Raw genomic sequence first — 55,370 nt, forward strand, 5'->3', positions numbered from 1 at the left:
CCATGTCCTGCGGCCTCGCCCTGAACCCGCTCGGACCCATGTCCTGCGGCCTCGCCCTGAACCCGCTCGGACCCATGTCCTGCGGCCTCGCCCTGAACCCGCTCGGACCCATGTCCTGCGGCCTCGCCCTGAGCCCACGCCGACCGCCATCTGGGAGACTGATTGCCTGTGACACTCTCCGACCTGGCCTGCCGGATCCATTCCACGGCTCACCTCACCGGCCACTTCGTGCTCCGCTCGGGCCGTACCGCCACCGAATACTTCGACAAGTACCGGTTCGAGAGCGATCCCGTCCTGCTCGACGACATCGCGCGGGCGATGGTTGCCCTGGTCCCGGCGGACGTCGAGGTGCTCGCCGGGCTGGAGATGGGCGGGATCCCGGTGGTCACCGCCCTCGGCAGGCACACCGGCCTGCCATGCGCGTTCGTCCGCAAGGAGGCCAAGACGTACGGAACCGGCCGGCTGGCCGAAGGCGCCGAGGTGGCGGGACGGCGGGTGCTGGTGGTCGAGGACGTCGTCACCAGCGGCGGCCAGATCGTCCTGTCCACCGCCGACCTGCGCGGCCTGGGGGCGTGGATCAGCCAGGCGGTGTGCGTCATCGACCGCGAACAGGGAGGCCCGGCGGCCCTGGCAGCCGAAGGCATCGCCCTTTCGCCGCTGCTGACCGCCACCGATCTGCGCACGGCCGTCAAGCAATGATGACCCCCTCCGCGTGGTCCACGACGACTTGTACTTGGCTCACTCCCGTTCGCAAGCGCCGCCTTTAGCCAAGCATCCGGCGGTATACGGCCGGAATATGCGGATCTGTATCAGAAATGTGCCGCCATTATCCCGGCCATCTCCATAATCAGGGCGTGACAGAGCTCATTTCGACTCCCCGCTTTGAGAGGAACTGATGAGACTCAGATCCGGTCTCATGGTGATTGTGGCCGCCGGCGCGGCGATAATCGTGGCTCCCGGTGCGGCGTACGCCGATCACTACACGACATACAAGAACAGTACGGCCAGGGCGGGCACCCTCTACCTCCACGCGGCGATGGGCCCCAGAAAGGGCGCCAGGACCAGCACCACCGGCAGCGTCTTCCGCCTCTACGCGAACACCTACAACGGTGCGGACGGCGGCCTGCACGCCACCTCCAACAGCGTGAGCGGAACCGTCGTTCTGAGTCACCCGCGCTACGCCTATGGACGCAGCGGCTGCAAATGGGTTCTCGCGGGATCGACCGGCAGCAAAACCCTGAAATGCGAATCACGCATTGCTTCCTAGTCGCGACGGCAGACGGAGTGAGGAATTCATCATGAGAAAACCGTTGATCCTGGCGGCTGTCGCCACCGTGATCGGCCTTTCCCTCGCCGCCACGGCGCAGGCCGACACCGCGACCCCGGAGAGCGCGACCGAGCACCTGTCGCTGATGTCCCAGAGCCAGACTCCGGTGGATCGCCTGCCCGAGTTCATCTCCGCCGGCACCGAGGTCGGTGAACTGGTCGCCGCGGCGACGACCCGGCGGCTCGGTTCCGCCGGCACCGCCACGTACTGGTCCGGGATCGATGCCAACGGCGAGCTCTGCCTGATCACGGTCGTCGGCGACACGGCGGCCGATTTCGTCGCCGGCGCTTCGTGCGCGCCGCCGTCCGACTTCACCACGAAGGGCGTGGGTCTGCAGGTGGCCGGCCCGCCCGGCGCGAGCGAGGCCTACCTCCTGCCGGACGGCGTGCCCGCCGCCCAACTCGGCGACGCGTACACCGTGGTCTCACCCAACCTGGTCCTCGCCGATCCCGCCGCCGAGCCGGACGGACCTCGGAGCGTCACCGGCACGAACGGGACCTTTGCGCTCTCCGACCTGGCTCCCACCCAGGTGCGATGAAGATGCCCAACCTCAAGAGGCCCCTGTACCTCGTTCTGGCCTTCCTCGTATCGCTTCCCGTCTTCGCCGCCACGACCGGAACCGCGCACGCCGCCCTCATCACGTACTGCAACCGGGAGATCGCCCAGAACAGGCAGTGTGGCAGCGCTTCCCACCTGTCGATCACGGGAGGCACTGTCGAGTCCGGCACGTGGACCAATGTCTACATATATTCCGACTCGAACCTCACGAACACGTCATACCGTTCGAGCGGCACCGCCGGGCACACCACAATGACGCATCCACGACTCAGCCCGGCGTACAGCACCTGCAAGTGGACCGGCATCCGCGGAACCGCGCACATCAAGTGCAGGTACCGCAACTAAGCTCGGGGATCGAAGAAGGGGCACCAGAGATCCTCTGGTGCCCCTTCTGACCTGTCGGGACGACAGGATTTGAACCTGCGACCCCTTGACCCCCAGGCACATCACGAGGGGGTGGGATCAGCACTGATGCCCACCCCTACCTGGGATTATGGTCCTGTGCAGGCCCCTGATGTCCAGGGGTGTCCGGGCTGATCGTCACCCAGTTAGTCACTCGAAATCGGGCCTGTGGACTGGGGTTGCTGCCACACATCACGGCCGTTACTCCACAGCTCAGAGGCGTGATAGGCGAACCGGTCGAACAGCCCGTCCTCCTGACAACGCCGTAGATGGAGCATCGGCGAGTCGTGCCCGACGAGCTTGGCCAGGTGGGGCGTGACGAGCATCTCCGCGTCGAACCGGAACACGCTCATGGCGATGTGCTCGTCACCGAACCGGGCCTCGACGCCGGGCACGTCGCGTAGCTGTTCGATCTCCGACAGCGTGATCCGGATGCGGGTGGAGACGGTCAGCGGGACGTTCTCCACCTCCTCGCGACGGCGGGTGACGTCGCTGTCCGGGTCGCCGACGAGGAACCGGATCTTGCAGCCCTGCTGCACTTTCCGCTTGAGGACCTTGGCCAGGTTCGGGTGTTCCAGCCATAGGAAGTAGTTCGTGTAACCGGCGAACACGATCTCATTGCGTGCCGAGTTGATGAGATTGCGCCAGATTGATTTCGGACATGCGGAGCGATACGGATAAACGGTCAAGACTTCTTTGTCGGGTCCCGTTTTCACCGTATTGCGGATTGCGTCTGGCCATAGCACTGCTGTCTCAGCTCCTAGTGCCTCTGCGGCGGCCCATTGGTGTCGCATGTGCGGAATACGCGCTTCGTCCTGCAACCAGCGTTCCACCGTCTTGACGTCCACGCCACATCGGTCGGCCAACGTCTGGTTCGTGACCTGGGCGGTCAGCATCGCGCTGCGTAGGGGGACGTTGGCCACGGTACACCTCGAAGCGGAGGACGTCAGGGACGTTTTGAGCGTAACTCCGTAACGTCCTGGACGTCTTGATAACGCGGTGGGTTCGTATCGCCTGGGTAAGCACGCTGTTTCCATGTCCACACCGGTAATTCTCGAAGACCTCCAGGAGGCTTTTCCTGGTTGGTGCATTTGGCGTAGTTCTGCGGGGCGTCTCTGGGCAACGCGAAACGGCCGACACCTATCCCGGCAAGAGGTGGATCATGGCCTCTGCCAGACGATCGATGCGGATGACGTCGCGCGGCTCGCCGAGCAGTTGAAGGAGCAGGACGCAGCGGAGCAGGCGCTGTGAGCCCGTCTTCGCCCCGGCCGGAGACACACGCCGCCGCAGCCCTGGCCGATGCTCTCGCCGTTCAGGGCGTCTCCGCAGAGGTGCACGACGGCTACGGCGTGGCCCTGGTGTCCGTCTGGGCCGGGTTGGTCGTCTGGTGCCACGGCGGGCGGTACTGGTGGCGATCGGCGTGGGACGCAAGGCGGCAGCGGGTCATCTACGCCTGGCACTCCTCCACCGAACCGGCTCGGGCCGCCCACCGCATCGCTCTCCGCTACGCCCAACTGCGAGAGGCTCACACGCCCTCGGCACCGACCGCTGGAGGGCAGCCGTGTCCGTGACCTTGGAGCAGTTGATCAGGGAGTATCCGGCGTGGCAGGTTCAGGACATGGCCGGGGGCTGGGTGGCCATGCGCCGGGACCTGGTTCCGCAAACGAGCGGGCTGTCCAACGTCCGCTGCGGGAAGACGCTGACCGAATTGGCCGCGAATCTGCGGGCGGAGGCCCGGCTGAAATGACCCGGCACCACACCGGGGAACCACCACAGACAGCAGCTCAGGTGAATCGATGGCAACCCGACCCGGAGCGCAGGGCCTCCAGGCCCGAGCACCGGAAGCGGGGCGCCAGACTCTTGAATGCTCACCGTCATCCATGCTCATCGTCGGGGCCGGCGGCCCGCGTGCGGTGGCGGGCGCGAACGGCCCCCAGGCCGCACGCGCAAGCCCGCCAGACCGCTAAGCGGGCGGGCGGCCCCGTGGCGAGCGCAGCGAGCCCTTGATAGTCACCCAGTTAGTCACTCACCAACGCGAAAGGGTGCCACCCTCACGGATGACACCCTCATCGACCAGCAAGCATCTGGTCGGGACGACAGGATTTGAACCTGCGACCCCTTGACCCCCAGTCAAGTGCGCTACCAAGCTGCGCTACGTCCCGGTCGTGCTGTGTCGGCCGCCCCCTGCGGGGCGGGACGTCATAACCTTAGCGCACAACGGGGGTAGGCGCGTACACGGCGAACGGGAGCGGAGGGCCGCAGGTGGGGCGTAAGGCGACCATTGATCGCAGAGAGCTGGCCAGGCTCGTCGGCGAGGGGATGAGCGTGCAGGAGCTGGCCGCTCACTTCGGGGTCAGCGAGTCGGGGGTGCTGCAGGCCAAGCGGGCCGCCGGGCTGGCCAAGCCGATGCTCGACCACGGCGCCGCCCTGCCATGGAAGCTGGCCCGCGCGCACTCCCAGTCCGGGCCCGCGACGAACCTGCGGAACCTGTCGGCGGCGGCCCAGGGCAAGCCGCCGGCGGCCGAGCGGTTGAACACCGCGCTGCGGTGGGCTCAGCGGCTCGTCGATTCCGGGCTCGACGTGCGGTACGACGCCGCGGAGGGGTTCAGCGAGATCCCGGCGGGGCCCGGCGGCTCGCACGTCGCCTCTGTGCTCGCGGCGGCGAGAAAGAGCCTCGAAGCCCACTGAGTACGGCGTTTCGACCTGCCGTTCGAGGGCAGTCGCTGGTCTTGACACAGACCGGAGGCGAACATCATGTCCACCTTTGCATGGGTGGCCGTCGTCGTGGTCGCGGTGGTGGCGCTCGCCGCAGTGGGTTACTTCATGCTGCAGCAGCAGAAGCGCCGCACTCATCTCCGCGAACGCTTCGGCCCCGAATACGAACGCATAGTCGCCGAGCACGACAACAACCGCAAGGAGGCCGAGCAGGAGCTGCGCAGCCGTGAGCAGCGCCACTCCGAGCTCGACATCCGGCCCCTGACGCAGGAGTCCCGCGACGCGTACGCGACCCGCTGGATCGAGGTGCAGGAACGCTTCGTGGACGCGCCCGGATTCGCGGTGACCGAGGCCGACCAGCTGGTCACGGCGGTCATGGCGGAGCGGGGCTACCCGACGGAGAACTTCGAGCAGCGTCTGTCCGACCTGTCGGTGGGACACGCCTCGACGCTCGACCACTACAGGACCGCGCACGAGATCAGCGGGCGTGCGGCCAGGAAGGAGGCCTCCACCGAGGACCTCCGGCAGGCCATGGTGCACTACCGCGCGCTGTTCGAAGAACTGCTCCAGAACACCACACAGGGACGGTGAACGATATGAGCAGCGACGAGCTGAAGGTGCCGTCGCAACGTAACGATGTCAGGAAGGACGACGAGGTCGCTCCCGGTAGCGATCCCGACACGTTCCGGGGCAGCGAGGAGCGGGAGCGCGTCCGTGCGGAGGAGGCCCGGCGCGACGGACTCACCGACGACGAGGAACTCGTCCGCGGTGAGGCCGGGACCGAGCGGCTTCCCCGGGTGGATGACGAGCAGGCGGGTCCCGGGCCGGTGACCGGCAGCCGTGACCCGCACGTCGGCAATGACGAGAACGCCGACAACATCGACGGCGTCGACGACATCGACGACAGGCGTCGTGGGCCGCGTGCCGATGACGAGCACGCTGCCGCCGCCCCCGCCGGCGCCGTCCCCGGTGCCGCCCCCGTAGGTGCGGTTCCCGGCGCCGCCGATCCGGCTGGCGCCGGCGTCTACGACGACGCCGCCGGTCACCGGGACCCGTACGCCAGGACCGACGGCGACATGCTGGCCGCCGACCCCAAGGAGGCGGGCCAGGTCCCGGCCGCCGACACGCCGGCGCATGCCGCCCCCGACGACATCGTCCTGTTCGACCAGGACCCCGGCCAGGTGCAGGCCCGCTGGCGCGACCTGCAGGCCGCCTTCGTGGACGACCCCGGTCAGGCCGTACAGCGTGCCGACGGGCTGGTCGGTGAGGTGGTGGAGTCTCTCACGAGCACTCTGACGACCCGTACGAACTCACTGCGGGACCGCTGGAAGGACACCGGGAACTCCGACACCGAGCAACTGCGCCTGGCGCTGCGCGAGTACAGGAGCGTGCTGGAGCGGCTGCTCGCCCTGTCCAGCAAGTCCCCCACTCAGCCTGCTCAATATCAGAGTCAGGAAATGAGGTGACATGACATGCTCGCAGTCATCGCAGCGATCATCTTCGGGCTGGGCTTCCTGCTCGACCTGGTAGGCGCGACGATTCCCGGCGGGTTCTCCGGCATGACGTTCGTCCTGCTGGGGCTGACCCTGCTGGCCCTGCACCAGGCAGGTGTCGGCACGGCCTCGATCCGTACCGGATACAGCAACTGGCGCGGCGGCAGAGCCCGCCGCTAGACAAATTAACTGCGAGGGCCCTTTGAGGGGGTCCTCGCAGTTCTGTGAAGCAGCTAGTTCTGTAAAGCAAAGCAGCTAGTTCTGTGAATCAGCCTTTGCCGGGGAAGCGCATGATCACCGTGCTGCCGCCGCTGCCGACGCGCAGCGTCAGGTCGGAGGAGAGCAGGCGGGCCACCCACAGCCCCATGCCGCCCACGGCGCCCGGCAGCGGGCCGGGCTTCCACGCGCCCTCGTCGTGCACCTCCACGACCAGGTCGCCGGCGATCACCCAGGTACGCAGCGCGGCGACCTCGGCCCCGTGCGTGACGGCGTTGGTCGCCACCTCGTTGACCGCGATGACGAAGTCGCCGATGGCCTCTTCCGGCATGCCGACGGCACGGGCCTCGTCCTCGGCGAACTGCCGGACCTGCGGCAGGTCCGGCAGGCGGAAGCGGTACCTCTTCACGGGCGCGCCGGGTGGCGGGCTCGTGTAGCCCGACTGAGGCTCGACGTCCTCGTTCACCCGGCGACCGCCTTCGTCAGCCGACCAGCTCAGTGCGGAGCTGATCGAGAACCTTGCGGAGAATACGCGAAACATGCATCTGTGAGATTCCGAACTCGGCCGCGATCTCGGCCTGGGTCATGTTGCCGAAGAAGCGAAGCAGCAGAATGTGCTTCTCGCGGGAGGGGAGCGCGTCGATGAGCGGTTTGACGGCTTCCCTGTCGACCATGTTGCTCAGCGTGTCGTCGTCCTCGGGGATGACGTCGCCGAGCGAGGCGGCGTCGTCGTCGGTGCCGAGGGGCGCGTCGAGCGACAGGGTGCTGTACGCGGCGGAGGCGTCGAGCGTGAGCAGGACGTCCTCCTCACTGATGTTCATCTTGGCGGCCAGTTCGGCCACGGTCGGCGACCTGCCGAGGTCCTGGCTGAGGTCGGCCACGAGCCGGTTGAGCTCGGAGCGGCGTTCCTGGTAGAGCCGGGGCACCCGGATGGCCCAGGTGCGGTCGCGGAAGTGGCGCTTGACCTCGCCGGTCATCGTCACCACCGCATAGCCCCTGAACGCGTGCCCGAGACTGGCGTCGAAGCCGTTGACGGCTTTCATCAGGCCAACATACGCGGCCTGGAGGAGGTCCTCCAAAGGTTCGCCGCGGTAACGGTAGCGCCTGGCGATCTCCATGGCGAGCGGCCTGTGCATCTCGACGATGCGTTCACGCAGGCGCTCCCGGTGGGAGTCGGGCGTCTCTTCCCTGGCCATCTCGGCCAGTAGTTCTTCCGCGGTCATCTCCTCGAGGATGTATTCCTGCACAGCCATCGCTGCTCCTCATATGGATCGCAGGCGGCCTGCTGGACAAGCAAAAAAAGCCCATGCAGAGGCACGCCTCGCTCTACTCTCGAGACCGAAGCCCTCTGCTGGACTTCGGATCCAGTCTCCCCCATCCCGCGGGAAGTATTCCTCAATCCCGTGGTGACAGTAGGGTTGCTCCGTGACAATGCCGGAGAACGGCGAGGACCCCATGACGGCCCTCAGCCTGACGTCGACGACCGTGGACGAGATCACCGTGGTCAGGGTCGATGGCGTGCTCGACGCCACGACGCGCGCCCAGTTCGCCGACTACCTGTCGATGGCGGGGGCGAATTTGATCCTGGACCTGGCCGGGGTGACGTTCATGGATTCGCGCGCGCTCGGGCTGATCGTCCACCACTGGCAGACGAGCCTCGCCGCGGGCGCCAAGTTCGCCCTGATCGGAGTCGAGTACTCCAAGTCCAAGGTGATGTGGATCACAGGGCTCGCCCAGCGGTTGCCGCTGTACGACACGCTGGACGACGCCCTGGCCGCCATCGCGTGAACCTCAGCGGGTGGAGGACTTGCGCTGGTGCTCCTCGACCAGCAGCCTGGCCAGGTCGGCGACCTTGACCTGGTGATGCTGGGAGATCCTGCGCAACTCCTCGAAGGCGGCCTCCGCGGTGCATCCGCTGGTCTGCATGATGATGCCCTTGGCCTGGTCGATCACCGACCGGCCGGCCAGGGCCTCCTGCAGCTGGGCGGCGTCGGTGCGTACCTCCTCGAACTCCCACATGTTCGCCATGGCCACCCCGACCTGCTCGGTCAGCATGTCGGCCAGCGAACTCGCGCCCTGCGGGGAGAACGCCCCCGGGCGTACGGAGTAGAGCCCGACGACCAGCAGGGCCGGCGGCACCTCGATGGGCACGACGAGCGCGGAGCGCACGCCCCAGCGGGTGGCCAGCGCGTCGTAGCGGGGCCAGCGGGTCTCCTTGAGCACGTCGGTCACGGTGGCGCGGCCGCCGCTCTGCCTGGCCTCGATGGACGGGCCCTCGCCCAGCTCGCGTTCGCCCTCGACGAGCATGATGAGCTCGCTGTGCGAGCCGGAGACCAGGACGCGGTGGTCACGCCAGTGCTCCGCGGAGGCTCCCGAGCAGTTCGGCACGCCCGCGGCCAGCGCCGTGGTCAGGCCGCGCAGCACGCTTTCTGTGGAGTTGTCCTCACCCAGCCGGCCCAGTGCGGCCAGGTCACGGGCCAGTCCGGGGGTGATCATCGCGGTTGATTCCATAGCAACAAGCCTCTACCCCTTATGGCTAGCATTATCCCGAGTGGCGTAGCGTCAGACCATGACCATGCCGGACCTCGAACACGCGCTAGACGCGCTGGCCGGGCGCGTCTCCTCGTTGCGTGAGGCGAGGGCCGCCTACCCCGCCGACCTGGCCACCACGCTCGACGCGGCGCTGGCCGAGCTCGACACCGCCGCCGAACTGCTGGCCGAGGCCCGGGTGGAGCTGCGCAAGACCCCCAAGCGGGCCAAGAAGGACGGCGCGCAGCGCGAGCTGAAGCTGTTGCGCCAGGTTTTCCGGGCCTTTCCCGTGCCCGTCATCGTGCTCGACGGCGGCGGCGTGGTCCGGCGCATCAACCCCGAGACCTCCCGGGTGCTCGACAGCCCCGACGGCTACCTGGTCGGCCGCTCGTTCCCGCTGCTGGTGGACGTGTCGCGGCGGGCGGCGTTCCGTTCGCACCTGACGTCGGTGTTGCAGACCGGGCAGCCGGCGGCGTTCGAGACGCGGCTGGCGCACCAGGGCCGCACGCACACCGTGCAGCTCGCGCTGACCAGGCTGACGATGCCGGGTGAGCCGCAGCAGATGGTGGCGGCGGTCGCGCTGCCGACCTCGGTGCAGCTGCCCGAGCCCGGCGTGCGCCGGGCCGAGCTGACCGACGGGGCGCTGCTGCTGGCCTCGTCCAAGCGGCAGGACCTGCTGGTACGGATCGCCCGGCTGCTGCTGGACGAGGAGGCCCTGGTACGCCCCGTCGCGCTGCAACGGGCCACCCGGCTGCTGGCGGCGGAGTGGGCGGACTGGGTGATCGCCGACATGGTGCGCGACGGCGCGCCGCGCCGCTCGGTCGTCATGGCGCCCAAGAACCATCCGCTGGGCGAGCTCGTACGCCAGGTGGAGGGGGCCGATCCGGCGGGCAGCCAGCTCGTGCTGCAGGTGCTGGAGCGCGGCTCGGGCGTGGTGCTGGAGATGGTGGACGACGAGACGCTGCTCGGCTTCGGCGGCGAGGGGCCGCTGCTGACCACGATGGGCGCGGGCTCGGTGTTGTGCGTGCCGATCGGCCGGTCCGACGGTGCGCTGACGCTGGTGCGCTCGCACGACAGGCCCCCGTTCGCGCTGGCCGACCTGGCCGTCATGCAGGAGGTCGGGATGCAGCTCGGGCTGGCCGTACGCGCCCAGAGCAGCTTCCAGAGCCGCTCGCGGGCCGCGGACGCGCTGTCGGCCAGCGTCGCCCCGCGCAACCTGCCCGACATCCCCGGCTACGAGGCGTCGGCCGTCTACCATCCGGGCTCGTCGGTGGGCGCGGAGTTCTACGACATCTTCCCCGTCTCCGGCGGGTGGGGGTTCGCTCTGGGCGGGGCCGCGGGCAAGGGCGAGGAGGCGGCCTCGGTCAGCGCCATGGTGCGCGGCGGGCTGCGCGTGCTCAGCACCTGGGATTCCAATCCCGACCTGGTGATGCGCAAGGTCAACGAGGCCCTGGTGGACCAGGGCAGCGGCATGTTCGTGATGGCCGTGGCGGGGTTCGTGAAGGGGCGCGAGATCCGGATGTCCTCGGCCGGTCACCATCCGGCCGCGATCCTGCAGCCCGACGGCGGCGTGCGCTTCGCCGCGGGCGGCGGCGTGCCGCTGGGCATCGCGCGGGAGGCGGAGACCGGGACGGAGACGCTGAAGGTCGTCCAGGGCGAGACGCTGGTGCTCTACTCGGAGGGGCTGATCTCCTCCAGGAACGAGCGCGGCGAGCCGTACGGCGAGGAGCGGCTGGCCGACGTGCTCAGCCGGTGCGCGGGCCAGGCGCCATCGACCGTGGTCAAAGCGGTGGAGGCGGACCGGCACGCGTTCTCCGGCGGCCAGGTCTGGGACGAGATCGTGGTGTTCGCACTCCGGGCCGTTTGATCGGCGGGGTTTGCGATCGGCGGAAATCTGGGTATGGTCGAAGTCGTAGAACGACGTGCCTAGGACGCAGGCACACCTTTAACGCTTTCCACGCTTGAGGTGTGCCATGAATATCGCCATCGTCGCTTCCGCCAACGGAAACCAGCGCCACCGCATCATGTCGGTCGCCCGTGAGCTGGGCCGTGAGCACCACGTCACCATCTACTCCCGCCGTGACGACGCCGAGGGCAAGCCCAAGACGCGGGTGGCCCCGGGTGTCACGCTGGAGCAGATCGACGTGGGCCCGGCCAAGCCGCTCACCGTCGATGACGTGGTGCCCTACCTCAACGAGGTCGGCACCCAGTTGATGCAGCGCTGGAGCAGCGAGCGGCCGGACGTGATCCACGCCCACTCGTGGACCGGCGGCCTCGTCGCCGTGGCGGGGGCCAAGGGTCTGGGCGTCCCGGTGACGCAGACCTTCCACACCGTAGACAGCACGCGCCTGGACCTGGAGCGGGCGCTCGGCCGCCGGGCCAACGCCGTCATCGCCGGCTCGGGCGATGAGGAGTCGGCGCTGATCAGGCTCGGGGTGCCGCGCGGGAACATCGCGGTGGTGCCGTACGGCGTGGACACCGAGCGCTTCCAGCGCCGGGGCGCGATCGCCACGCGCGGCACCGGCAAGCGGCTGCTGCACGTGGGGCCGCTGACCATCGACCGTGGCGCGCACACCATCGTGCGGGCCCTGCAGGGCCTGGGCGACGTCGAACTCGTCATCGCCGGCGGGCCCGAGCCCGAGGACCTCGACCAGGACAGGGACGCGCGCCGGCTGCGCGCGCTGGCCGAGCAGCTCGGCGTGGCCGACCGGGTGACGCTGCTCGGGCAGGTCAAGCGGGCCTCGGTGCCCAAGCTGATGCGCAGCGCGGACGCCGTGGTGTCGGTGCCGCGCGAGGCCGTGACGGGCATCGTCGCGCTGGAGGCCATGGCCTGCGGCGTACCGGTGATCGCCTCGGCCGTGGGCGCGCACCTGGACTCCGTCATCGACGGCGTCACCGGCCTGCTGGTGCCGCCGGACCGGCCGGCCCGCACCGCGCGGCTGGCCCGCGAGATCCTTTTCGACCCCACCCTGCGCACCGCGCTGGGTTACGCGGGCGCCGACCGGGCGCGCTCGCGCTACTCCTGGGAGCGGGTGAGCCAGGAGCTCGTACGGGTCTACGAGGCGGCATGCGCCTGACCCCGTAGCGCTCGTACGCCGATCACCGGCAGGTGGCTGTGGCCACCTGCCGGCGCCATTTCCGTATCCGGCCGGATGTGCGAGTGTGGCGCTCATGGATCTCGAAGAGGCGGGATCGCTGGCCCGCTCGTTGCAGCAGCTCTTCCAGGACGCCCACACCGTGATCGACGAGTCCCGGCCGACGCCCGAGCTGGTGGCCAGGGTGACGGGACATCTGTCGTGCGCGCTGAAGGACCTGGTGTGCGTGACGCAGACGTTCCAGAACTGGGAGCACGCCAGCCTGCAGCGCGGCGTGGACGCGTACCTGGCGGAGCGGGGCGGGCCCGCCTGGTACGGCGTGTCGGGGCAGGGCCGCGAGCACAACGACACGATAGACATCCTGACCGCGGCCAACCGGGGCTTCGAGCGTTTCGAGCCCGGCGCGGTCGACTACGCCACCACGGCCGTCGGCCCGGAGGAGACCGTCGAAGTGGTCACGTTCGGCCTGGTGGAGACGGTCGCACCGGACGGCTCCCCGATCGTGGTGGCGCTGCGCGGGCCCGCCGAGACGTTCGGCAGGGAGGGCTGCAGGGTCGAGGTGATCGCGGCGGCGAGGCCGGCGGCCACCCGGGCCCGCGAGGAGATCGAGCGGCTGATGCGCCGGCACGACGTGATGCGCGGCCAGATCCTCACGTTCGGCGTCTCGGAGCACCGGGGCAACAGCCTGGTGACGTTCCTGCCGCGCCCGGCGCTCGGGCCCGATGAGGTGATCCTGACCGAGGGCGTGCTGGAGACGATCGAGCGGCACGTGGCGGGCATCGGCAGGCACGCCGAGGCGCTGCTGGCCCGCGGCCAGCACCTCAAGCGGGGCCTGCTGCTGCACGGCCCGCCCGGGACGGGCAAGACCCACACGGTGCGTTACCTGATGGGCCGCATGCCCGGCGTGACGGTGGTGGTCATGGCCGGTACGGCGCTGCGGTTCATCGCCGAGGCGGCGGCCCTGGCCAGGCGGCTGCAGCCGGCCATCGTGGTGGTGGAGGACGTGGACCTCGTCGCGCACGAGCGCCGCTACTCCGAGGAGGGCAGCCCGCTGCTGTTCACCCTGTTCGACGCGATGGACGGGATCGGCGCCGACGCCGACGTCACGTTCGTGCTCACCACGAACCGGGCCGACCTGCTGGAGGACGCCCTGGCCAACCGCCCCGGCCGGGTGGACCTGGCCGTGGAGGTGCCCAGGCCGGACGCGGTCTGCCGGGCCGCCCTGCTGCGCCTGTACGGGGCCCGCGAGGTGCCGGAGGAGGACCTGGCGCGGCTGGTGACCAGGACGGACGGCATGACGGCCTCGTTCTTCAAGGAGTTGTTGCGGCGGGCGGTGCTGGAGTCGCTGCGCGAGGATCCTGCCCCGGACATGCCGTCGGAGGCGCACCTGACGGCCGCTCTGGAGGAGATGTTGCGTGCTCGCGAGGCCCTGACCCGATCGTTGCTCGGCGCGCCGGGAAATGTGACCAGAATGACTAATGGGACAGATGGGCTGTTATCTGAGTGAAATCTTTGCTTCGATGGTCCGCATGTCCAAACGCAGTTCGATCTTGGCGGCGGCGGTGCTCGCGGGCGTCGCCGTCCTCCCCCAGACCGCACACGCGCAGGCCGCACCGACTTGGGGCAAGCCCGTCCTCGTGGAGAACTTCGACGGCTCCTCGATCAACACCAAGAAATGGATGATCTACCACTCACCCCAGGCCGAACACAACCCCCGTACCGGCAAGGCGGCCACCGTCTCCGACGGTGTGCTGCGACTCAAGGGCGGCATGTACGGCGGCAAGGACCTGTCCGGCGGCGTGGCCACCAGGCTCGCCCAGGAGTACGGGCGCTGGGAGGTCAGGTTCAAGGCGGAGGCCGGGGCCGGGTACACGCCGGTCGCGCTGCTGTGGCCGCAGGAGCAGGGAGAGGGCGCGGACTACGCCGAGGTCGACTTCGCCGAGATCGTGGACCCCAAGCGGCGGGGCGGCGGCATCTTCGTCCACGACGGCCGCGACCGGGCCCGGCGGCAACTACAGGCCGACTTCAGGCAGTGGCACACGGTGGCGGTGGACTGGCTGCCGGGGCGGCTGACGTTCTGGCTGGACGGGAAGAAGGTCTGGGACTATCGCGGCGAGCACGTGCCGCAGGGGCGGCGGATGGGGCTGGCGCTGCAGAACGACGTGGTGTGCGAGCCGCGCTGCCGCGACTCCGCCACTCCCGATACCGTCTCGATGTACGTGGACTGGGTGAAGGTCTACAAGGCCACGTAGCGCCCTGGTAACGGATGGCGGCTGTGCGATCGGGCGCGGCAGAAAGGACGGTTGACCCGCGCATGCGAATCCCGGAGCCGGATCCCGCCCTGCTGAGCCGGCTGCTGCCGGGCGACGCGCCGGAGGATCTCACCGTCCGGCAAGGGCAGTTCCACCAGGTGGTGATCGGCTCGGAGCGCGTGGTGTGCCTGGCGCGCACCGAAGCGGCTGCCGAAAGGTTGCCGCATCGGGCTGCCGGGCTGCGCCTGCTGGACGGTTTCGGTCTGAGCTTCCGCACGCCCCGGCCGCTGCTGGCGTCTCATGACCCGCCGTTCCTGGTGCTCAGCCGGGTTCCCGGCGCTCCGCTGGAGGCCCGTGCGCTCGAAGATCCTCAGGTGGCCGGGGCCGCGGCGGCGCAGCACGTCGCGCTGCTCCGCGAACTGGCCAGGGCCTCGGAGAAGGCACGATCGGCCCTGCCCGCGCCGTGGGATCGGTGGCGGCGGTTCGCGGCGGGCGTCCGTACGGAGCTGTTCGGGCTCATGTCGGACGACGGGCGCCGGCGGGCCGAGCGGGAACTCGCGGCGCTCGACGGCCTCCCGCACGTCACCGACGCGGTGGTGCACGGTGATCTCGGTGCGGAGAACGTCCTGTGGGAGTGGGCGGACGGGCTGCCGGTGCTCGGCGGGGTGATCGACTGGGACGAGGTCACGATCGGTGATCCCGCCGAGGACCTGGCGGCCATCGGGGCGAGCTTCGGTACGCCTTTCCTTGATCGCGTGCTGACGCTGGGTGGCTGGGACCGTACGATGGCCGCCCGCATCGCCGTCATTCGCTCGACCTTCGCCCTGCAGCAGGCCCTGTCCGCGCACCGGGACGGCGACGAGGAACAACTGGCGGACGGTCTGACCGGTTACCGCTGACCGCGATGCCGCCTCCGGTGAGCAGAGATGCGAATGGCCCCCGGGCTCCCGTTATCGGGCGCGCCCCTCAAACAGATCGTTCCAGAGCTCGCCCGCCGCATGCGGACGCAGCCAATCGCTCTCGCTGACCATGCTCTCCCGGCCCACCTGCTCAATGCGCCGGACATAGGCCTTGCCGCCCGCCGCACACAACTACGCGAGCTCGGCTGGGTCTACACCGTCCCGCAGCGCGGCACGTACGTGAAGCAGCGCGAACAGTGGCCCGAAGGCTGAAGGCGCGCCGCGACACCCTTGAGTAGAGGGCTCAGCCAGACTGGCCGCGTCCCGAGTCGGGCCGATCGGTTTTTGTCGGTGCAGGGGTCTACTTTGGCGATCGAGAAGGAGCAGACCCATGCCTTCAGGAGGCCTGATGAACGATCCCAAGACCCACACGCTCGAGGTGCCCGGCGCCACCCTCGCCTACGACGTGCGGGAGGCCCCGGGCAGCGGTGAGCCGATCCTGATGATGATCGGGTCGCCGATGGACGCCACCGGCTTCGGTACCCTGGCCGGTCACTTCCAGGACCGCACCGTGGTGACCTACGACCCGCGCGGCGCGGGCCGCAGCAAGCGGGCGGAAGGCGCCGGTGAGTCGACGCCCGAGTTGCACGCCGACGACCTGCACCGGCTGATCGACGCGATCGGCGGCGGGCCGGTCGACATCTTCGCCAGCAGCGGGGGCGCGGTCAACGCGCTGGTGTTAGTGGCGCGGCATCCCGAGCAGGTCCGTACGCTCGTGGCGCACGAGCCGCCGGCCGGGCAGGAGTTGCCCGACCGGGAGCTGGCCCTCGGGGCGGTGATGGAGATCCGGCGGACCTACGACCGTGCGGGCTTCGGGGCCGCGATGGCCCTGTTCATGGCGGTCAGCGGCCGGCGGGGGCCGGTCCCCGCGGATCTGAGCGAGCTGCCCGTGCAGGATCCGGCCGCGATGGGGATGCCGGCCGACGACGGGTCCCGTGACGACGTGATGTTCGCGCAGAACCTTGTCACCTGTACGCACCACAAGCACGACTTCGAGGCGCTGGGGGCGGCGTCCACACGCATCGTGATCGGGATCGGGACCGAGTCGGAGGGTGAGATGGCCTGCCGTTCGGCCCAGGCGGTCGCCGAACGGCTCGGCACCAAGCCCGTGACCTTTCCCAGTCATCACGGCGGCTTCATGGGCAACGAGTACGGCATGCCCGGCGATCCCGACGGGTTCGCCGTGACGCTGCGTGAGGTCCTGGCGGGGTAACGCCTCCTCAGGGAGGGACGATCGGGCCGGCGCTGCCTCAGGAGAGGCGATCGGGCCAGTGCCGCCTTTGGAGGGACGATCGGGCCGGCGCCAGCGCTGGCCTCGCGCCTCCGGTGGCGCCCGCATGACGCAAGGGCCGCGCTGTCGGTGCTCGTCTGCTTGGTGGCGCGGCCGGGATGAGGGGTGCCTCTGGGATCAGCGGGTTTTTTGGGATCGAGGGTTCCCTGGGAGACACCGCAGGACTCGGATGGTGCCGCTAGGGTCACCGCAGGGCTCGGGGGCGCCCTGCGGAAGACCGGCGTGCGAGGCACATGGTTGCCGTCGTTTCTCCCTGGGAGGCGCAGCAAGGGCCGCGGATTCCGGCGGCACGGAACACCAAAGGCGCGGTGGTATCCCCGGTGGGAGGGGCAGCGGGGGCGTCGGGGGCGGAGGCCGGCGGCACGGAAACCCATCGGCGCGGGGGCGCAGTGGAGATCACGGGGTCTCGGAGGCTCGGAGTCTGGCGGCTTTGAGTCCCAGGTGCACGGTCAGGCGGTCGTCTCCGTCTGACAGGTTGCGGTGGGTGAGGCGTTCGGCCTTGCCCAGGCGGTAGTAGAGGGTCTGGCGGTGGATGCCGAGTTCGGCCGCCGTCTTCTGGACGTGGCCGCCGCGGTCCAGGTAGACCTCGACGGTCTGGGCCAGTTCGGCGTCCAGTGCCGCGGTCTCGGCGGCCAGTTCGCGCAGGTCGGCCTGGCTCAGCCGGGCCAGGAGCCGGTGCACGCCCAGCTCCTCCCAGCGGGCGACGGGTGCATGGCGGGGGAAGTGCTCGGCGATGCGCAGGGCCTGGCGGGCCTCGCGCCAGCTCAGCCAGGCGTCGGCCGGGTCGGAACGGGGCGCGCCGATGCCGGCCGCGGTGCCGTACGCGCTCTGGACGGTCTGCGCCACCTCCCCCGCCAGGTGCTCTGGGGCCAGCAGGGCGACGGGAGAGCCTGGACGGGCCAGGACGCCGCGCGGGAGGGTCCAGAGGGCGGCCACACGTTCCTGAGACTCGCGTACGGCGATGGCCACGACCGGTCCGGGCGGCGTCTCGATGGCGGCGCTCGCGCGTTCCTCGGGGTCGGCGGAGAGCAGGGCGCGCAGGCCGCGTCCGAGGTCCTGCCTGCTCCTGGCCTCCTGGGCGAGCTCGGCGGCGGCCCGGGCGACAAGCGGGGCGACGGACTGGAGCCGGTCGGCGGTCAGCACCCCGGAGCCCGAGCCCGAACCGGAACCCGAGTCGGGGGCGGAACCCAAGCCGGAGCCCGAGTCGGAGGCGGAGGCGGAGGCGGAACCCAAGCCGGGGCCGGAGCCCGAGTCCAAACCTGAGCCCGAGCCTGAGCCGGTGGCCGTGTCGGAGCCGGTACTGGAGCCGGAAGTGGGGTCGGAGTCGAGGAGCCACAGGTAGCCGTAGGTGACGTCGGCGTGGCGCAGGGGCCAGCAGACTCTGGCCAGGACCTTGAGTTCGGCGTCGGCGGGGATTCTGACCGGGCCGTCCGCCCTGGCGATGCCGTAGCGCTCGAAGTAGTCGCGCACCTCCCCCGTGGCGCGCCGGCGCAGGATCGACTCCTGGCGGACCGTGTCGATGTCCCCATGCTGTGCCCCGTAGGCCAGCAGCCGGAACGAGCGGTCCTCCAGCGTCGCGGACGCCCCCAGCCGGGCGGCGATCTCATCGACGATCTCTTGTAGGTCTGCCGAGTTGTGCATTTGTACGACAGCCTGCCACAAGCGGCGTTACGCCCGTCGATGGCCCCCTCTGAGCTGCGTTTTTAAACTTGTGTACATGCTGGGTCAACTACTGCTCTCCGCCTCCAGGAGCCGTCTCGTACGCCGCTCCGTCTCCGGCTTCCCGCTCACGAAGAGGGTCGTGCAGCGGTTCGTCGCGGGCGAGAGCGTGCAGGAGGCCCACACCGCGATCGAACGCCTGCGCGACGCCGGGCTCGCCGTGACCGTCGACCATCTCGGCGAGGAGACGCTCGACGCGCGCGCCGCAGAGGCCACCGCCGACGCCTACATCACGCTGCTGGAGGCCGTCAGGCCGCTGGAGCTGGGCGGCAGGGGCGAGGTGTCGGTGAAGTTGTCCGCCGTCGGGCAACGGCTCGACGAGGCCATGGCGCTGGAGCACGCCCGCGAGATCTGCGCCGCTGCGGCGGCCGGTGGCTCGACCGTCACGCTCGACATGGAGGACCACACCACGGTCGACTCCACGCTGTCGATCCTGCGCAAGCTGCGCGAAGACTATCCCTCGACCGGGGTGGCGATCCAGTCCTACCTGTTCCGCAGCGAGCAGGACTGCCGCGACCTGTCCTCGGAGGGCTCGCGCGTACGGCTGGTCAAGGGCGCCTACCGTGAGCCCGCCTCCGTCGCCCACCAGGGCAAGAGCGAGGTGGACAAGGCGTACGCGCGATGCCTGCGCCTGCTCATGGCGGGGAAGGGGTACCCCATGGTGGCGACGCACGACGACCGCATGATCGCGATCACGGAGCTGCTCGCCGACCGCTTCGGGCGGACGATCGGCGACCACGAGTTCCAGATGCTCTACGGAATCAGGACCGACCGGCAGGAGGCCCTGGCCGGGGCCGGCCACACGGTCCGCGTCTACGTCCCCTACGGCGACGACTGGTACGGCTACTTCATGCGCCGCCTGGCGGAGCGACCGGCCAACGTCGCCTTCTTCCTTCGTGCCCTTGGGGGTAAGTAAAATGGATGCCATCAGCAACGTGCCCGTGCCCGAGAACGAGCGGGTGTACGGCTACGCGCCCGGCAGCGCCGAGCGGGCCACGCTGGAGGACCGCATCAAGGAGTTGTCCGGCGGCTCGCTCGACCTGACCATGACCATCGGCGGCGAGCAGCGTCTGGGCGGCGGAGTCCCCATCGACGTGGTCCAGCCGCACAACCATGCCTCCGTCCTGGGCCGTACCAACGACGCTACGGCCCAGGACGTGCAGGACTCGGTCTCCGCGGCGCTGGCGGCCGCGCCGGCGTGGCGGGCGTTGTCGTTCGACGAGCGGGCGGCGATCTTCCTGAAGGCGGCGGACCTGCTGTCGGGCCCGTGGCGGGCGACGCTGAACGCGGCGACCATCCTGGGGCAGTCCAAGTCGGTGCAGCAGGCGGAGATCGACGCCGCCTGCGAGCTGATCGACTTCCTGCGCTTCAACGTCTCCTACGCCCGCCGGCTCTACGCCGACCAGCCGATCTCCTCGCCGGGTGTGTGGAACCGGATGGAGTACCGGCCGCTTGAGGGCTTCGTGCTGGCGATCACGCCGTTCAACTTCACCGCCATCGCCGGGAACCTGCCGACCTCGGCCGCCCTGATGGGCAACGTGGTGGTCTGGAAGCCCTCTCCGACCCAGCAGTTCGCCGCGCACTTCACGATGCGGCTGCTGGAGGAGGCCGGGCTGCCGCCGGGCGTGATCAACCTGGTCACCGGCAACGGGCAGGCCGTCTCCGAGGCGGCGCTCGGGCATCCGGCGCTGGCCGGCATCCACTTCACCGGCTCGACCGCGACGTTCCAGCACTTGTGGCGCACGGTCGGCACGAACATCGCCTCCTACCACGGCTACCCGCGCATCGTCGGGGAGACCGGCGGCAAGGACTTCGTGCTCGCCCACCCCTCGGCCGACCCGGCGGTGCTGATGACGGCGCTGGTCAGGGGCGCCTTCGAGTACCAGGGGCAGAAGTGCTCGGCCGCGTCGCGGGCGTACGTGCCGCGCTCGGTCTGGAACCGCGTGCGTGACGACCTCATCGCCACCGCCGAGTCGCTGACCGTGGGCGACGTGGCGGCGGATTTGTCGACGTTCATGGGCGCGGTGATCGACGAGCGTGCGTTCGCCAAGCACAAGGAGGCGATCGACCGGGCGCGGGCGGCCTCGAACATCGACGTGCTCACCGGCTCCTACGACGACTCCGTCGGCTACTTCGTCAAGCCGACCGTGCTGGAGTGCGCCGACCCGGCCGACGAGATCTTCACCAAGGAGTACTTCGGGCCGATCCTCGGCGTGCACGTCTACGAGGACCGCGACTACGACAAGGTCGTGGACCAGATGGAGGGCATCGCCCCGTACGCGCTGACCGGCGCCGTCATCGCCCAGGACCGGTACGCGATCGCCACGGCCGCCGAGCGCCTGCGCTTCGCGGCGGGCAACTTCTACATCAACGACAAGCCGACGGGCGCGGTCGTGGGCCAGCAGCCGTTCGGCGGCGCGCGTGCCTCCGGCACCAACGACAAGGCCGGCTCGATCTTCAACCTGACGCGCTGGGTGAGCCTGCGCGCGATCAAGGAGACGTTCGTGCCGCCGACCGACCACCGGTACCCGCACATGGGCTGAGCAACACCCTCCGCCCATCTGCGCCGCCAAGAGCCTCCGGTCCTGCCCCGGAGGCTCTTGGCCTGTCTCGGGCCTGCCTGACTCGACCGACCTGACTCGGGCCTGCCTGACTCGGGCCTGCCTGTCTCGGGCCTGCCTGTCTCGGGCGCCACAGCGAAACTTGCCGGGCTGCGGTAGACAGAAGGTTCCGAGCAAGGAGGCCGGCACATGGACAACCCTCCGGCGACGGCGCTGGGCGCGACGTTGCGCGTCTGGCGTGAGCGGGCGCTGCTGACCCAGGACCAGCTGGCGTCACGGGCGGGGCTCAGCGAGCGGACCGTGCGCCGATTGGAGGCCGGTGAGCTGCGACGGCCGCGCGGCTCGACGCTGAAACTGCTGGCCGAGGCGCTGGGGCTGGACGCCGAGGAGCAGTCGTTCCTGATCGGCGCGGCGAACCCGGCGCCGGCGGGGGTGGTGCCGCGCCAGTTACCGCCCGATGTGGCGGCGTTCGTGGGCCGTACGCGGGAGCTGGCCTTCCTGGACGAGGCACCCGCCGCGGGCATGGTGGTGGTCACCGCCATCGACGGGATGGGCGGCGTGGGAAAGACGGCGCTGGCGGTGCGCTGGGCGCACCGGATGGCCGTCCGTTTCCCCGACGGGCAGCTCTACGTCAACCTCCAGGGGTACGCGCCGGTGCCGCCGTTGCCCCCGATGCGGGCGGTGGCCATGTTGCTGCGCGGCCTGGGCGTCCCTGCCGACCAGGTCCCGGCGGAGCTGGAGGAGGCGGCGGGGCTGTACCGGTCGCTGCTGGCCGGCAGGCGCGTGCTCGTGCTGCTGGACAACGCCCAGAGCGCCGAGCAGGTACGCCCGCTGCTGCCCGGCGGCCGGGAGTGCCTGACGGTGGTCACCAGCCGTGACCGGCTGATCGGGCTGGCCGCCACCCATGACGTTCACCGGCTGACCCTGGACGTGCTGGACCCCGGCGAGGCGGCGGGGCTCCTGACGCGCACCATCGGGCAGGAGCGCGCGGCGGCCGAGCCCGCGGCGGTGACCGCGCTGGCGCGGCTGTGCGGCCGCCTGCCGCTGGCCCTGCGCATCGCCGCGGCCAACCTCACCGGCAGCCCGGACAAGCCGATCGCCGAGTACATGACCGAGCTGCGGCACCAGGACCGGCTGGACGGCCTGACGGTCGCCCGCGATCCCCAGGCCGCCGTCAGGGTCGCCTTCGACCACTCCTACAACCGGCTGGCCCCCGACCGTCAGCGGCTGTACCGGCTGCTGGGCCTGATGCCTGGACCGGACATCTCCGTCAGGGGCGCCGCCGCACTGGCGGACGTCGGAGCGGACGCCGGGGCAAACGCCGGAGCGGACATCGGGGCGAACATCGGGGCGGACGTCGGGACGAACGCCGGAGCGGACATCGGGGCAGACGCCGGAGCCGACATCGGAGCCGACATCGGGGCGGACGCCGGGGTGGAGGACGCGAGGCGGGCGCTGGGTGAACTGGTGGACGCGCATCTGCTGCAACCGCACGGCCGGGGCCGCTACAGCATGCACGACCTGCTGCGGGTGTACGCGCGTCAGCGCGCGCAACTGCACGACGGCCAGGCGGGATGCGGGGCGGCCATGACCCGGCTGCTGGACTGGTACCTGGGCGGGGCCGAGTCGGCCGCGGAGCTGCTGTACCCGGAGGCGATGCGGCTGCCCCTCCCACCGGAGGCCGGCGTCCCCTCCCCCGACACGTTCGCCGACCTGCCGGAGGCGGCGGCGTGGCTCGACGCCGAGCTGACCAACCTGGTCGCCGCCGCCCAGTACGCCGCCGGCCACGGCCCCCATCCGGCCGCCTGGCGCCTGGCAGGCGCGCTGCGTGAGTACTTCTGGCAGCGGCGCCCGCTGGTGGAGTGGAAGCTGATCGCCCAGGCCGGGCTCGACGCCGCCACCGCCGCCGGCGACCTGCGCGCCCAGGCGCTCGGCCACCTCAGCCTGGGCCAGGCCGAACGTGCCGCCGGCCGCCCCGGGCCGGCCCGCCGGTATCTCACCCGCGCGCTCACCCTGGCCGGGCAGATCGGCTGGACCGAGGGGCAGGCCGCCGCACTGGGCTGCCAGGGCATCGTGAACCTGCTGTCGGGCGATCTCCAGCAGGGCGCCGACGACCTGGCCAGGGCGGCGTCGCTGTACAGCCGCAGCGGCTGGCCGGGCGGCCAGGCCGACAGCCTGTGCGACCTCGGCCTGGCAGAACGGGAGCTGGGCCGGTTGTCCGAGGCCGCCGACCATTTCGACCAGGCGATCAGGCTGTACAGGAAGATCGGTTCACGGGTCGGGGAGACGACCGTGCTGGGCGCCCTGGGCGAGATCGACCACGACCGGGGCCGGCTGGAGGCCGCTCACCGGCACTTCACCAGCGCCATGCGGCTGCACGAGGAGCTGGGCGCGCGATTCGGCCAGACCTATTTCCTGCGCGCCCTCGCCGCGGTGCGCTGCGACTCGGGCCACACCCAGGAGGCGCTGGCCACGGCGCGGGAGGCGTTGCGGCTGGCCGGCGAGTTCGGCGACCCGTACACCGAGGCAAGGGTCCGAATCGTGCTGGCGAGGATCCACCTGCGTCTCGGCCACACGCAGGACGCGGGTGACCACTGCCGGCGGGCGCTCAAGCTGGCCCGGCAGGTTTCCAGCCGCCCGACCGAGGCCGGGGCGCGGCTGGGGCTGGCCGACCTCTGCCTCGCCCTCGACCAGCCCACCCAGGCCCTCGACGACGCCCTGGCGGCCCTCGACCTCGCGACCGCGACCGGCATGCGCGTCCTGCAGGGCCACGCCCACACCACGCTGGCCGCCGCCTGCCACCGGCTCGGGCACCACGACCGGGCGCTCACGCATGCCCGGCGGTCACTTGAGCTGCACCGGGAGACGGGCCACAGCCTCGGGACCGCCCGCGCCCTGCGGGTGCTGGGGTGCGCGCTGCACGACAGCGGCGAGGTCGTGACGGCCGCGCGCCGCTGGCAGGAGGCCCTGGAGTTGTTCACCGACATCGGCAGCCCCGAGGCCGACGAGATCCGCACGCTACTGCTGAACGCCTGAGCCCGGCGCGATCCGCACGCTGGCCGGGCAAGCGAACCTGCCGAGATCCGCGTGCCGCCCGTGCGCCTGGGCGTGGCGTAATCTGCAATATTCGTGTCGTTGACGCCGTCCAGGGGCTACGACCAGCATGGAAGCATGCAGCGACGGGTTCTGATCGTCGTCTACCCCGGCTTCCAGCTCCTCGACATGGCCGGTCCCGCAGACGTGTTCGGGACGGCGAGCCTGCTCAGGCGCGAGAACGGCTACGACCTGGAGCTGGCCGCGCCCGGCGACGGCGGAGCCGTGCCCGCCGGGAACGGGGTCACGGTCACGGCCCGCCCGATCGGCGAGGTCACGGGCCCGATCGACACGCTGCTGGTGGCGGGCGGGATGACGGTGCCGGAGCAGGTACGCGATCGGGAGCTGATCGCCCGCATCGCGGAGCTGGCGGCCGGCGCCCGTCGCGTCGCCTCGGTCTGCAACGGCGCGTTCCTGCTGGCCGAGGCCGGGCTGCTGGACGAGCGGCGGGTCACCACGCACTGGCTGGCGGCCGGCGAGCTCAAGAGCCGCTACACGGGCGTGGAGGTGGACGCCGACCCCCTCTACATCGAGGACGGCAACGTCTGGACCTCCGCGGGCGTGTTGTCCGGCGTGGACCTGGCGCTGGCGATGGTGGCCAGGGACCACGGCCACCCGCTGGCCAGGGACGTCGCCCGCGGCCTCGTGGTGTACCTGCACAGGCCCGGCGGGCAGAGCCAGTTCAGCACCCCCATGCGGGCCATGACGCCGCGCAGCGAGCCGCTCAGGGACCTGCAGGTCTACATCGACGCGAACCCGGCCGCCGACCTCAGCGTGCCCGCGCTGGCCGGGCGCGCCGGGATGAGCGAGCGGCACTTCTCACGCGTGTTCACCGAGCAAACCGGCCTGTCACCCGGCCGGTACGTCGAGCTCAGCAGGGCCGACACCGCCAGGCGGCTCCTGGAGGTGACCGGCCTGCCGTTGGAGGCGGTGGCCAGGGAGTCGGGACTCGGCACGCCGGAGACGCTCTACCGCGTCTTCAGGCGGCACTGGCGGATCTCACCCGGCGACCACCGCCGCAGGTTCCAGTCGAAGGAGAGGTAGTCCCATGCATGTCGCCATCCCGCTCTATCCCCGGTTCACCGCGCTGGACGCGGTGGGGCCGTACCAGGTGCTGTCGTTCGCGCCGGGCTGTACGGTCACCTTCGTCGCGGCCGAGCCGGGGCCGGTCCCCGACGACCACGGGACGCTCACGATCGCCGCCACGGCCTCCTACGCCGACCTGCCCGCGCCCGACGTGATCGTGGTCCCCGGCGGCACCGGCACCCTGGACTCCCTGGCCGACGAGGCGCTGGTCGGGTGGATCAGGCAGGCGCACGAGCACACCCGCTGGACGACCTCGGTGTGCAGCGGCTCGCTGCTGCTCGGCGCGGCCGGGCTGCTGACGGGCCAGAAGGCGACCACGCACTGGGCGATCATGGAGTTCCTGGAGCGCTTCGGGGCCGAGCCGGTGAGCGAGCGCGTGGTCATGGCCGGGAAGATCGTGACGGCGGCGGGGGTGTCGGCGGGGATCGACATGGCGCTGACGCTGCTGGCGCGGGTGAGCGATGCCGAGACGGCGCAGAGTGTGCAGCTGGCGATCGAGTACGACCCGCAACCGCCGTTCAACTGCGGCTCACCGAAGACCGCGCCCGAGGGGATGGCCGAGCGGGCCATGAGCCTGATCACCTGACCCGGCGAGTAGGCGCCCCCGTCCCTCCAGCCCGGGACGAGGGCGCCCTCCTTCCGGGCCTATGTCCGGCGGCCCGGAAGGTCCGTAAGGGCAGCGGCGCCGCCGAACTTTGCCCGCTCCGACGGCGGCGCCGCGCCCAGCATCCGGTCCGGCTCTTGGAGCGTTCCAGATGGCCGCCGAGGAGCCGCGCCGCCCGCGTCGGTGCTGCCTGCCATGGTCGACTCCTACGCCGGTTGGAAAGGGCCGGGTGCAGAAGAAACTATGGGGTCGTACGGGGCTCTGGCTTCAGGGCGGCACCTAGGGAAATCCCTAGGGTGCGATCGCGGCCGTCACCCTGAGCGGTCAGTCCACGGTCCCCGTCGGCAGCACGTCGAAGTGCACGATCACATGCCCGACCGGTTCGCCGGGTTCCGCCCTGCCGTCCGACACCGCCCGGTATCTCTCCAGCACCTCGAACACCTCATCACGCATGCTCGCGGTCTCCCGCGGGGTGAGCCGGAGCGAGCGCCTGCCGAAAGCGCTGGCCCGCATCCACTCCTCGGGCGCCCTGGCCGACTCGCCGCGCCAGCGGGACAGTTCCTCGCCGCGCTGGCGTACGAGATCGTCGAGCAGGTAGTCCAGGGCGCCGGCCACCTCCGGGTCGGCGGGCCGCGCCTCGCCGAAGGAGTAGCCGCCGGGCACGATCCGCCAGAATTTCTCCTTGCCCCGCCCCATCCCCTCGACGATCTCGATCATGCCGTGCTTGGCCAGCTCCCGCAGGTGGTAGCTGGTGGCCCCGGTGTTCTGGTCGAGCAGTCCCGCCAGCCCGGTGGCCGTCGAGGGGCCGCGCTGCTCAAGCAGCTCGTAGATCCGCAGGCGCAGCGGGTGAGCGAACGACTTCAGAGCGTTCGCGTCGAGCGTACGGGCCGAGAAACTCTTGCTCTGCATCCTGTGCACGCCTATCTTTGCAAAGAAATCTATGCACACTTCTCCTTACACACTTTATCGGAGCGAAGCATGGCGGGTCTCGGGCGATCGTTCGGGTTCTTGTGGTCATCGACGGCGCTGTCCAACCTGGCGGACGGCGTGCTGAAGGTCGGTGCGCCGCTGCTGGCCGTGTCGCTGACCCGCTCCCCCACCCTGGTCTCCCTGGCGGGGGCCGCCGCCACGCTGCCCTGGTTACTGCTGGCGCTGCACGCGGGCGCCATCGCCGACCGGGCCGACCGCCGCCGGATCATGGTGCGGGCCAACCTCATCAGGGCCGGCATCCTCGCCGCCGCCACCACCCTGGCCGCGCTGGGCCTGCTGAACCTGTGGCTGCTGCTGGCCGCCGTGCTGCTGGCGGGGGTGTGCGAGGTCTTCGCCGACCTCTCCGCGCAGTCCATCCTGCCCATGGCCGTCACCCGGGGCGACCTGACCAGGGCCAACGGCCGCGTGTCCACCGCCCAGATGATCGGCAACGACTTCGTCGGAGCCCCGCTGTCCGGCCTGCTCGTCGTGGCACTGCCCGCGGCGCTCTTCGGCGGCCCCGCCGTTCTGTACGCCGCCGCCGGCCTGCTCCTGCTGGGCATGCGCGGCACGTACCGGCTGCCCGCCCCGCCCGCCCGCCGCCCGATGCGCGCGGACATCGCCGAGGCGCTGCGCTACCTGTGGGGCCACCGGATCCTGCGCGGCCTGGCGATCACGGCCGGGCTGCTCAACCTCGCCAACGCCGCCTACTTCGCCGTCTTCGTGTTGTGGGCGGTCGGCGACGGCTCGCCGATCGGGCTGGAGCCGGGCGAATACGGCCTCATGACCACCGCCTTCGCCATCGGCGCGATCTTCGGTTCGCTGCTGGCGAGCAGGGCCGCCGCGCGGTTCGGCGAACTCGGCACGCTCGTGGGCAACTGGCTGCTCACCAGCCTGCTGCTGCTGGTGCCGGTGCTCGTGCCGTCCCCCTGGACGCTCTACCCGACCGCCGTGTTGTGGGGCCTGCTCGGCGCGGCGGGGAACGTGCTGGTGATCTCGGCCAGGCAGCGGCTGATCCCGGCGGAACTTCTGGGGCGGGTCAATTCGGCATACCGGCTCATCGGCATGGGCGGGATGCCGCTCGGAGCGGCCCTGGGCGGCGTCGTGGCCGAGTTCGCGGGGCTTTCGGCCGCGCTCGCAGGCGCCGTTGGAGTATGTTTGGTGGCAGTCGGACTGGTGTGGCGCGCTTTGTCAGATCATTTTTCAGGGCCTCTGACCAGCGAACCTACACTTTCCGACATATCCAGATCACGTTAGGCACCCTACAGCCTGTGCTGAGGTGACATGATTATCCCCGAGCTTTGAGGGGATGGTATGCGGAAGATCGGCGGACGGTACCTCCTGAACGAGGAGGCCGGTCGTGGGGGTATGGGAGTCGTCTGGCGGGCGTTCGATCAGCTCCTCCACCGTACGGTGGCGCTCAAGGAGCTGACCTTGGCCGGAGAGGCCGAGATGGTACGCCGCCGGGTGCTGCGTGAGGCCAGGATGGCTGCCGGCCTGACGCACCCCAACATCGTCACGGTCCACGACCTGATTGAAGAGGGCGGCAAGCTCTGGATCGTGATGGAGTACCTCGACGGGCTCTCGTTGCACCAGTTGTTGTCCCAGGTCGGCACGCTGCCCGCCCAGTCGGTGGCGGCGATCGGGCAGCACCTGCTCGCGGCGCTGCGCACCGCCCATCAGGCGGGCGTGCTGCACCGTGACGTGAAACCCGCCAACGTGATGCTGACGGGCGACCGGGTGGTGCTGACCGACTTCGGCATAGCGACCGCCGAGGGCGACATCCGCATGACGACCTCGCGCCGGCTGCGCGGCACCCCCGCGTTCATGGCGCCGGAGCGGCTGCACGGAGGGCCGGCCAGCAAGGAGGCCGACATGTGGTCCTTCGGCGCGACGCTCTACAGCGCCATCGAGGGCCAGCCGCCCTACCCGGGGCAGGACGCGGCCACGGTGCTCGGGATGGCCCGCAGCGGGCCGTACCCGCCGCCGCGCCGCGCCGGGGTGATGCGGCCGCTCATCGACGGCCTGCTGCACCACGACCCCGTACGGCGCTGCACGCCCGAGCAGACGGCGGGGTTGCTGGCGGGCATGCGGGCCAGCAACTACCAGGCGGCCATCTGACCCCCGCGGTGACCCGCGCCATCTGACCCGTGGTGACCCGCTGCCGGGCTGCCGTCCGCAGCCCGGCCGACTGTTTGCCGCCCCTCAGTCCAGCTTCTTGGAGGCGCGGGCCTCGGCCTCGGCCGCGTCCATCGCCGCCGCCTCCTCCGGGGTGGGCGCCGTTCCGCCGAGGTGGGCGGGCTGCCACCACACCCCCTGGGGCACCTCCGGGTACGTCCGCTGCGCCCGGTCCACCAGCTCGGACAGCCGCCGATGCAGGTCGGCCGTGTGATCGGCCACGTTCTCCCCGCGCTTGGCGTACATCGGCTCCCCCACCAGGATGGTGACCGGCACGTGCCGCTGCAGCAGCTTGCGCGGCCGTCCCTTGGTCCACAGCCGATGGTCGCCCCACAGCGCCACCGGGATGATGGGCGTGTTGGTGGCCTGAGCCATGCGGATGGCGCCGTTCTTGATCTCCTTGACGGTGAACGACCGGCTGATGGTCGCCTCGGCGAACACGCCCACCACCTCCCCCGCCTTCAGCATCCGCAGCGCCGTGGCGTACGAGCCCGCGCCCGCGCCGCGGTCGACCGGGATGTGGTGCATCCCGCGCATCAGCGGCCCCGAGATGCGGTTGTCGAACACCTCCTGCTTGGCCATGAACCGCACCAGCCGCTTCGACGGCAGCGCGCCGAACCCCGCGAAGATGAAGTCGAGGTAGCTGATGTGGTTGCTCACCAGCACCGCTCCCCCGGACCGCGGCACGTGCTCGGTCCCCTCCAGGTGGAAGCGGATGTCGAGCACGCGAAAGAGGGTCCGCGCGGCGGCGATCACCGGCGGGTACACGATCTCAGCCATGTGCAGAAGGTAACCTACTCAGACGGGTATGACGGTAGTCGGGAGGCTGAGCATCCCCCTGACGTTGCCCTGCGCGGTCCTGGCGATGCCGCTCTGATCTACGTCGTAGTCGGGCGAGACGGCCTTCGTGAGCTCCTCCAGCGCCACCCGCCCCTCCAGGCGGGCGAGCGGGCCGCCGAGGCAGTAGTGGCGGCCGGCGCCGAAACTGATGGCGCGGCCGGTGTCGCGGCTCAGGTCGTAGACGTCGGGGTCGGGGAACACGGACTCGTCGCGATTGGCGGAGCCGATCAGCAGCCACATGTGCGCGCCCTCGGGCACCCGTACGCCGTGCCACTCGGTGTCGCGCGTGAGGCGGCGGGCCACGCCGTGCGCGGGGGTGTCGTAGCGCAGCGACTCCTCCATCCAGCCCTCGATCGCCCCGCCGAAGGCCGCGGCGCGCTGGCCGGGGTTGCGCCACGCCCAGTACCAGGCGGCGCTGAGCAGGTGGGTGGTGGTCTCCGAGCCGGCGCCGATCAGCAGGAACAGGAACGCCACGATGTCGTCGTCGGTCAGCTCCCCGTCGGCGGCCAGCACCGAGACGAGGTCGTCGCGCGGCGTCTTGCGGCGTTCCGTCACGATCGTGCGGTAGTAGTCGTTGAGGCTGACCGCGGTTTCGAGCCCTTCGGCGGACTGACCGCCCGTGGAGGCGTACCGGAGCATGGCGCCGATGCTCCTGCGCACACTCGCCCGGTCGGCCAGTGGCACGCCCACCAGCTCGGAGATCACGTCGAGCGGCAGTTTGACCGCGATGTCGCGGGCGAAGTCGAACGTCCGCCGCTCGACCGCCTGCCCGATGTGATCCTGGGCGATCTTCCTGATCATGGGCTCCAGCGCGGCGACGCGGCGCGGGGTGAAGCCACGGGAGATGGCGGCGCGCATCCGGGTGTGCTCGGGCGGGTCCATCGCCACGAACGACAGGAACGTGCGCGCGTGCCGTCCCCAGGCGCCCTTGTCCAGCATGGGACCGTGGTCGCTGGACAGCAGCGCGCTGTCGGCGAGCGCGGCGGAGACGTCGGCGTGGCGGGACAGCGCCCAGAAGCCGGCGTCGGTGTTGTGGTAGAGCGGTGCCTCGGCACGCAGCCGCGCGTAGACGGGATACGGCTCGTCGTTCACCGCCGGATCGTACGGATTGTAGACGACATCCACCCCGCCCACGCTACGACGCTTGCGCGGCGGTGGAAACGGGCAGATGTTTCGACCATGAAGAAGCTCATCAACGCGGCCGGCTCCGTGGTTGAGGACGCGCTGAACGGCATGGCCGCCGCACACCCGTCGCTGCGGGTCCGCGACCGGGTGGTCTACCGGGCCGAGGGGCCGCGCAACGGGAAGGTGGGCCTGGTGTCGGGCGGCGGCTCGGGGCACGAGCCGCTGCACGCGGGCTTCGTCGGGTACGGCATGCTCGACGCCGCCTGCCCCGGCGAGGTCTTCACCTCACCGGTCCCCGACCAGATCATCGAGGCCACGAAGGGTGTGGACGGCGGCGCCGGGGTGCTGCACATCGTCAAGAACTACACCGGCGACGTGCTCAACTTCGAGATGGCCGCCGAGCTGGTCGAGGACGTCGAGGTGGCCTGCGTGCTGGTGGACGACGACGTGGCCGTGCAGGACTCCCTGTACACCGCGGGCCGCCGCGGCACCGGCGCGACGCTGTTCGTGGAGAAGATGGCCGGGGCGCTGGCCGAGCAGGGCGCGCCACTGGCCGAGGTCGCCGCCGTGGCCTCCGAGGTGGACGAGCGCAGCCGCTCCTTCGGCATCGCACTGACCTCCTGTACGGTCCCGGCCGCCGGCAAGCCCACCTTCGACCTGACGGAGGCGGAGGTGGAGCTGGGCATCGGCATCCACGGCGAGCCGGGCAGGGCCCGGGTGCCGCTGGCTCCGGCCAGGGATCTGGCGGGCATGGCGATGGAGGCGATCGACGGCGACCTGCCGCTGGACGGCGATCTGCTGGTCATGGTCAACGGCATGGGCGGCACGCCGCTCATGGAGCTGTACGTGGTGTTCGCCGAGGTGGCGGCGTACGTCAAGGGCAAGGGGGCGCGGGTGGCACGCTCGCTGGTGGGCAATTACGTGACGAGCCTGGAGATGCAGGGGTTCTCGGTGACCGTCTGCCGGCTCGACGACGCGCTGACCCGGTTGTGGGACGCGCCCGTCGAGACGCCCGGACTGCGCTGGGGGCGGTGATGGAGGCCGACCTGTTCGTGGCCTGGTTCGAGGAGGCGGCCCGGCTGGTACGCGAGAACCGCGACCGGCTGACCCGGCTCGACGCGGCGATCGGCGACGCCGACCACGGGACGAACCTCGACCGCGGCCTGTCCGAGGTGCTCAAGGCGCTGGCCGAGTCCGCGGCGGTGGAGTCGGCTCCCGAGGTGCTGATCACGGCGGGTGCGACGCTGATCCGCCGCGTCGGTGGCGCTTCCGGGCCGCTGTACGGGTCGTTGTTCCGCCAGATGGGCAAGGCGCTGGAGTCGCCGGTGACGCTGGCGCGGTTCGCGGGGGCGTTCGAGGAGGGGGTGGTGGCGGTCGAGCGGCTGGGCAAGGCTTCGCTGGGCGACAAGACCATGGTGGACGCGCTGGCCCCGGCCTCGCGGGCGCTGGCGCTGGCCGTACGGGACGGGGCCGAGGTGGGCGTGGCGCTCGATCAGGCGGCGCGCGCGGCCGGGGAGGGCGCCAAGGCCACGATCCCGTTGCAGGCGCGGAAGGGGCGGGCCAGCTATCTCGGCGAGCGCAGCATCGGCCACGAGGACCCTGGGGCGGCGTCCGCGGCCCTGTTCCTCGCGGCGCTGGCCTCGGTGGCCGGATAAGCGGGTCGGGGGGCGCGGTGGTGGGTTTGGTGCTGGTCTCGCACAGCGCGGCGCTGGCGGCCGAGGCGGTGGCGCTGGTGCGGGGCATCGCGGGCGAGGAGGCGCCGGTGGCGGCGGCCGGCGGGACGCTGGACGGCGGGCTGGGCACGAGCGTGGACCTCATCGAGGCGGCGGTGCGCGGCGTCGATCAGGGTGACGGGGTGGTGCTCATCCCCGACCTCGGCAGCTCGGTGCTGACCGCCCGGCTGCTGGAGGACGACGGGCGGGTGGTGGTGGCGGACGTGCCGTTCGTGGAGGGGGCGATCGCGGCGGCGGTGGTGGCGGGCGCGGGCGCGCCGCTGGCCGACGTGCTGGCGGCGGCCGAGGAGGCCCGCACCTACCGCAAACTTTGACGCGACAAACCGTGACGCGACGCCCCGACCGGCCCGCGCCACCTCACCGGGCCCTCGCGACAGCGTCCCCAATCGCCCCAGCAGCCCTCAGTGCCCCTTGAAAGCCTCCTCCAGCCACCAGGAGCCTCGTTCCCTGGTCACCTTGGCGTGCACCAGCAGGGGGCGCTCCCGGGGGCCCTCCAGCCACTCGGCCACGCCCGCCAGATCCGCCCGCCCGGCGACGGTCACCGCCGCCAGGCCGTGACCCCTGGCGATGGCGGCCAGGTCGGCGGGCGGGAACGTGACCGTGTCCACCGGGTGGCCGTGCGGCCCGAAGTGGTGCACCTCCGCCCCGTACGCCTCGTCGTCGTACACGACGATCACCATGGGCAGGCCCAGCCTGACCACGGTCTCCAGCTCGGCCAGACCCATGAGGGCGCCGCCGTCGCCGAGCGCGGCCACCGGGAGCCGGTCGGGGCGGGCCAGCGCCGCGCCGATCGCGGTGGCCAAACCCAGGCCGACGGACTGGAACGCCTGGGTGAAGCAGAACCCGCCCTCGTCGGGCACGTCGAGGAACATCGAGGGGTAGCCCATGAAGTTCCCCGAGTCGACGGAGACGATCCGCTCGGCGGGCAGCAGGTCGTCCAGGGCGATCGTGAGCGTCCTGGGGTCGATCCGGCCGCCGCCGCTGCCGTCCTCGTACGGGACGTCCCGCCAGCGGCCCTCGGCCCGGATACGGCGGGCGAGCCCGGTGGAGCGGTAGCCGGGCGCCCGGGGAGTCTCCTGGGCCAGCGACCGGGCGACCCGCGCCACGTCCCCCACCACGCCCAGGTCGGCGGGCACGTGCGTCTTGAGCGCCGCCGCGTCGAGGTCTACCTTCGCCACCTTCGTGCCGGGCGAGATGAGGGAGCCGTGGCGGGTGGTCCACATGTTCAGCGCGCAGCCCCAGCCGATCACCAGGTCGGCGCCCCCGATCAGCTCGGCGGCCAGCGGGGTGGCGAAGCCGCCGGACACGTCCAGATCCCAGGGGCTGCCCCGGAACAGGCCCCTGGCCACGGCGGAGGTCGCCAGCAGGGCGCCGGTCCGCTCCGCGAGCTCCTCCAGCTCCCGGCGCGCGTGCCTGGCGCCGCGCCCGGCGATGAACACCGGCCGCCTGGCCGCCGCCAGCGCCCCTGCCAGCGCCGCCACCTCGGTCTCCGACGGCTGTCCCGCGCCCGGGACCGGGTCCCCAAGCGGGCGCGGCAACAAATCGCCCGTCCCCTCGGCCGGGGCGGACTGGACGTCGAGCGGCAGGTTCAGCAGGACCGTGCGCCGCCCGGACACCGCCACCCGGTACGCCTCGGCCGCCTCTTCCACGGCCGTGCCCGCCGAGGTGACCCGCATCGCCACCGCCCCCACCGCCGTGGCCAGGGCGGCCTGGTCGATGTGGAAGTTGGACTGCGCCTCCCGGGTCTCGGCGGCGAGCACGATCAGCGGCGTACGGCTCTTGGCCGCCTCGGTGATGCCCGTCATCGCGTTGGTGAGTCCGGGCCCCTGGTGCACCGACACCACGCCGGCCCGCCCGCTCATCCGGGCGTAGCCGTCCGCCATGGTGGCGGCACCGCCCTCGTGGCGGGCGGCGACGAAGCGCACGCCGCCCGCCACGAGGGCGTTGGTGACGTGGAAGTTGCCGCTGCCGACCACCCCGAAGGCGGTACGGGCCCCGAGCGCGGCCAGGGCCCGCCCGACGGCCTCGGCGACGATCAACGTTCCACCAGGGCCAGCACGCGTACGGGGCTGCCGGAGCCGCCCACGATCGGCAGCGGCGGCGCGACCACGGCGGCGCCGGTCACCGGCAGGCGGTCGATGTTGCGCAACTGGGTCAGGCCGTACTTGCCCGCGCCCAGCAGGAAGGAGTGGCAGGGGAAGGCCGGGTCGAAGGAGTGGGCGGCGCCCGCGTCGGTGCCCACGGTCTCGACGCCGATGCCGAGGATGGGGGTCTCGGAGGCCAGCCACCCGGCGCACTCCGCCGAGACGCCGGGGGTGTGCGAGCCGCTCTCGTCGGCGTTCAGTATGGCGGCCTGGTCGCCGGCGCGGACGTCCCAGCCGGTCCGGTAGAGCAGCCAGCCGCCGTCGGGGAGCGGGCCGTTGACCCGCTCCCACTCCTTGACGTGGTCGATCTCCAGGAGGAAGTCGGGGTCCTTGGCCGCCTCGGCGGCGAAGTCGAGCACCACGGCGGGCGCGATGAGGCTGCGCGTGGGCACCTGGGAGATGTCCTGCCCGTCGCGGCCGGTGACCCAGTGGATGGGGGCGTCGAAGTGGGTGCCGCTGTGCTCGCTGGTGTGGATGTTGTTCCAGTACCAGGCCGGGCCGCGGTCGTCGTACCGGCTGATCTCCTCCAGCCGGAACGGCAGCGCGTTGCTGAACGGCGGCGGCAACTGGAGGATCGGCGTCTCCGCCGTGAGGGGCGCGGTCAGGTCGATCACTTCGATCGCCCCGCTGCGCACGCTGTCCACGAAGCTCCGCAACACCGACATGTCTCCTCCTTGGTAGGGCTGAGCGCATCCTCCTACGCCCGCCCTACCAGAGCAAACACGCCTACCGGCAGGCCGTCCGGGTGGCGTCCAGGTCGTAGGTCTTCTTCAGCGAGTTGAAGTTCTGGGCGTTGGACTTGGCGCAGAACTGGGCGGTGGTCAGCTCGTACTCGACCTGGAAGACGGCCTTGCCCGCCTTGACGAACTGGTCGTAGCCGTACTTGCCGTTCTGCGCGGTGGTGCACTCCGAGTACTGCCAGCACTGCTCGTTCACCGCGAAGTCGAAGTACGGCAGGAGCTGCGGGATCTGCGCCACGTCGTTCTTGAGCCCGACCGACAGGCCGCGCTTGTGGGCCTCGTTGGCGAGCCAGGCGTTGTAGGCGAGCTGGTCGGCGGCCGTGAGCGGGAAGCCGCTGTCGTTGGTGTAGGCGTCGACGTTGTCGGGCTCGACGGCGTCGAACCCGGCGGCCTTGCACATGTCGAGCCTGGCCTTCATGATCTCGCCGAGCTTGCCGGTGTACTGGCGGATGTCGAGCCAGCGCTCGCCCTCCCACTCGTCCAGCGGCTCGCCGAGCACGGAGTCGGGGAACTGGCCCGCGTCGGGGCGCCAGTCCTCGTGTGAGCCCGCGCTGATGTAGCAGACGACCTTGCGGCCGGGCTTGGCGGCCTTGATCGAGGCGACGATCTTGCCGTTCTTGGCGGCCTCGAAGCCGTCGAAGTCGTACATCTGCACATTGAGGTACGGCTTGGCGGGCAGCGACTTGAGCTGCCACTCCCAGCTCGTGTTCAGTGCCGGCTTCCAGCAGCCGTCGCACGGCACCGGGTCGGGCAGCGCCGCCGCCCGGGCGGGGGCGGTGGAGACGAGGGCGGTGGCGGCCAGGGCCAGGGCGGAGACGATTACGGACAGACGCATGAGCACTCCTCGCGAACGGAAACAACGGTTCGGATCGGTGGCGACCGCGCGCTGTTCCGCACTCTCCGCTTCGCGCCTGGCCAGGGGCGCCGGAGTGGCGTGGTCCATAGAACGCAGGACGGCACGCCAGCACGCTCGGGCGTGCCTCCCTTCCTTCCTTCGCCCGACAGAATTGCGCGATTCTGACATGTTGTCCAGCGGTTCAGGCAGAAAGGGACGTCAAGCCGGTTTCCAGTCGGCGCATCCGCCGGTCTGGAACGCCTTGTCGGTGGCCTGGATGGTGACCGTGGCGGCGCCCGTCGGCATGCCGGTGGCGATCACGCCGTCGGTCGTGGTGCGCAGCCTGGCCCAGTAGCACATGGGGAAGCCGGGGGACGGCCCGGTCGTGCGGTAGGTGCCGGGCTGGATGTCGGTGCCCACGACGAGCGTCTTCAGCATGGAGGACAGGTCGAGCGCGGGGCTGGTGGCTCCCCCGGTGCCCGGCTGTCCGGTCTGCCCGGTCTGAGGCGGGGTGGGCTGGCCCGGTTGCCCCGTCTGGCCCGGCTGGCTCGGCAGCCCCGTCTGGCCCGGCTGGCTCGGCTGCCCCGTCTGGCCCGGCTGGGTGGGCTGGGTCTGGGTGGGCACGCTCGGCGGCGGGCTGACCGGTGGCGAGGACTCGGCCGGGGACGTGGGGTCGAGTGGCGGCTCGCTCTCCTCGACCGTCACGGTCTCCCTGGGCTCCGGCTCGGTTGTGGTGCTCGCGCCGAACCCCACGAACACTCCCAGCAGGAACCCGAGCAGGGCGGCCAAACCAGCGACGAGCACGATGATGGGAGGACTGCTCGTCGCCCGCGGGTATTCGGGGTACTCATGAGGAGGTGGGGGCCCGTACATCACGGACCAAGGGTGCCACCTCTGTCAACGATGGAGATAGTCGACAAGCGACGCCTTCTCCGTCTCCAGCTCCTCGATGGCGCTCTTGACCACGTCGCCGATGCTCACGATCCCGATGAGCCGGCCGTTCTCGACGACGGGCGTGTGCCGGAAGCGCTGCGTGGTCATGGTGCGGCGCAGCGAGTCGACGTTCTCGCCGGGGCCGACCGTGGTGACCTCGGTGGTCATGATCTCCGATACGGGAGCGTCGAGCACGTCCGGGCCGCGGTCGTGCAGGCGCCGCACGACGTCGCGTTCGGAGACGATCCCCTCGATGGTGACGCCGTCCGAGGAGACGACGACGGCTCCGATGTTGTGCTCGGCGAGCTGGGCCAGCAGTTCGCGTACCGTGGCTCCGGGCGCCACCGTCGTCACGTCGCCGCCCTTGCCCCGAAGGATCGTCCCGATGAGCATGTGCATCACCCCTGCCCTCAGTGTTCCAAGCCTGGGTCCAGGCAAACAAGCATGTGGGGACGCCGTCAAGCTCTCACGTAGGCTGCATCCGGTACGGAATCCCGTACAAAACCGCAATAACCCCCAAGGACCGACGAATGACCGAGCCGCTCAACACCGGAAGTCACGACCTGCCCGTCACCGACGAGCTGGCCGCGTTCATGCGCACCGGCTGGGCGCCGGCCGGACGGGCCGAGGTGAGCGCGCGGCCGATCACGCCGTGGGCGGCCAAACGGCGGGCCGCTCTGGCGCAGCGTTTCCCCGGCGAGCGGCTGGTGATCCCGGCGGGCACGCTGAAGGTGCGCAGCAACGACTGCGACTACCGGTTCAGGCCGCACAGCGCGTACTCGTACCTGACCGGGGCCAACGAGTCCGACGATGTCCTGGTGATCGAGCCGTCCGGCCGGGCCGTCCTGTACGTCAGGCCGCGCGCCCCGCGCGAGGAGGGCCAGGAGTTCTACCGCGACCGCCGCTACGGCGAGTTCTGGGCCGGTCCGCGCCCCGACCTGGCCGAGGCCGCGGAGCTGTACCAGATCGACTGCGCCCACATCCGCGAGCTGGAGCTGACGGGCCCGGCCAGGGTGCTGCGCGGCGTGGACGCATCGGTGGACGCGCGGGTGGAGAAGGGCGGGGGCGACGCGGAGCTGGAGTCGTTCCTGTCGGAGATGCGGCTGGTCAAGGACGAGTGGGAGCTCGGCGAGTTGCAAGGGGCCGTGGACGCCACCGCTCGCGGCTTCGAGGACGTCGTACGCGCCCTGCCGACGGCCATCGGGCGCCCCAGGGGCGAACGGTACCTGGAGGGCGTCTTCGGGCTGCGCTCGCGCCTTGAGGGCAACGCGGTCGGCTACGACAGCATCGTGGCGTCCGGGTCGCACGCCTGCGTGCTGCACTGGATCCGCAACGACGGCGCGCTGAACCCCAATGACCTGCTGCTCATGGACGCCGGAGTCGAGTCCGACACCCTCTACACCGCCGACGTGACTCGTACCATCCCCATGTCGGGCCGGTTCAGCGCGGTGCAGCGGCAGGCGTACGAGCTGGTGTACGAGGCCCAGACGGCGGCCATCGCCACGCTGCGCCCCGGCGCCCGCTTCCGCGACTTCCACCAGGCGGCCATGCGCGTCATCTGCGAAGGGCTGCGCGACTGGGGCCTGCTCAGGCAGTCGGTCGACGAGCTGATGGAGACGGGCCTGTACCGGCGCTACACGCTGTGCAGCAGCGGCCACATGCTCGGCCTGGACGTGCACGACTGCGCGAAGTCCCGCGCCGAGGTCTACCTGGACGGCGTCCTGGAGGAGGGGTACGTGCTGACCGTCGAGCCGGGCCTGTACCTGCAGCCCGACGACCTGACGCTGCCGGAGGAGCTGCGCGGCATCGGCGTGCGCATCGAGGACGACCTGGTCATCACCGCCGACGGCGCCAGGCTGATGTCGGGCGCGCTGCCCCGCCACCCGGACGAGGTGGAGTCCTGGATGGGCGGCCTGCTGTAACGGAACGGCCACGTTTCGTACCTGACTGACAAGGCGCGGCCCGGCTCTCATCGCTTTCCCGCAAATTCCCACCGAAGCATCGACTACTGGACAACCCGTCAGTACGGTTGCCGAATCCGTAGACGGCGGAGGTGGCGATGGCCTGGCCCGGGTACGTCGGACGCCGCGCCGGCTCGGTCCTCGGCCAGGTCGGAGACCTGTTCGTCATCGTTCTTGAGGGCCTGCGCCGGAGCTGGGACGTCCGGCACTGGTGGTGGGAGTTCGTCGGCCAGTGCTGGTTCCTGGCCCGTGTCACCAGCGTTCCCGTGTTGCTGGTCGCCCTGCCGCTGGGCGCCACCGTGGCTCTCCAGGTGGGCGAGCTGGCCCGCCAGCTCGGCGCCGGCTCGGCCACCGGCAGCGCGGTCTTCGTCGGCCTCATCCGTGAGGTGGCGCCGCTGGCCAGCGCGCTGCTGATCGCCGGGGCCGGCGGCAGCGCGATGACCTCCGACATCGGCGCCCGGCACATCCGCGACGAACTGAGCGCGATGGAGGTCATGTCGGTCAACCCGATCCATCGCCTGGTCACGCCGCGCATGTGGGCGGCCAGCACGGTCGCGGTGTGCCTGTGCCCGCTGGTCATCGTGGCGGGCGCGGCCGGGGGCTACTTCTTCAACGTGGTCGTGCAGGGTGTCACGCCGGGCGCGTACTTCGACGGGGCACTGTCGCTCGTCGTCGCCTCCGACCTGTACGTGACGCTGTTCAAGGCGTGGATCTTCGGGTTCGTCGCGGCCGGGGTGGCCTGCTGGAAGGGCATGACCTGCGCGACCAGCCCGGTCGGGGTGGGGCGGGCGGTCAACCAGGCGACCGTGGTGACGTTCATGCTGGTCTTCACGCTCAACTACGTGATCTCGGCCGTGTACTTCCTGGCCTACCCGCCGAGGTCGCTCTGATGGTCACGCGGACCGCCGGCCTCCGGATCGCCCTGCGGGGGCGGGACGCCGCCGAGCGGTTCGCGACGCTGGCCGACTGGCCGGTGTTCGTGGCCAAGGTGCTGCTGTACTCCGTACGCGACGTCGTGCTGCGCCTGAAGTACGGCAAGGTCGTCGTCCGGCAGGTCAGCGACGTCGTGGTGGGCGTCGGCGCGACCGTCATCGGCGGCGGCATGATCTTCGTGGTGTTCACGATGGCGTTCGTCGTGGGCGCGACCGTGGGGCTGCAGGGCTACCAGGGGCTGCAGGCCATCGGCGCGGAGTCGTTCATGGGGCTGGTCGGCAGCTTCGCCAACGTCCGCGAGATCACCCCGATCATCGCCGCCACGGCGCTGGCGGCGCAGGTCGGCTCGTCGTTCACGGCGGAGCTCGGCGCGATGCGGATCTCGGAGGAGATCGACGCGCTGGAGGTGATGGGCATCAACGCCTTCACCTACCTGATCTGCACCAGGGTCGTGGCGGCGCTGCTGGCGCTGGTGCCGATCTATCTGATCGCGCTGTTCGCCAGCTTCTTCGCCACCAGGCTCATGTGCACCGCGCTGTTCGGGCTAGCGCCGGGCGTCTACGACTACTACTTCTACCTGTACCTGCCGGTCAGCGACATCGCGTTCAGCGTCGCCAAGGTCGCCGTGTTCGCCTTCGCGGTGATCGTGATCCACTGCTTCCACGGTTTCTACGCCACCGGCGGCCCCGTGGGCGTGGGGGTGGCGGCGGGCCGGGCCATCCGCCAGTCGATCGTCACGATCGTGCTGCTCAACCTGCTGTTGTCGTACCTGTTCTGGGGCGGCGGCGGCAACATACCGCTGACGGGGTGAGCCGGTGGACCGAGCGCAGCTTCCCCTCGCCGCCCGGCTGGGCATCGCACTGGCCGTGCTGGCGGTGTTCGCCGCGTCCGCCCTGTACGCCGTGCGCTCGGCCACGCACGTCCCCGGCACCCGCCTGGACGCCGTGTTCGGCCGGGCCGGGCAGGGACTCGACGCCGGTTCCCCCGTCAAGATCCGCGGAGTGACGGTGGGCGAGGTGACGCGGCTCTCGCTCGACCCCAGGGGCAAAGCCGTCGTCACCATGCACGTGAACGTCAGGGTGCCCGCGACCACGGTCGCCTCCGTGGAGCCGGCGTCGGTGTTCGGCCCCAAGTACGTCGGCCTGGAGCCCGGCCGTGGCGAGAGCACCGGCCCGTACCTGGCGGCCGGCGCCGTCATCACCGACACCAGGGATCCTCTGGACCTGTCCGACACGCTCGGCGACGCCTACCGCGGCCTGGACGCCGTGGACCCGCGCGAGGTCACCGTCATCGTGCACACCCTGGCCAAGGGGCTGGAGGGCCAGGGCACGAATCTGCGCGAGCTGATCGACGACGCCGGCACGGTCGTCGGCGTCGCCCACCGGCACCGGGCGCGGGCCAGGCAGTTCCTGCACGACGCCGCCCTGTTGAGCACCGCGCTGTCGGACAAGGGCGACGAGCTCGTCGGCATCTCCTCCGACGTCAACGTCATCACGCCCGGCCTGCTGGCGCGCGCCGACAAGGTACGCGTCCTGCTGCAAGAGATCACCTCGGTCTCCGGGCAGGTGTCGCACGGCCTGGCCAGGCACCGGGACAACCTGCGGGCCGGCGTGCACTCGGGCGAGCGGGTGGCCGCGCTCATCTACGCCCAGCTCGGCCTGGCCGGGGACGGCGTACGCGGCCTGAACACGCTGATCGACCTGCTGAACGAGCTGATCGAGGCGCCGGGCCCGAACGGCGCCCGCCAGCTCCAGGTGGAGGCGTTCATCGCCACCGACATCTGCGAGCTGATCGTCGGCGCGTGCGGCCCGACCGACGGGAGGCGCTGAGGCATGGAACGCGCGCGGCGCTGGTGGACCTTCGCCCGTTTCGTGCTGTTCGCCGCCCTGACCGGGTCGCTGATCGTGGCGATCGCCGTGCAGATCGAACGCGTGAGCGCGGGCGGCGGCTACCGCCTGGTCGCCGTGTTCGACGACGTGTCGGGGCTGGTCGAGGGCGACCAGGTCAAGATCGCCGGAGCGCCCGTCGGGCAGGTCGACACGATCAGGGTCGTGGACGGGCGGGCGGAGGTGGCCATGGAGGTGCAGGACGCGGTCCGGGTGCCCACCGACACCGAGGCCGCCGTACGCTGGCGCAACGCCGTCGGCCAGCGCGTGGTCTACCTGCTGCCCGGCACCGCCCCCGGCAGGCTGCCGCCCGGCTCGCGCATCACCCGCACCTCCTCGGTGGTGGACATCGGCGAGCTGGTCAGCGACCTCGGCCCGCTCACCCGCAGCCTGGACCCCGAGCAGATCAACCAGCTCCTGACCGCCGCCGCCACCTCGCTCAAGGGCAACGACCGCAACATCCCGAGGCTGCTCGACAACGTCAACGCGATCACCACCACGGTCACCGACCGCAAGAAGACCATCGAGGCGCTGCTGAAGGACTACGCCACCGTCACCGGCGTGGTCGCCAAGCGGGACGAGCAGATCGAACGGCTCGTGGACAACCTCCTGACGTTGTCGGAGGCGTTCGCCCGCAACCGCGACCTGGTGGACGACGCGCTGGTGGAGCTGTCGGCGACCTTCCACACCTCCAACGAGGTGCTCGGTAAGAACGCCGGTGAGCTGGGCGCGCTGGTGGACAACCTGTCCGGGCTGACCGGCGGCATCAGGCGGCACGTGGGCGAGATCGGCAGGACGGTCAGCACGTTCCCGCCGCTGTTCGAGCGGGCCTACTCCAGCGTCAACCGGGGCCACTACTTCATCACCGCCGTGCCCTGCCTGGCGCTGAACGCCGCCCCCTGCCCGTACGGGATGCAGACGCCGCCGCCGCTGCGCAACACCAGGATCTCCAGCGAGAAGGACCTGCGGAAGCTGCTGGTGGGCCGGTGAAGTCCTTCAGGGATCGCAACAGGCACGCCGTCGGCCTGGTGTCGATGGCGTTGCTGGCCGCGATCCTCGCCGCCACGTTCCTGGTCGGCAACCTGGGGTTGCTGGAGGGCGGTTACGTCGTGTCGGGCGTGTTCACCGACTCCGGCGGGCTGCGGACCGGCAACGACGTCCGCGTGGCCGGGGTGCGGGTGGGCAAGGTCACCGAGGTCCGCGCCGACTACGCCCAGGGCAACGTGGTCGTCACGTGGAAGGTCGACGACGGTGTACGGCTCGGCCGCGCCACCCGCGCCGACATCACCCTGTCCAACCTGCTCGGCGGCCGGTACGTCAAGCTCAGCGGCGCGGTCTCGGCCCCGTACCTGGACCAGCTCCCCGAGGCGCGGCGGCGCATCCCGGTGCAGCGGACCGGCGTGCCCACGCTGATCAACGACGCCGTCAAGGACGCGACCCGGCTGGTGGAGCGGCTCGACACCGACGCGGTGGACGACCTGCTGACCGAGCTGGGCAAGCTCGACGTCGTCAAGCGCGGGCGGGTCACCCGGCTGCTGGACAACGTCGGCGACCTGTCGGACACCATCAGCAGGAGCGAGCCACAGCTCCAGCGGCTGATCGACAACGGCACCAAGATCATGGACGTGCTGGAGAAGAAGGACAAGCAGCTCGGGCGGCTCATCGACGCCATCGAGGTCATGCTGAACGAGTTGCGCAGGCGCAGGAGCGAGCTGCGCACGCTGCTCGGCGACGGCTCCGACCTGGTACGCAGCACGACCCGGCTGATCAACGAGCACGAGAGGTCGCTCGTGAAGGTGCTGGACGACAACGCGGCCATCACCACGCGGCTGCGCGGCAGCAACGAGCGGCTCAACTCGCTGCTGGCGTGGGCGGGGCCGACGTTCTCGGGGCTGGCCACGATGGGCGGCCAGGGGCCTTGGCTGGAGGCCATCGCCACCGGGCTCGGGCCGGTCAACCCCGAGGTGCTGGGGGCCATCGCCAAGGACAGGGGGAACGAGCGATGAGGCGGCCGGCGGCGGTGCGGCCCGTCCGGTCGCGGCCCTTCCGGCTGCGGCCCTTCCGGTTGCGGCTCGCATGGGCGCGGCCCGTCCCGTCGCGGCCCGCATGGTTGCGACCCGCATGGGGGCGGCTTGTCTTGGTGCTGCTCGCCTGGGCGCTGGTGGCCTCCGGGTGCTCGGTGGCGGGGGCGGAGCCGTACCGGCTGGTGGCGATCTTCAACTCGGCGCCGTCCCTGTACGAGGAGGCGCGGGTGAAGGTGATGGGGCTGGACGCCGGCTACGTGGACCGGATCCGGATATCTGGCGACAAGGTGCGGGTTGAGCTGCGGATCGACCCGCAGGTGCCGCTGCCGTCCGACGTCAAGGCCGTGGTCGCGCCGCAGAACACGCTCGGCGAGCGCAACGTCGTGCTCTACCCGCCGTGGAAGCCGGGCAAGCAGCGCATCCGGGCCGGCGCGACGATCCCGCTGGAGCGCACCGACCTGCCGGTGGAGATCGACGAGGCGCTGGACGCCTTCACCAAGCTGACCGAAGCGCTGGACGACGACAAGCTGGGCGACGTGGCCGGCGACCTGGCCGACGGCGTCAGGGGCCGGGGCAAGACGATCAACAACGCGATCGCCGACACCTCCCGGCTCACCGGCGTACTGGCCAAGCAGGACCAGCAGCTCATCGACCTCGCCGACGGGCTGAACAAGCTGGCCACCAGCCTCAACGAACGCGAGAGCCAGGTGACCGGCGCCATCGACGCCTTCTCCGAGGCCAGCGCGATCCTGGCCGAGGAGCGGCAGCGGCTGCGCGGATTCGTCTCCTCCATGGCCGGGTTCGTACGGCGCGGCGACGTCATCATCGAGCAGTACGCCCAGCGCCTCCCCCGGGCCACCGCCACGCTGGCCGAACTCGTCCTGACGGTCAGGGCCAACAGCGCCTCCGTGGCGAAGGCGGTCAAGGGCGCGGCCGACTTCGCCGACGTACTGATCGACTCCTGGGACAGGAAGCAGCACGTGCTGAAGATCCGCGTCGTGCTCAACGCGATGACCAGGGCGTGGCTGACGCCGCTGTTCGAGGCGCTGAACCTGGGCGAGGTGCCGTGCCTGCCCGGCGGTCTGAGCAACTGCCCCTTCCAGCGGCGCGGAGGCGGACGATGAGGGCCATTCGGACGGCACTGGCACTGGCGCTGACCGCTTCGTGCTCGCTTTCTTGCTCGCTGCAGACGCTCGGCGCGACCACCGGCGACCTGACCCTGCACGCGGTCTTCGACGACGTGCAGAGCCTGGTGACCGGGCACAGCGTGCAGATCTCCGACGTACGGGTGGGCACGGTCACCGGCATCGGGCTGGCGGGTTACCGGGCCAGGGTGACCATGTCGATCCAGTCGGCGCACCGGGTGCCGGAGGGCAGCACGGCCACCGTGGCCAAGACGTCCGTGCTGGGCGAGAACTACGTGCTGCTCAGCCCGCCGGCGGGCCGGGACCTGGCGGCGGGGCCGTACATGAAGGATGGCGCCACCATCTCCGAGACCTCGGTCGAACCGGACATCGAGCAGGTCACCGCCAGGGCCGGGCCGCTCATCGAGGCGCTCGGGGCGCAGGACGTCAATGCCATCCTGGACGCCGCCGCCACCGCCTTCGACGGGCAGGGCGGCGACGTCAACAAGCTGATCAGGCAGACCGCGCAGGTCACCGACGCCTACGCGGCCGCCCGCCGCGACCTCGGCACCTCGATCGACGCCCTGGCCAGGCTCGGCGACGACCTGGCCGAGGGCAGCGCGGAGCTGGACCGGCTGCCCGGCACGCTGGCCGCCGCCACCGAGCGCCTGGCCCACGGGCGCGGGCACGTGAAGAAGACGATCGTCGCGCTGACCAGGCTGGCAAAGGAGGCCAACCTCACCGTCTACCCGCGCCACGCGGCGCGGCTGCGCACGCTGCTGCGCGAGCTGGCGGCGATCTCGACGGCGATGCAGCGCGGCAAGGAGGACCTCAAGGCGCTGGTGGTGAAGTTGCAGAAGTTCATCGACGCGCCGCCGATCACGGTCAACGGGCAGGTGCTGATCTACGTGTGGCTGGCGGGCCTGCTGCCGTCGGTGCGGGAGCAACCCGAGCCTGACCGGGCCGGGGACTTCCGCCTGCTGCTGGGGCCGCCGCGATGAGGCACCGCATCTACCTGAACCTGGGCTTCTTCCTGCTGCTCGGCGTCGTCATGACGGTCTGGGCGTTCAGCACGATCATCCGGCTGGACGCCGTCGAGCGGCCCTACCGGGTCTCGGCCGAGTTCCTCTCCTCCCCCGGGCTGCTCCGGGGGTTCGACGTGGCCTACCTCGGGGTGCGGATCGGCAAGATCGGCGAGGTACGGCTGGTGCCGGGCAAGATCGTGGTGGGGCTGGACATCGACAGGGAGATCCGGCTGCCCAAGGGTGTCACGGCCGAGGTGCGGCGCCGGTCGGCCATCGGGGAACCGTACGTGGCGCTCTCGCCGCCCGCCACCGGCGCCACGGGGCCCACGCTGGCGGCCGGCGAGACGATCCCGCTGGCCAGGACGACGGTGCCGCTGGACTACAAGAAGTTGTTCGAGGGCGTCGGCAAGCTGCTGAACGCGGTGCCGCCGGAAGAGGCCGACACCATCGTGCACGAACTGGCCGTGGCGCTGGACGGGCGGGCGCCCTCGATCAGGCGCATCATCGAGGACGCCCACTCCCTGACCGGCACCCTCGCCGACAACACCGAGGTGCTCGACGAGTTGTCGGTGCAGCTCACCCGGCTCACCCGCACCCTGGCCGGCAGGCGGGGCGAGCTGGCCTCCGGGATCGAGGACCTCAGCACGGTGACGGCCGCGCTGCGGGAGTCGCGCGGTGACCTGAACGCCTTCCTCGACCACGGGCCCGGGGTGTTCGGGCAGCTCGACGCGGCCATCAGGACGTCCAGGCCCGGGTTCTCCTGCCTGCTGACGGCGGCCGGGCTGCCGCATCGGCCGGCGTTCTCCGCGCGTACCGAACGGAACGTGCACCACCTGCTCAGCATCATGCCGACCGCGCTGAGCCTGGCCGGGGACGTCAGCGACCGGCGCGGGGACACCGTCTACGGCAAGGCGGCCTTCGTCTTCAGCGTGCCGGGCGGGCCGACGCCGGCCGAGGAGTACGCGGGCCCCCTCGGGCCGCCCACCGTCCCTGAGCTGCGCGCCTGCCCGGCCCGCGCACCCGCCTCCTCCTCCGGCCGTCCCCGCAACCCCACCTCCACGGGCCTTCCCGGGCACCCCACCTCCTCGGACCGGCCCGCGGACGCCGCCTCCTCGGGCCGTCCCGTCTCCACTCCCTCTTCCAAGACCTCCGCCTCTTCCAACGCCCCCGCCCCGAAAGCCGCCGAGTCACCCGAGGACATGCCCGCCACCCGCACCGCGTCCGGCACCCCGATGAACACCGCCCCGCTGATTGCCGCGATCTTCCTCGCCGTGGTGGCGAGCGGCGGCATCTTGGGCTGGACCGCGGCGGGCCGGGCCGCCCGCCGCCGTGAGGAGTCACAATGACCACCCGACAGGACCACACCGACCAGGCCCACCCCACCACCCCAGCCGAGCCCCCCACACCGCCAGACCCGCCGGCGGCCACGCCGCCGCCGGACCCCACAAGCCCGCCGGACAGCGCACCCTCGGCCGACGCAGAGGGCACGATCACGTCATCGAGCCCGCAGCCCGGCACGGCCGACGAACCCGAAGACGAGCGACCCGAACAGAGCGTGCGAGCCGAACAGAGCGTGCGCGAAGACGGGCAAACCGAGCAGGGCGGGCGAGACGGCCATGGCGTGCGTGCACGGATCACGCGGGCCAAGGTGGTGAGTGCGATGGCCGCGATGCTGGTGGCCGCGCTCGCCGCAACCGCCGTCCTGCAGTGGGTCTCCGCCGCCCAGGCCCAGGACGCCCGCGCCGGGCTGGAGGCCGAGCGCGCCCTGCGCCTGGAGGTGTCCGGCGCCGCCGCCGCGTTCAGCCGCGCCCTGCTCGGCTACGACTACCGCAACCTCCAGAGCACCCGCACGACCCTGGCCGCCCAGGCCACGGGCGACTTCCTGGCCACCTACGACGCGGCGTTCGGCGGCGCGATGGCGCAGGTCATCGTCAAGCTCAAGGCCACTGCCCAGGCCAACGTACGCGAGGTGTACGTGGCCGGCGTGGATGAGGCCACCGCCCACGCCATCGTCGTCGTGGACCAGCAGGTGAACACTTCCGAAGCCATCCGCTCCGTCAAGGATTCCCACCTTAAGATCAGCCTTGTGAAGGAGAAGGGGACCTGGAAGATTCATGACGTGACCGTGCTGGGCGCGGCATCGGAGGACCAGTACAACCTCAACGACGACGGCAAGAAGACGAAGAAGGACTGATCATCGGCCCCTTAACGATGGGCGGCCGCCCCGAAGAGGTGCGCGCCCCGGAAGAATGGCTCACCGAGGTGGAGAGGGAGCGGGCCGCCCGCTTCAGGTTCGAGGAGGACCGGGCCTGCTTCGTCGCCGCCCACCTCCTCGTACGGCTCTGCGCCGCCGCCGTTCTCGACGCCGACCCCGGCGAGCTGACCCTGCTGCAGTACTGCGACCTGCACGGCTTCGGCCACGGCAGGCCGCACCTGGAGCAGGCCCCCGACCTCGGCGTCAGCTTCAGCCACACACGCGGCTATGTGTGCGCCGCAGCCGGCCCGGGCAAGGTCGGCGTGGACGCCGAGCACGTACGCCCCGGGCCCCTGGACACGGCGCTCGCCGACCGCGTGCTCACGCCGCGCGAGCGCGCGCTGGTGGCCGGCAACGACGAGCTGATCAGGCACTGGACCCGCAAGGAAGCGCTGATCAAACGCGGCGAGCTGACCCTGGGCAAGCTGGGCCAGGGCGGCGACGACCTGACCGGCCGGCACCTGCTGGAGTGGAGCGCCGGCCCGGACATCAGAGTGGCCGTCGTCACCGACTTCCCCGCAAAACGGGTACCCATCCCGGAGTGAGTCAGCCGCGCCAGACCGAAGGGACGCCCGGGAACATCCCGGACTGGGACAGCGGCAGCAGGACGAAGGGGCACCCGGGAACATCCTGGAGTGAGACAGCTGCGACAAGGCAAAGGGGCGCCCCGGAGCAGTCCCGGGCTGAGTCAGCGGCGGCTGGTCGGGGTCGGGTCCAGGAAGACCTGGCTGACTCCGGGGAAGCGCTCCCGCAGCCGCCGGTCCACCTCCTCGCAGGCGATCTCCACCCCCGCCGCGCTGGCCTCGTCCCTGAAGTCGATCTTCGCGGCGACCAGGATGGCGCCCGGCCCGATCATCATGGTCAGCAGTTCGACCACGTCCTCCACCTCGGGCTGGGCCAGCAGCACGGCGCGGATGCCGGTCTCGATGCGCTGGGGCGCCGCCTGGCCGATCAGCAGCGACAGGTTCGACTGGATCAGGATGAGCGCGACGACCAGCAGGAGCAGGCCGATCGCGACGGACGCGGCACCGTCCCAGAGGGCCGAGCCGGTCAGCTGCGAGCCGAGAAGGCCGACGGCGGCGATGAGCAGGCCCACGAGCGCGGCGGCGTCCTCGAACAACACGGCCTTCAACGCGGTGTCGGAGGTGAGCCGAACCAGGCGCACGGGGCTGACGTCGTAGCGCGCGGCCTCGGCCCGAAGCTGCGAGTACGCCTTCGTGAACGAGATGCTCTCGATGACGAACGCGATGGCCAGCACGATGTAGGACGGGGTGAGATTCGACAGTTCCTCACCGTGGCTGATCTCGTGCAGGCCGTGCGTGATGGAGAAGCCCGCCCCGCCCACCAGGGTCGCGACCGCCGCCATCATGGCCCAGGTGAAGCCGGCCTTGCCGTACCCGAACGGGTGCCGCCGGTCGGCGGGCTTGCCCGAGCGGCGCACGGCCACCAGCAGGAGCAGTTCGGTCACCGTGTCGGCGGCGGAGTGGGCCGCCTCCGACAACATCGCGGCGGAGCCACCGATGAGGCCGGCGACGAGCTTGGCCAGCGCGATGGTGAGGTTCGCCCCGCCGGCGACCAGCACGGTGCCGAGGCTGTCTCCCGACTTCTCCGCCATAGCGCACCAGCTTAATTGCGCTAGATTGAGGATCATGAGCGCGCCTCGCTGGCTTTCACCCGCAGAACAGCGTGCCTGGCGTACGCACCTGGCGTTGCACAAGCTCCTCATGCACCGGCTCGACCGCGAGTTGCAGGAGCACTCACTCTCGTTGAACGACTACGAGATCCTCGTCAACCTCTCGGAGAGCAAGGACCGCCGCATGCGGATGAGCGACCTGGCCGACGCGACGATCCAGTCGCGCAGCCGGTTGTCGCACCAGATCTCCCGCATGGAGGCCAAGGGCCTGGTGACCAGGGAGGACTGCCGTGACGACCGCAGAGGCACGTACGCGGTGCTGACCGACGAGGGCTGGGAGACGATCCAGCGGGTGGCGCCGTTCCACGTGGGCAGCGTACGGGAGCACTTCGTCGACCGGCTCACCGACGAGCAACTCGACGCGCTCGACGCCGCGTTCACGCCGATTGTGGAGCATCTGAAGAAGCTGCGCTGACATCCAACCGATACCGGCGACGGCGCACGGCGTCCGCCGGTGGTCGATACGATCCGGTCATGCTGAGAAAGCTCTTCCTCGTGGCCACGCTGGCCCTGGCGACGGCCTGTTCGTCGGGCGGTGGCGGCGGAGCCGAGCTGCCCACCGGGCCTGACCTGATGAAGAAGGCGTCGGAGGCCATGAAGACCGTCAAGTCGGCCGGCTTCTCGATCACGACGGAGGGCAAGCCGAACGTACCGGTCAAGAAGGCCGACGGGCGGCTCACGGCCGAGGGCAACGCCGACGGCACGATCTCGCTCGAAGTGCTCGGCAACCTGACAGAGGTCACCTTCGCCCTGATCGGCGACACGGTGCACTTCAAGGGCCCGACAGGCGGCTTCCAGAAGCTGACGCGGCAGCAGCTCGCCCAGTTCTACGACCCGTCGGTGATCCTTGAGCCCACCAAGGGCATCGCGCAGCTGCTCGCCTCCGCCACCGATCCGAAGGTGGAGGCTTTGGAGAGCGGCTCCTACCGGGTCGCCACGACCTTCCCCGCCGCCGTGGTCTCGCCGATCGTCCCGGGCGTCACGCAGGGTGTGAACGGCAAGGTCTGGATCGACCAGGCCACCAGCCGCCTGACCAAGGCGAGCCTGCCGTTGCAGGGCGGCACGGTGACGGTGTCGTTCAGCGACTACGACGCACCGGTCACGATCACACCGCCGCCCGCGACGTGAGGCAGGCCCTGTGAAGAGCGCGCTCCCCGACGTGCGGCGGGCGCGGGCCCGGCGGGTGGTGCTCGGCGCGGGCGGCGCGGTGGTGCTGCTGGCCGCGCTGGACGCCTACGTGGTGGTGACGGTCCTCATCGACATCGCCGGCGACGTGGGCATCCCGGTCAACCACCTGGAGCGGGCCACGCCGATCGTCACGGGCTTCCTGCTCGGGTACGTCGCCGCGATGCCCCTGCTCGGCCAGCTCTCTGACCGTTACGGGCGGCGCCCGCTCATCCACGCCTGCCTGGCGGCCTTCGCGCTCGGCTCGGTGCTGACCGCGCTGGCGGCCGGTGAGGTGATGGTGGTGGCCGGGCGTGCCGTACAGGGCGTGGCCGGGGGCGCCCTGCTTCCGATCACGATGGCGCTCATCGGGGACCTGTGGGAGGAGCGGGAGCGCCCGGTGGCCCTCGGGGCGGTAGGTGCGGCCCAGGAACTGGGCAGCGCCCTCGGGCCTCTGTACGGCGGGGTGCTGGCGCTGGTGCCGAGCACTGTGGTCGCGGGGGTGGAGCTGGGCGGCTGGCACGCCATCTTCTGGATCAACGTCCCCCTCGCCGCCCTGGCCGCCCTCGCCGTCCACTTCACGGTCCCACCCCGTTCCCGTACCCACGTCCTCGGCACGACCGCACAACCGGAGACGACAGGCTCTCCGGAGGTGACAGGCGGTCCAGACACGGCAGCCGAACCGCACACAATCGCCGCACCGGACCCGGTGGCCGGGCGGGTTGATGTGGTCGGCGGGGCGTTACTGGCGCTGGCCCTCGCCCTGCTCGTCGTGGGCCTGTACAACCCCGACCCCGCCAAGGCCGTCCTGCCCCCTTGGGGCCTGCCGCTGATCGCCGCCGGTGTGCTGGCGGGAGGCGCCTTCGTCTGGTGGGAGATCCGCTCCCCCGTACGCCTCCTCGACCTCACCGGCACCCGCAAGGGCCCGCTGCTGGCCACCCTGGGCGTCAGCTTCCTGGCCGGCGCCGCGCTTCTGGTCACGATGGTGTTCGTGCAGATCACCGCCCAGACCCTGCTCGGCGAGGAAGCCCTGGGTGCGGCGCTGGTGCTGGCCAGGTTCCTGGCCGCCCTGACCGTCGGAGCCCTCCTGGGTGGCCTACTGGCACGCAGGCTGGGCGACAGGACGGTAGCGGTGGCAGGCATGGCGCTGGCGGCGGTCGGCTACTGGCTGATGAGCCGGTGGCCGCTCCACCTGGCGGACACGGGACTGGTAATGGACCGCGACCTGGTGGTCGCCGGGCTGGGCCTCGGCTTGGTGATCGCCCCGGTGTCGGCGGCGGTGCTGCGCGTGAGTGCCTCGGCCCAGCACGGCGTCGCCTCGGCGGCGGTAGTGGTGGCCAGGATGATGGGCATGCTGATCGGCATCGCCGCCGTGTCGGCGTGGGGCTTCTACCGCTTCCAGTCTCTGACCGCCCATCTGGACACGCCGCTCCCGTTCGGGGTGGACGCGGAGACGTACCAGCGGCAGCTGGCCGACTACACCGCGCAGGTGCAGTCGGCGCTGCACATTGAGTACACCGAGATGTTCCTGGTCACGGCGTTCATCTGTGTGCTGGGCGCGGCCGTGGCCGTGCTCATGCCGTCCAGGAAGACGGCATGAGCGCCCTTCTCACGACGAGGGTCGCCTCTCAGCGCCTCTCAGCGCCTCACAAGGCTCTTTGAAAGGCGCTGAGGCTCTAAGGCTCTGAAGGCGACCGGCGGCGAGCGGCCGACGGAGGCTTATGGTGAGAGGCGGTGCAGGTCGCGGGGGAAGGCGGTGGTCTGGCGGACGTTGGCCGCGCCCGTCAGCCGCGCCGTCCACCGTTCCAGCCCGAGCGCGAACCCGCCGTGCGGCGGCATCCCGTACCGGAAGGCCTGCAGATACCCTTCGTACGCCTCCGTCCCCTCACCACGTTCGGCCAGCGCCCGTACGTAGTCCTCGTAGCGGTGCAGCCGCTGGCCGCCCGTGACCAGCTCCATCCCACGGAAGAGCAGGTCGAACCCGTTGGTGCAACCGGGCCGCGCGGGGTCGGGATGGGTGTAGAAGGGCCGTTTGACCATCGGGTAGCCGGTGACGAACAGGAACTCGGAGCCGTGCTCCCGCTCCGCCCACTCCGACAACCACCGCTCCTGCGCGGGTGCCAGGTCGGGCTCGTCGGAGGAGGTCAGCCGCTGCGCCTCGGTGAAGTGGATGGCGGGAATCTCGGCGGGCACTTCGGGCGGTACGACGCCGAGCAGGTCCAGCGCCGGGGCGGCGCGGTCGCGTACCGACTCCAGCATGCCCGCGACTGCCTCACGCAGCACCGCCATCACGTCCCGGTGGTCGCGTATGAAGCCGAGTTCGGCGTCCAGGCTCGTGTACTGGGCCAGGTGCCGCACGGTGTCGTGCGGCTCGGCGCGGAAGACCGGCCCGACTTCGTAGACCCGCTCGAACACGCCGGTCATCGCCTGCTTGTAGAACTGCGGCGACTGCGCCAGGTACGCGGGCCTGCCGAAATAGTCGAGCCCGAAGACGTTCGCGCCCGACTCGGTTGCCGAGCCGACGATCTTCGGGGTGTGGATCTCGGTGAATCCGAGCCGGTCGAGCGTCTCGCGGAACCCCGCCGCGCTCGCGGCCGAGATCTCCAGTCCCGCCCGCAGCAGCGGATGCCGCAGCGCGACCGGCGCGTGGTCGAGCACGGTCGGCAGCGCCGCCCCCACCACGGGCCGGTACAGGTCGAACGGCGGCGCCTCACACGGCTCCGCCAGCACCTCGACCTGCGGCGAGACCAGCTCGTAGCCCCCCGGCGCCTGCGCGTTGGCCACCACGGTACCGGTGACCTCCACGACACTCTCCTCAGGCGGCAAGCCGCCCCCGGCGAAACCCCCCTCGAAAAGCAGGCCGCGCCCAGCGGCACCCACCTCAGGCGGCAGGTGGTGCTCGGCGACTGCCTGGGCCAGGCCGGTGCGGTCTCGGATGACGAGAAAGGAAACGGACTTGAGGCGCCGGCGGCGATGGACCCATCCGGCGATCGTCACTCGTTGGCCGGCGTGCTCAGCGAGCTTCGCCGACATGACACGAGAGATCATTACAGCTCCTCACGGAAGTGCATGACCCCTTGGGAGTGCGGGGGAGAAGGGAGCTCCCGGTGCCACCGCACTTTCGCCGCCCCATGCGAAGAGGCGGCCTCCACGACCCGATGACGGGGGTCGGCCGGCGGGGCATTTCCTCCCCGCACTCGGGAGTGTCTTCACCAGCGGGGCACGGTACCGCCTTCACAGCTACCGGCGGCTCTCTGGGCCCGTGGGGACCCGCTGGCTACTCGTCTCCGTCAACGTGTTGCGGCAGATCGTACCGCAGTCACTTGTCCTTCTTCGCGCGCTTTTCCCTGATCTTCATCGTGACCTCGATCGGCGACCCGGCGAAGCCGAACTCCTCGCGGATGCGCCGCTCGATGAAGCGCCGGTAGGTGTCCTCCAGCCAGCCCGAGGTGAACAGCACGAACTTGGGCGGTTCGACGGACGCCTGGGTGGCGAAAAGGATCTTCGGCTGCTTGCCGCCCCGCACCGGCGGCGGGGTCTGGTGCACCAGCTCGGTCAGGAACGCGTTGAGCCGCGCCGTCGGCACCCGGGTGGACCAGGAGTCGAGCGCCTTCTCCAGGGCCGGGACCAGCCGATCGACGTGCCGCCCCGTCTTGGCGGAGATGTTGACCCGCAGCGCCCACGGCGTGCGTACGAGCTGCCGGTCGATCTCCTTCTCCAGGTAGTAGCGCCGGTCCTCGTCGACCAGGTCCCACTTGTTGAAGGCCACCACCATCGCCCGCCCGGACTCGATGACCAAGCCGATGATGCGCAGGTCCTGCTCGGTGAGCGGCTCGCTGGCGTCGATCAGCACGATCGCCACCTCGGTACGCTCCAGCGCGGAACGGGTGCGCATGGCGGCGTAGAAGT

57 protein-coding genes and 1 tRNA gene (1 of these 58 cut by a window edge) are annotated in these 55,370 nt (G+C 70.8%); 41 read left to right on the plus strand and 17 right to left on the minus strand.

Annotated features, from left to right (window positions below):
* Positions 1–168: 168 nt before the first annotated feature.
* The 4 genes from pyrE to AB0I81_RS41235 all read left to right on the plus strand — a co-directional run bounded on the left by pyrE (position 169) and on the right by AB0I81_RS41235 (position 2,230).
* Positions 169–699 carry an orotate phosphoribosyltransferase gene (pyrE, locus tag AB0I81_RS41220; protein ID WP_360669695.1) on the plus strand — a complete coding sequence of 177 codons (531 nt, stop codon included), beginning with the start codon at positions 169–171 and terminating at the stop codon, positions 697–699.
* Positions 700–916: 217 nt separating this feature from the next.
* Complete coding sequence (locus tag AB0I81_RS41225; RefSeq protein ID WP_360669122.1) at positions 917–1,267, plus strand: hypothetical protein; 351 nt, start codon at positions 917–919, stop codon at positions 1,265–1,267.
* A 31-nt stretch (positions 1,268–1,298) separates the two neighbouring features.
* Positions 1,299–1,865, plus strand: coding sequence for a hypothetical protein (locus AB0I81_RS41230; RefSeq protein ID WP_360669125.1), 567 nt, complete (start codon positions 1,299–1,301; stop codon positions 1,863–1,865).
* 2 nt (positions 1,866–1,867) lie between these two features.
* Positions 1,868–2,230: a hypothetical protein gene (locus AB0I81_RS41235; RefSeq protein ID WP_360669128.1), complete on the plus strand. Its 363-nt coding sequence runs from the start codon at positions 1,868–1,870 to the stop codon at positions 2,228–2,230.
* 203 nt (positions 2,231–2,433) lie between these two features.
* On the opposite strand, the gene AB0I81_RS41240 is transcribed toward AB0I81_RS41235, so the two are convergent.
* Entirely contained in the window at positions 2,434–3,210 is a 777-nt protein-coding gene (locus AB0I81_RS41240; RefSeq protein WP_360669131.1) for a hypothetical protein, read from the minus strand.
* A gap of 324 nt (positions 3,211–3,534) precedes the next feature.
* Between AB0I81_RS41240 and AB0I81_RS41245 the strand changes: the two genes are divergently transcribed.
* Positions 3,535–3,858 carry a hypothetical protein gene (locus tag AB0I81_RS41245; protein WP_360669134.1) on the plus strand — a complete coding sequence of 108 codons (324 nt, stop codon included), beginning with the start codon at positions 3,535–3,537 and terminating at the stop codon, positions 3,856–3,858.
* Entirely contained in the window at positions 3,849–4,034 is a 186-nt protein-coding gene (locus AB0I81_RS41250) for a hypothetical protein (protein WP_360669137.1), read from the plus strand. The genes AB0I81_RS41245 and AB0I81_RS41250 overlap by 10 nt, the downstream gene beginning before the upstream one ends.
* 338 nt (positions 4,035–4,372) lie before the next feature.
* Here the strand turns inward: AB0I81_RS41250 and AB0I81_RS41255 are convergent.
* Positions 4,373–4,449 (minus strand) — tRNA-Pro (locus AB0I81_RS41255).
* 100 nt (positions 4,450–4,549) lie between these two features.
* Here AB0I81_RS41255 and AB0I81_RS41260 point away from each other — a divergent pair.
* From AB0I81_RS41260 to AB0I81_RS41275, 4 genes are all read left to right on the plus strand, one after another.
* Positions 4,550–4,975, plus strand: coding sequence for a hypothetical protein (locus tag AB0I81_RS41260; RefSeq protein ID WP_360669140.1), 426 nt, complete (start codon positions 4,550–4,552; stop codon positions 4,973–4,975).
* Positions 4,976–5,041: 66 nt separating this feature from the next.
* A complete protein-coding gene (locus tag AB0I81_RS41265; RefSeq protein ID WP_360669143.1) occupies positions 5,042–5,593 on the plus strand; it encodes a hypothetical protein in 552 nt (183 codons plus the stop codon).
* A 5-nt stretch (positions 5,594–5,598) separates the two neighbouring features.
* The gene (locus AB0I81_RS41270) at positions 5,599–6,468 is read left to right on the plus strand and encodes a hypothetical protein (protein ID WP_360669146.1); all 870 of its coding nucleotides are present in this window, start codon (positions 5,599–5,601) and stop codon (positions 6,466–6,468) included.
* Positions 6,469–6,474: 6 nt separating this feature from the next.
* Positions 6,475–6,675, plus strand: coding sequence for a hypothetical protein (locus AB0I81_RS41275; RefSeq protein ID WP_357866276.1), 201 nt, complete (start codon positions 6,475–6,477; stop codon positions 6,673–6,675).
* Between the two features lie 88 nt (positions 6,676–6,763).
* Here AB0I81_RS41275 and AB0I81_RS41280 read toward each other — a convergent pair whose 3' ends face one another.
* Together AB0I81_RS41280 and AB0I81_RS41285 are read right to left on the minus strand one after the other, a co-directional pair.
* Positions 6,764–7,177, minus strand: coding sequence for an ATP-binding protein (locus AB0I81_RS41280; RefSeq protein WP_360669149.1), 414 nt, complete (start codon positions 7,175–7,177; stop codon positions 6,764–6,766).
* Positions 7,178–7,193: 16 nt separating this feature from the next.
* Entirely contained in the window at positions 7,194–7,964 is a 771-nt protein-coding gene (locus AB0I81_RS41285; protein ID WP_360669152.1) for a SigB/SigF/SigG family RNA polymerase sigma factor, read from the minus strand.
* A gap of 178 nt (positions 7,965–8,142) precedes the next feature.
* Between AB0I81_RS41285 and AB0I81_RS41290 the strand changes: the two genes are divergently transcribed.
* Positions 8,143–8,499, plus strand: coding sequence for an STAS domain-containing protein (locus AB0I81_RS41290; RefSeq protein ID WP_360669698.1), 357 nt, complete (start codon positions 8,143–8,145; stop codon positions 8,497–8,499).
* Positions 8,500–8,502: 3 nt separating this feature from the next.
* Here the strand turns inward: AB0I81_RS41290 and AB0I81_RS41295 are convergent, their stop codons facing one another.
* On the minus strand, positions 8,503–9,222 hold the full coding sequence (locus AB0I81_RS41295; RefSeq protein WP_360669155.1) for a GAF and ANTAR domain-containing protein: 720 nt from the start codon (positions 9,220–9,222) through the stop codon (positions 8,503–8,505).
* A 58-nt stretch (positions 9,223–9,280) separates the two neighbouring features.
* Here AB0I81_RS41295 and AB0I81_RS41300 point away from each other — a divergent pair, with 58 nt between their 5' ends.
* The 6 genes from AB0I81_RS41300 (at position 9,281) to AB0I81_RS41325 (ending at position 16,759) form a co-directional block, all read left to right on the plus strand.
* Complete coding sequence (locus tag AB0I81_RS41300; protein ID WP_360669158.1) at positions 9,281–11,107, plus strand: SpoIIE family protein phosphatase; 1,827 nt, start codon at positions 9,281–9,283, stop codon at positions 11,105–11,107.
* 106 nt (positions 11,108–11,213) lie between these two features.
* Complete coding sequence (locus AB0I81_RS41305) at positions 11,214–12,317, plus strand: glycosyltransferase (RefSeq protein ID WP_360669161.1); 1,104 nt, start codon at positions 11,214–11,216, stop codon at positions 12,315–12,317.
* Between the two features lie 94 nt (positions 12,318–12,411).
* Positions 12,412–13,842, plus strand: coding sequence for an ATP-binding protein (locus AB0I81_RS41310; RefSeq protein WP_360669164.1), 1,431 nt, complete (start codon positions 12,412–12,414; stop codon positions 13,840–13,842).
* A 22-nt stretch (positions 13,843–13,864) separates the two neighbouring features.
* Positions 13,865–14,587 carry a glycoside hydrolase family 16 protein gene (locus AB0I81_RS41315; protein WP_360669167.1) on the plus strand — a complete coding sequence of 241 codons (723 nt, stop codon included), beginning with the start codon at positions 13,865–13,867 and terminating at the stop codon, positions 14,585–14,587.
* 62 nt (positions 14,588–14,649) lie between these two features.
* Entirely contained in the window at positions 14,650–15,486 is an 837-nt protein-coding gene (locus AB0I81_RS41320) for an aminoglycoside phosphotransferase family protein (protein WP_360669170.1), read from the plus strand.
* A 409-nt stretch (positions 15,487–15,895) separates the two neighbouring features.
* Positions 15,896–16,759, plus strand: a complete 864-nt coding sequence (locus tag AB0I81_RS41325; RefSeq protein WP_360669172.1) for an alpha/beta hydrolase — start codon at positions 15,896–15,898, stop codon at positions 16,757–16,759.
* Positions 16,760–17,233: 474 nt separating this feature from the next.
* Here AB0I81_RS41325 and AB0I81_RS41330 read toward each other — a convergent pair whose 3' ends face one another.
* On the minus strand, positions 17,234–18,478 hold the full coding sequence (locus tag AB0I81_RS41330; protein WP_360669175.1) for a helix-turn-helix domain-containing protein: 1,245 nt from the start codon (positions 18,476–18,478) through the stop codon (positions 17,234–17,236).
* 76 nt (positions 18,479–18,554) lie between these two features.
* On the opposite strand from AB0I81_RS41330, the gene AB0I81_RS41335 reads away from it, so the two are divergent.
* The 5 genes from AB0I81_RS41335 (at position 18,555) to AB0I81_RS41355 (ending at position 25,882) form a co-directional block, all read left to right on the plus strand.
* Positions 18,555–19,472, plus strand: a complete 918-nt coding sequence (locus AB0I81_RS41335; protein WP_360669178.1) for a proline dehydrogenase family protein — start codon at positions 18,555–18,557, stop codon at positions 19,470–19,472.
* 1 nt (position 19,473) lies between these two features.
* Positions 19,474–21,099, plus strand: a complete 1,626-nt coding sequence (gene pruA / locus AB0I81_RS41340) for an L-glutamate gamma-semialdehyde dehydrogenase (RefSeq protein WP_360669181.1) — start codon at positions 19,474–19,476, stop codon at positions 21,097–21,099.
* Between the two features lie 207 nt (positions 21,100–21,306).
* Entirely contained in the window at positions 21,307–24,153 is a 2,847-nt protein-coding gene (locus AB0I81_RS41345; RefSeq protein ID WP_360669184.1) for a tetratricopeptide repeat protein, read from the plus strand.
* Positions 24,154–24,288: 135 nt separating this feature from the next.
* Positions 24,289–25,254 carry a GlxA family transcriptional regulator gene (locus AB0I81_RS41350; RefSeq protein ID WP_360669187.1) on the plus strand — a complete coding sequence of 322 codons (966 nt, stop codon included), beginning with the start codon at positions 24,289–24,291 and terminating at the stop codon, positions 25,252–25,254.
* A gap of 4 nt (positions 25,255–25,258) precedes the next feature.
* Positions 25,259–25,882, plus strand: coding sequence for a DJ-1/PfpI family protein (locus tag AB0I81_RS41355; protein WP_360669190.1), 624 nt, complete (start codon positions 25,259–25,261; stop codon positions 25,880–25,882).
* 342 nt (positions 25,883–26,224) lie between these two features.
* Here the strand turns inward: AB0I81_RS41355 and AB0I81_RS41360 are convergent, their stop codons facing one another.
* Complete coding sequence (locus AB0I81_RS41360) at positions 26,225–26,809, minus strand: helix-turn-helix domain-containing protein (protein WP_360669193.1); 585 nt, start codon at positions 26,807–26,809, stop codon at positions 26,225–26,227.
* A 69-nt stretch (positions 26,810–26,878) separates the two neighbouring features.
* Between AB0I81_RS41360 and AB0I81_RS41365 the strand changes: the two genes are divergently transcribed.
* Entirely contained in the window at positions 26,879–28,126 is a 1,248-nt protein-coding gene (locus tag AB0I81_RS41365) for an MFS transporter (RefSeq protein WP_360669196.1), read from the plus strand.
* A 57-nt stretch (positions 28,127–28,183) separates the two neighbouring features.
* Positions 28,184–28,990 (plus strand): serine/threonine-protein kinase, encoded by an 807-nt coding sequence (locus AB0I81_RS41370; protein ID WP_360669199.1) that lies wholly within the window; start codon positions 28,184–28,186, stop codon positions 28,988–28,990.
* A gap of 84 nt (positions 28,991–29,074) precedes the next feature.
* Here the strand turns inward: AB0I81_RS41370 and AB0I81_RS41375 are convergent, their stop codons facing one another.
* Both AB0I81_RS41375 and AB0I81_RS41380 read right to left on the minus strand, forming a co-directional pair.
* On the minus strand, positions 29,075–29,827 hold the full coding sequence (locus tag AB0I81_RS41375) for a lysophospholipid acyltransferase family protein (protein WP_360669202.1): 753 nt from the start codon (positions 29,825–29,827) through the stop codon (positions 29,075–29,077).
* Positions 29,828–29,845: 18 nt separating this feature from the next.
* Entirely contained in the window at positions 29,846–31,012 is a 1,167-nt protein-coding gene (locus AB0I81_RS41380; RefSeq protein ID WP_360669205.1) for a cytochrome P450, read from the minus strand.
* Positions 31,013–31,066: 54 nt separating this feature from the next.
* On the opposite strand from AB0I81_RS41380, the gene dhaK reads away from it, so the two are divergent.
* The 3 genes from dhaK to AB0I81_RS41395 are packed head-to-tail and all read left to right on the plus strand — an operon-like array spanning position 31,067 to position 33,059.
* The gene (dhaK, locus tag AB0I81_RS41385) at positions 31,067–32,047 is read left to right on the plus strand and encodes a dihydroxyacetone kinase subunit DhaK (RefSeq protein WP_360669208.1); all 981 of its coding nucleotides are present in this window, start codon (positions 31,067–31,069) and stop codon (positions 32,045–32,047) included.
* Entirely contained in the window at positions 32,047–32,667 is a 621-nt protein-coding gene (gene dhaL, locus AB0I81_RS41390) for a dihydroxyacetone kinase subunit DhaL (RefSeq protein ID WP_360669701.1), read from the plus strand. Before dhaK ends, dhaL begins: the two co-directional genes overlap by 1 nt.
* Before the next feature lie 17 nt (positions 32,668–32,684).
* On the plus strand, positions 32,685–33,059 hold the full coding sequence (locus AB0I81_RS41395) for a phosphoenolpyruvate--protein phosphotransferase (RefSeq protein ID WP_360669210.1): 375 nt from the start codon (positions 32,685–32,687) through the stop codon (positions 33,057–33,059).
* Between the two features lie 87 nt (positions 33,060–33,146).
* Here AB0I81_RS41395 and AB0I81_RS41400 read toward each other — a convergent pair whose 3' ends face one another.
* The 5 genes from AB0I81_RS41400 to AB0I81_RS41420 form a co-directional block, all read right to left on the minus strand.
* Complete coding sequence (locus AB0I81_RS41400) at positions 33,147–34,784, minus strand: thiamine pyrophosphate-binding protein (RefSeq protein WP_360669212.1); 1,638 nt, start codon at positions 34,782–34,784, stop codon at positions 33,147–33,149.
* Positions 34,781–35,554, minus strand: a complete 774-nt coding sequence (locus AB0I81_RS41405; RefSeq protein WP_360669215.1) for a cyclase family protein — start codon at positions 35,552–35,554, stop codon at positions 34,781–34,783. The genes AB0I81_RS41400 and AB0I81_RS41405 overlap by 4 nt, the downstream gene beginning before the upstream one ends.
* 61 nt (positions 35,555–35,615) lie before the next feature.
* Positions 35,616–36,464, minus strand: coding sequence for an endo alpha-1,4 polygalactosaminidase (locus AB0I81_RS41410; RefSeq protein ID WP_360669218.1), 849 nt, complete (start codon positions 36,462–36,464; stop codon positions 35,616–35,618).
* A gap of 219 nt (positions 36,465–36,683) precedes the next feature.
* Positions 36,684–37,337: a hypothetical protein gene (locus AB0I81_RS41415; RefSeq protein ID WP_360669704.1), complete on the minus strand. Its 654-nt coding sequence runs from the start codon at positions 37,335–37,337 to the stop codon at positions 36,684–36,686.
* 24 nt (positions 37,338–37,361) lie between these two features.
* Complete coding sequence (locus AB0I81_RS41420; RefSeq protein WP_360669221.1) at positions 37,362–37,790, minus strand: CBS domain-containing protein; 429 nt, start codon at positions 37,788–37,790, stop codon at positions 37,362–37,364.
* 137 nt (positions 37,791–37,927) lie between these two features.
* Between AB0I81_RS41420 and AB0I81_RS41425 the strand changes: the two genes are divergently transcribed.
* The 11 genes from AB0I81_RS41425 (at position 37,928) to AB0I81_RS41475 (ending at position 49,149) form a co-directional block, all read left to right on the plus strand.
* The gene (locus AB0I81_RS41425; RefSeq protein WP_360669224.1) at positions 37,928–39,319 is read left to right on the plus strand and encodes an aminopeptidase P family protein; all 1,392 of its coding nucleotides are present in this window, start codon (positions 37,928–37,930) and stop codon (positions 39,317–39,319) included.
* 137 nt (positions 39,320–39,456) lie between these two features.
* A complete protein-coding gene (locus AB0I81_RS41430; RefSeq protein ID WP_360669227.1) occupies positions 39,457–40,248 on the plus strand; it encodes an ABC transporter permease in 792 nt (263 codons plus the stop codon).
* On the plus strand, positions 40,248–41,102 hold the full coding sequence (locus tag AB0I81_RS41435) for an ABC transporter permease (RefSeq protein ID WP_360669230.1): 855 nt from the start codon (positions 40,248–40,250) through the stop codon (positions 41,100–41,102). Before AB0I81_RS41430 ends, AB0I81_RS41435 begins: the two co-directional genes overlap by 1 nt.
* 4 nt (positions 41,103–41,106) lie before the next feature.
* Positions 41,107–42,120 carry an MlaD family protein gene (locus tag AB0I81_RS41440; protein ID WP_360669232.1) on the plus strand — a complete coding sequence of 338 codons (1,014 nt, stop codon included), beginning with the start codon at positions 41,107–41,109 and terminating at the stop codon, positions 42,118–42,120.
* Between the two features lie 3 nt (positions 42,121–42,123).
* Positions 42,124–43,167: an MCE family protein gene (locus tag AB0I81_RS41445; protein WP_360669235.1), complete on the plus strand. Its 1,044-nt coding sequence runs from the start codon at positions 42,124–42,126 to the stop codon at positions 43,165–43,167.
* Positions 43,164–44,183, plus strand: coding sequence for an MCE family protein (locus AB0I81_RS41450; RefSeq protein WP_360669238.1), 1,020 nt, complete (start codon positions 43,164–43,166; stop codon positions 44,181–44,183). Before AB0I81_RS41445 ends, AB0I81_RS41450 begins: the two co-directional genes overlap by 4 nt.
* Positions 44,180–45,325 (plus strand): MCE family protein, encoded by a 1,146-nt coding sequence (locus AB0I81_RS41455; protein WP_360669241.1) that lies wholly within the window; start codon positions 44,180–44,182, stop codon positions 45,323–45,325. Before AB0I81_RS41450 ends, AB0I81_RS41455 begins: the two co-directional genes overlap by 4 nt.
* Positions 45,322–46,326, plus strand: a complete 1,005-nt coding sequence (locus tag AB0I81_RS41460) for an MCE family protein (RefSeq protein ID WP_360669244.1) — start codon at positions 45,322–45,324, stop codon at positions 46,324–46,326. The genes AB0I81_RS41455 and AB0I81_RS41460 overlap by 4 nt, the downstream gene beginning before the upstream one ends.
* On the plus strand, positions 46,323–47,696 hold the full coding sequence (locus AB0I81_RS41465; protein ID WP_360669247.1) for an MCE family protein: 1,374 nt from the start codon (positions 46,323–46,325) through the stop codon (positions 47,694–47,696). Before AB0I81_RS41460 ends, AB0I81_RS41465 begins: the two co-directional genes overlap by 4 nt.
* Positions 47,693–48,544, plus strand: coding sequence for a hypothetical protein (locus AB0I81_RS41470; RefSeq protein WP_360669249.1), 852 nt, complete (start codon positions 47,693–47,695; stop codon positions 48,542–48,544). The genes AB0I81_RS41465 and AB0I81_RS41470 overlap by 4 nt, the downstream gene beginning before the upstream one ends.
* Before the next feature lie 17 nt (positions 48,545–48,561).
* Positions 48,562–49,149, plus strand: coding sequence for a 4'-phosphopantetheinyl transferase superfamily protein (locus tag AB0I81_RS41475; protein WP_360669252.1), 588 nt, complete (start codon positions 48,562–48,564; stop codon positions 49,147–49,149).
* 143 nt (positions 49,150–49,292) lie between these two features.
* Here AB0I81_RS41475 and AB0I81_RS41480 read toward each other — a convergent pair whose 3' ends face one another.
* On the minus strand, positions 49,293–50,219 hold the full coding sequence (locus AB0I81_RS41480) for a cation diffusion facilitator family transporter (RefSeq protein ID WP_360669255.1): 927 nt from the start codon (positions 50,217–50,219) through the stop codon (positions 49,293–49,295).
* 34 nt (positions 50,220–50,253) lie between these two features.
* Here AB0I81_RS41480 and AB0I81_RS41485 point away from each other — a divergent pair, with 34 nt between their 5' ends.
* From AB0I81_RS41485 to AB0I81_RS41495, 3 genes are read left to right on the plus strand one after another with little or no spacing between them, the layout of a single operon-like run.
* Positions 50,254–50,712, plus strand: coding sequence for a MarR family transcriptional regulator (locus AB0I81_RS41485; protein WP_360669258.1), 459 nt, complete (start codon positions 50,254–50,256; stop codon positions 50,710–50,712).
* A 59-nt stretch (positions 50,713–50,771) separates the two neighbouring features.
* Positions 50,772–51,425 carry an LppX_LprAFG lipoprotein gene (locus AB0I81_RS41490; protein WP_360669261.1) on the plus strand — a complete coding sequence of 218 codons (654 nt, stop codon included), beginning with the start codon at positions 50,772–50,774 and terminating at the stop codon, positions 51,423–51,425.
* 10 nt (positions 51,426–51,435) lie between these two features.
* Positions 51,436–53,061: an MFS transporter gene (locus tag AB0I81_RS41495; RefSeq protein ID WP_360669264.1), complete on the plus strand. Its 1,626-nt coding sequence runs from the start codon at positions 51,436–51,438 to the stop codon at positions 53,059–53,061.
* 119 nt (positions 53,062–53,180) lie between these two features.
* Here AB0I81_RS41495 and aspS read toward each other — a convergent pair whose 3' ends face one another.
* Positions 53,181–54,509 (minus strand): aspartate--tRNA(Asn) ligase, encoded by a 1,329-nt coding sequence (gene aspS / locus AB0I81_RS41500; RefSeq protein ID WP_360669267.1) that lies wholly within the window; start codon positions 54,507–54,509, stop codon positions 53,181–53,183.
* A gap of 271 nt (positions 54,510–54,780) precedes the next feature.
* On the minus strand, positions 54,781–55,370 hold the end of the coding sequence (gene der, locus AB0I81_RS41505; protein WP_360669270.1) for a ribosome biogenesis GTPase Der. 802 nt of this gene lie beyond the right edge of the window; 590 of the gene's 1,392 nt are visible here — the last part of the coding sequence; the start codon falls outside the window, past its right edge — the gene reads right to left on this strand; the stop codon is at positions 54,781–54,783.

The organism is Nonomuraea sp. NPDC050404, from assembly GCF_040655495.1.
Classification (GTDB): Bacteria; Actinomycetota; Actinomycetes; order Streptosporangiales; family Streptosporangiaceae; genus Nonomuraea.

Bases quoted from the DNA above. Each gene is read 5' to 3' on its own strand.
- AB0I81_RS41475 (WP_360669252.1), top strand. From the start codon at position 48,562: ATGGGCGGCCGCCCCGAAGAGGTGCGCGCCCCGGAAGAATGGCTCACC.
- AB0I81_RS41290 (WP_360669698.1), top strand. From the start codon at position 8,143: ATGCCGGAGAACGGCGAGGACCCCATGACGGCCCTCAGCCTGACGTCG.
- AB0I81_RS41355 (WP_360669190.1), top strand. From the start codon at position 25,259: ATGCATGTCGCCATCCCGCTCTATCCCCGGTTCACCGCGCTGGACGCG.
- AB0I81_RS41415 (WP_360669704.1), bottom strand. From the start codon at position 37,337: ATGTACGGGCCCCCACCTCCTCATGAGTACCCCGAATACCCGCGGGCG.
- AB0I81_RS41225 (WP_360669122.1), top strand. From the start codon at position 917: ATGGTGATTGTGGCCGCCGGCGCGGCGATAATCGTGGCTCCCGGTGCG.
- AB0I81_RS41420 (WP_360669221.1), bottom strand. From the start codon at position 37,790: ATGCTCATCGGGACGATCCTTCGGGGCAAGGGCGGCGACGTGACGACG.
- AB0I81_RS41325 (WP_360669172.1), top strand. From the start codon at position 15,896: ATGAACGATCCCAAGACCCACACGCTCGAGGTGCCCGGCGCCACCCTC.
- dhaL (WP_360669701.1), top strand. From the start codon at position 32,047: ATGGAGGCCGACCTGTTCGTGGCCTGGTTCGAGGAGGCGGCCCGGCTG.
- AB0I81_RS41350 (WP_360669187.1), top strand. From the start codon at position 24,289: ATGCAGCGACGGGTTCTGATCGTCGTCTACCCCGGCTTCCAGCTCCTC.
- AB0I81_RS41460 (WP_360669244.1), top strand. From the start codon at position 45,322: ATGAGGGCCATTCGGACGGCACTGGCACTGGCGCTGACCGCTTCGTGC.
- aspS (WP_360669267.1), bottom strand. From the start codon at position 54,509: ATGATCTCTCGTGTCATGTCGGCGAAGCTCGCTGAGCACGCCGGCCAA.
- AB0I81_RS41365 (WP_360669196.1), top strand. From the start codon at position 26,879: ATGGCGGGTCTCGGGCGATCGTTCGGGTTCTTGTGGTCATCGACGGCG.
- AB0I81_RS41435 (WP_360669230.1), top strand. From the start codon at position 40,248: ATGGTCACGCGGACCGCCGGCCTCCGGATCGCCCTGCGGGGGCGGGAC.
- AB0I81_RS41305 (WP_360669161.1), top strand. From the start codon at position 11,214: ATGAATATCGCCATCGTCGCTTCCGCCAACGGAAACCAGCGCCACCGC.
- AB0I81_RS41335 (WP_360669178.1), top strand. From the start codon at position 18,555: ATGCTGGGTCAACTACTGCTCTCCGCCTCCAGGAGCCGTCTCGTACGC.
- AB0I81_RS41300 (WP_360669158.1), top strand. From the start codon at position 9,281: ATGACCATGCCGGACCTCGAACACGCGCTAGACGCGCTGGCCGGGCGC.
- AB0I81_RS41310 (WP_360669164.1), top strand. From the start codon at position 12,412: ATGGATCTCGAAGAGGCGGGATCGCTGGCCCGCTCGTTGCAGCAGCTC.
- AB0I81_RS41425 (WP_360669224.1), top strand. From the start codon at position 37,928: ATGACCGAGCCGCTCAACACCGGAAGTCACGACCTGCCCGTCACCGAC.
- AB0I81_RS41445 (WP_360669235.1), top strand. From the start codon at position 42,124: ATGGAACGCGCGCGGCGCTGGTGGACCTTCGCCCGTTTCGTGCTGTTC.
- AB0I81_RS41345 (WP_360669184.1), top strand. From the start codon at position 21,307: ATGGACAACCCTCCGGCGACGGCGCTGGGCGCGACGTTGCGCGTCTGG.
- AB0I81_RS41295 (WP_360669155.1), bottom strand. From the start codon at position 9,222: ATGGAATCAACCGCGATGATCACCCCCGGACTGGCCCGTGACCTGGCC.
- AB0I81_RS41370 (WP_360669199.1), top strand. From the start codon at position 28,184: ATGCGGAAGATCGGCGGACGGTACCTCCTGAACGAGGAGGCCGGTCGT.
- AB0I81_RS41230 (WP_360669125.1), top strand. From the start codon at position 1,299: ATGAGAAAACCGTTGATCCTGGCGGCTGTCGCCACCGTGATCGGCCTT.
- AB0I81_RS41490 (WP_360669261.1), top strand. From the start codon at position 50,772: ATGCTGAGAAAGCTCTTCCTCGTGGCCACGCTGGCCCTGGCGACGGCC.
- AB0I81_RS41265 (WP_360669143.1), top strand. From the start codon at position 5,042: ATGTCCACCTTTGCATGGGTGGCCGTCGTCGTGGTCGCGGTGGTGGCG.
- AB0I81_RS41410 (WP_360669218.1), bottom strand. From the start codon at position 36,464: ATGCGTCTGTCCGTAATCGTCTCCGCCCTGGCCCTGGCCGCCACCGCC.
- AB0I81_RS41275 (WP_357866276.1), top strand. From the start codon at position 6,475: ATGCTCGCAGTCATCGCAGCGATCATCTTCGGGCTGGGCTTCCTGCTC.
- AB0I81_RS41430 (WP_360669227.1), top strand. From the start codon at position 39,457: ATGGCCTGGCCCGGGTACGTCGGACGCCGCGCCGGCTCGGTCCTCGGC.
- AB0I81_RS41235 (WP_360669128.1), top strand. From the start codon at position 1,868: ATGCCCAACCTCAAGAGGCCCCTGTACCTCGTTCTGGCCTTCCTCGTA.
- AB0I81_RS41320 (WP_360669170.1), top strand. From the start codon at position 14,650: ATGCGAATCCCGGAGCCGGATCCCGCCCTGCTGAGCCGGCTGCTGCCG.
- AB0I81_RS41465 (WP_360669247.1), top strand. From the start codon at position 46,323: ATGAGGCACCGCATCTACCTGAACCTGGGCTTCTTCCTGCTGCTCGGC.
- AB0I81_RS41330 (WP_360669175.1), bottom strand. From the start codon at position 18,478: ATGCACAACTCGGCAGACCTACAAGAGATCGTCGATGAGATCGCCGCC.
- AB0I81_RS41480 (WP_360669255.1), bottom strand. From the start codon at position 50,219: ATGGCGGAGAAGTCGGGAGACAGCCTCGGCACCGTGCTGGTCGCCGGC.
- AB0I81_RS41315 (WP_360669167.1), top strand. From the start codon at position 13,865: ATGTCCAAACGCAGTTCGATCTTGGCGGCGGCGGTGCTCGCGGGCGTC.
- AB0I81_RS41285 (WP_360669152.1), bottom strand. From the start codon at position 7,964: ATGGCTGTGCAGGAATACATCCTCGAGGAGATGACCGCGGAAGAACTA.
- AB0I81_RS41455 (WP_360669241.1), top strand. From the start codon at position 44,180: ATGAGGCGGCCGGCGGCGGTGCGGCCCGTCCGGTCGCGGCCCTTCCGG.
- pruA (WP_360669181.1), top strand. From the start codon at position 19,474: ATGGATGCCATCAGCAACGTGCCCGTGCCCGAGAACGAGCGGGTGTAC.
- AB0I81_RS41485 (WP_360669258.1), top strand. From the start codon at position 50,254: ATGAGCGCGCCTCGCTGGCTTTCACCCGCAGAACAGCGTGCCTGGCGT.
- dhaK (WP_360669208.1), top strand. From the start codon at position 31,067: ATGAAGAAGCTCATCAACGCGGCCGGCTCCGTGGTTGAGGACGCGCTG.
- AB0I81_RS41270 (WP_360669146.1), top strand. From the start codon at position 5,599: ATGAGCAGCGACGAGCTGAAGGTGCCGTCGCAACGTAACGATGTCAGG.
- AB0I81_RS41375 (WP_360669202.1), bottom strand. From the start codon at position 29,827: ATGGCTGAGATCGTGTACCCGCCGGTGATCGCCGCCGCGCGGACCCTC.
- AB0I81_RS41405 (WP_360669215.1), bottom strand. From the start codon at position 35,554: ATGTCGGTGTTGCGGAGCTTCGTGGACAGCGTGCGCAGCGGGGCGATC.
- AB0I81_RS41470 (WP_360669249.1), top strand. From the start codon at position 47,693: ATGACCACCCGACAGGACCACACCGACCAGGCCCACCCCACCACCCCA.
- AB0I81_RS41360 (WP_360669193.1), bottom strand. From the start codon at position 26,809: ATGCAGAGCAAGAGTTTCTCGGCCCGTACGCTCGACGCGAACGCTCTG.